Annotated in this window: 61 protein-coding genes and 1 pseudogene (1 of these 62 only partly in view); 10 read left to right on the top strand and 52 right to left on the bottom strand. The window is 46.4% G+C overall.

Translation table 11 applies throughout. From position 1 onward, the window contains the following. From FNY66_RS07090 to FNY66_RS07075, 4 genes are all read left to right on the top strand, one after another. A protein-coding gene (locus FNY66_RS07090; RefSeq protein ID WP_164488311.1) for a YlmH family RNA-binding protein crosses the window boundary here: on the top strand, nt 1-489 show its 3' portion. The gene continues 303 nt to the left of window position 1, outside the view; 489 of the gene's 792 nt are visible here — the last part of the coding sequence; the start codon falls outside the window, past its left edge; the stop codon is at nt 487-489. 52 nt (nt 490-541) lie between these two features. After that, nucleotides 542-1,054 (top strand): signal peptidase II, encoded by a 513-nt coding sequence (gene lspA, locus FNY66_RS07085; RefSeq protein ID WP_150310695.1) that lies wholly within the window; start codon nt 542-544, stop codon nt 1,052-1,054. A 10-nt stretch (nt 1,055-1,064) separates the two neighbouring features. Beyond that, nucleotides 1,065-1,979, top strand: a complete 915-nt coding sequence (locus FNY66_RS07080; protein ID WP_087150533.1) for an RluA family pseudouridine synthase — start codon at nt 1,065-1,067, stop codon at nt 1,977-1,979. A gap of 116 nt (nt 1,980-2,095) precedes the next feature. Next, entirely contained in the window at nt 2,096-2,743 is a 648-nt protein-coding gene (locus FNY66_RS07075) for a cytidylate kinase-like family protein (protein WP_087150465.1), read from the top strand. 133 nt (nt 2,744-2,876) lie between these two features. Here the strand turns inward: FNY66_RS07075 and FNY66_RS07070 are convergent, their stop codons facing one another. After that, nucleotides 2,877-3,629: a tRNA 2-thiocytidine biosynthesis TtcA family protein gene (locus FNY66_RS07070; RefSeq protein WP_150310694.1), complete on the bottom strand. Its 753-nt coding sequence runs from the start codon at nt 3,627-3,629 to the stop codon at nt 2,877-2,879. Nucleotides 3,630-3,745: 116 nt separating this feature from the next. Between FNY66_RS07070 and FNY66_RS07065 the strand changes: the two genes are divergently transcribed. Together FNY66_RS07065 and FNY66_RS15470 are read left to right on the top strand one after the other, a co-directional pair. Continuing rightward, nucleotides 3,746-4,000, top strand: coding sequence for a hypothetical protein (locus FNY66_RS07065; protein ID WP_150310693.1), 255 nt, complete (start codon nt 3,746-3,748; stop codon nt 3,998-4,000). Continuing rightward, nucleotides 3,994-4,170: a hypothetical protein gene (locus FNY66_RS15470; protein WP_190324804.1), complete on the top strand. Its 177-nt coding sequence runs from the start codon at nt 3,994-3,996 to the stop codon at nt 4,168-4,170. The genes FNY66_RS07065 and FNY66_RS15470 overlap by 7 nt, the downstream gene beginning before the upstream one ends. Before the next feature lie 18 nt (nt 4,171-4,188). Here FNY66_RS15470 and FNY66_RS07060 read toward each other — a convergent pair whose 3' ends face one another. Together FNY66_RS07060 and yneA are read right to left on the bottom strand one after the other, a co-directional pair. Beyond that, the gene (locus FNY66_RS07060) at nt 4,189-5,250 is read right to left on the bottom strand and encodes a tyrosine-type recombinase/integrase (RefSeq protein WP_150310692.1); all 1,062 of its coding nucleotides are present in this window, start codon (nt 5,248-5,250) and stop codon (nt 4,189-4,191) included. A 298-nt stretch (nt 5,251-5,548) separates the two neighbouring features. After that, the gene (gene yneA, locus FNY66_RS07055; RefSeq protein WP_150310691.1) at nt 5,549-5,890 is read right to left on the bottom strand and encodes a cell division suppressor protein YneA; all 342 of its coding nucleotides are present in this window, start codon (nt 5,888-5,890) and stop codon (nt 5,549-5,551) included. 246 nt (nt 5,891-6,136) lie between these two features. Between yneA and lexA the strand changes: the two genes are divergently transcribed. Beyond that, nucleotides 6,137-6,754, top strand: a complete 618-nt coding sequence (lexA, locus tag FNY66_RS07050) for a transcriptional repressor LexA (protein ID WP_087150460.1) — start codon at nt 6,137-6,139, stop codon at nt 6,752-6,754. A 54-nt stretch (nt 6,755-6,808) separates the two neighbouring features. On the opposite strand, the gene rsfS is transcribed toward lexA, so the two are convergent. The 29 genes and pseudogenes from rsfS to FNY66_RS06905 all read right to left on the bottom strand — a co-directional run bounded on the left by rsfS (nt 6,809) and on the right by FNY66_RS06905 (nt 33,103). Then, nucleotides 6,809-7,168 carry a ribosome silencing factor gene (gene rsfS / locus FNY66_RS07045; RefSeq protein WP_150310690.1) on the bottom strand — a complete coding sequence of 120 codons (360 nt, stop codon included), beginning with the start codon at nt 7,166-7,168 and terminating at the stop codon, nt 6,809-6,811. A 43-nt stretch (nt 7,169-7,211) separates the two neighbouring features. After that, nucleotides 7,212-7,778, bottom strand: a complete 567-nt coding sequence (gene yqeK / locus FNY66_RS07040) for a bis(5'-nucleosyl)-tetraphosphatase (symmetrical) YqeK (RefSeq protein ID WP_087150458.1) — start codon at nt 7,776-7,778, stop codon at nt 7,212-7,214. Between the two features lie 24 nt (nt 7,779-7,802). Beyond that, the gene (gene nadD, locus FNY66_RS07035) at nt 7,803-8,417 is read right to left on the bottom strand and encodes a nicotinate-nucleotide adenylyltransferase (protein ID WP_150310689.1); all 615 of its coding nucleotides are present in this window, start codon (nt 8,415-8,417) and stop codon (nt 7,803-7,805) included. 50 nt (nt 8,418-8,467) lie between these two features. After that, nucleotides 8,468-8,761 (bottom strand): ribosome assembly RNA-binding protein YhbY, encoded by a 294-nt coding sequence (gene yhbY, locus FNY66_RS07030; protein ID WP_087150456.1) that lies wholly within the window; start codon nt 8,759-8,761, stop codon nt 8,468-8,470. A gap of 40 nt (nt 8,762-8,801) precedes the next feature. Further along, on the bottom strand, nt 8,802-10,085 hold the full coding sequence (gene obgE, locus FNY66_RS07025) for a GTPase ObgE (RefSeq protein WP_087150455.1): 1,284 nt from the start codon (nt 10,083-10,085) through the stop codon (nt 8,802-8,804). 66 nt (nt 10,086-10,151) lie between these two features. After that, a complete protein-coding gene (gene rpmA / locus FNY66_RS07020) occupies nt 10,152-10,436 on the bottom strand; it encodes a 50S ribosomal protein L27 (RefSeq protein WP_087150454.1) in 285 nt (94 codons plus the stop codon). A gap of 5 nt (nt 10,437-10,441) precedes the next feature. Next, complete coding sequence (locus FNY66_RS07015; RefSeq protein WP_150310688.1) at nt 10,442-10,774, bottom strand: ribosomal-processing cysteine protease Prp; 333 nt, start codon at nt 10,772-10,774, stop codon at nt 10,442-10,444. 9 nt (nt 10,775-10,783) lie between these two features. Beyond that, nucleotides 10,784-11,092 carry a 50S ribosomal protein L21 gene (gene rplU, locus FNY66_RS07010; RefSeq protein WP_087150452.1) on the bottom strand — a complete coding sequence of 103 codons (309 nt, stop codon included), beginning with the start codon at nt 11,090-11,092 and terminating at the stop codon, nt 10,784-10,786. A gap of 115 nt (nt 11,093-11,207) precedes the next feature. Beyond that, nucleotides 11,208-11,627 (bottom strand): CBS domain-containing protein, encoded by a 420-nt coding sequence (locus FNY66_RS07005; protein ID WP_087150451.1) that lies wholly within the window; start codon nt 11,625-11,627, stop codon nt 11,208-11,210. 21 nt (nt 11,628-11,648) lie between these two features. Then, nucleotides 11,649-12,968, bottom strand: coding sequence for an aspartate kinase (locus tag FNY66_RS07000; protein ID WP_087150532.1), 1,320 nt, complete (start codon nt 12,966-12,968; stop codon nt 11,649-11,651). Nucleotides 12,969-13,154: 186 nt separating this feature from the next. Continuing rightward, nucleotides 13,155-14,351 carry a ribonuclease E/G gene (locus FNY66_RS06995; RefSeq protein ID WP_150310687.1) on the bottom strand — a complete coding sequence of 399 codons (1,197 nt, stop codon included), beginning with the start codon at nt 14,349-14,351 and terminating at the stop codon, nt 13,155-13,157. Then, complete coding sequence (locus FNY66_RS06990) at nt 14,348-15,142, bottom strand: TIGR03936 family radical SAM-associated protein (protein ID WP_150310686.1); 795 nt, start codon at nt 15,140-15,142, stop codon at nt 14,348-14,350. The genes FNY66_RS06995 and FNY66_RS06990 overlap by 4 nt, the downstream gene beginning before the upstream one ends. Beyond that, nucleotides 15,126-16,991 carry a TIGR03960 family B12-binding radical SAM protein gene (locus FNY66_RS06985; RefSeq protein WP_150310685.1) on the bottom strand — a complete coding sequence of 622 codons (1,866 nt, stop codon included), beginning with the start codon at nt 16,989-16,991 and terminating at the stop codon, nt 15,126-15,128. The genes FNY66_RS06990 and FNY66_RS06985 overlap by 17 nt, the downstream gene beginning before the upstream one ends. A gap of 119 nt (nt 16,992-17,110) precedes the next feature. Further along, complete coding sequence (locus FNY66_RS06980) at nt 17,111-18,793, bottom strand: glycoside hydrolase family 13 protein (RefSeq protein WP_150310747.1); 1,683 nt, start codon at nt 18,791-18,793, stop codon at nt 17,111-17,113. A gap of 103 nt (nt 18,794-18,896) precedes the next feature. Next, nucleotides 18,897-19,550, bottom strand: a pseudogene (locus FNY66_RS06975) (family 1 glycosylhydrolase); the annotation flags it as partial. A gap of 15 nt (nt 19,551-19,565) precedes the next feature. Further along, entirely contained in the window at nt 19,566-19,886 is a 321-nt protein-coding gene (locus FNY66_RS06970) for a hypothetical protein (protein WP_087150446.1), read from the bottom strand. A gap of 108 nt (nt 19,887-19,994) precedes the next feature. Next, complete coding sequence (gene hisIE, locus FNY66_RS06965; RefSeq protein ID WP_150310684.1) at nt 19,995-21,278, bottom strand: bifunctional phosphoribosyl-AMP cyclohydrolase/phosphoribosyl-ATP diphosphatase HisIE; 1,284 nt, start codon at nt 21,276-21,278, stop codon at nt 19,995-19,997. A 76-nt stretch (nt 21,279-21,354) separates the two neighbouring features. Next, complete coding sequence (gene hisB, locus FNY66_RS06960; RefSeq protein WP_087150444.1) at nt 21,355-21,945, bottom strand: imidazoleglycerol-phosphate dehydratase HisB; 591 nt, start codon at nt 21,943-21,945, stop codon at nt 21,355-21,357. 29 nt (nt 21,946-21,974) lie between these two features. After that, on the bottom strand, nt 21,975-23,285 hold the full coding sequence (hisD, locus tag FNY66_RS06955) for a histidinol dehydrogenase (protein WP_150310683.1): 1,311 nt from the start codon (nt 23,283-23,285) through the stop codon (nt 21,975-21,977). A gap of 17 nt (nt 23,286-23,302) precedes the next feature. After that, nucleotides 23,303-23,950 carry an ATP phosphoribosyltransferase gene (gene hisG, locus FNY66_RS06950; protein ID WP_150310682.1) on the bottom strand — a complete coding sequence of 216 codons (648 nt, stop codon included), beginning with the start codon at nt 23,948-23,950 and terminating at the stop codon, nt 23,303-23,305. A gap of 26 nt (nt 23,951-23,976) precedes the next feature. Next, on the bottom strand, nt 23,977-25,215 hold the full coding sequence (gene hisZ / locus FNY66_RS06945) for an ATP phosphoribosyltransferase regulatory subunit (protein ID WP_150310681.1): 1,239 nt from the start codon (nt 25,213-25,215) through the stop codon (nt 23,977-23,979). Nucleotides 25,216-25,309: 94 nt separating this feature from the next. After that, complete coding sequence (locus FNY66_RS06940; protein WP_150310680.1) at nt 25,310-25,846, bottom strand: Holliday junction resolvase RecU; 537 nt, start codon at nt 25,844-25,846, stop codon at nt 25,310-25,312. Then, on the bottom strand, nt 25,819-26,838 hold the full coding sequence (locus FNY66_RS06935) for an RluA family pseudouridine synthase (protein WP_150310679.1): 1,020 nt from the start codon (nt 26,836-26,838) through the stop codon (nt 25,819-25,821). Before FNY66_RS06935 ends, FNY66_RS06940 begins: the two co-directional genes overlap by 28 nt. Further along, nucleotides 26,835-27,596: an SDR family NAD(P)-dependent oxidoreductase gene (locus FNY66_RS06930; RefSeq protein WP_150310678.1), complete on the bottom strand. Its 762-nt coding sequence runs from the start codon at nt 27,594-27,596 to the stop codon at nt 26,835-26,837. The genes FNY66_RS06935 and FNY66_RS06930 overlap by 4 nt, the downstream gene beginning before the upstream one ends. A 9-nt stretch (nt 27,597-27,605) precedes the next feature. Then, on the bottom strand, nt 27,606-29,462 hold the full coding sequence (locus tag FNY66_RS06925) for a YgiQ family radical SAM protein (protein WP_229409468.1): 1,857 nt from the start codon (nt 29,460-29,462) through the stop codon (nt 27,606-27,608). A gap of 35 nt (nt 29,463-29,497) precedes the next feature. Next, nucleotides 29,498-30,178 carry an HAD family hydrolase gene (locus tag FNY66_RS06920; protein ID WP_150310676.1) on the bottom strand — a complete coding sequence of 227 codons (681 nt, stop codon included), beginning with the start codon at nt 30,176-30,178 and terminating at the stop codon, nt 29,498-29,500. Next, entirely contained in the window at nt 30,154-30,879 is a 726-nt protein-coding gene (locus FNY66_RS06915; protein ID WP_087150435.1) for a pseudouridine synthase, read from the bottom strand. The genes FNY66_RS06920 and FNY66_RS06915 overlap by 25 nt, the downstream gene beginning before the upstream one ends. Continuing rightward, the gene (locus tag FNY66_RS06910) at nt 30,876-32,327 is read right to left on the bottom strand and encodes an RsmF rRNA methyltransferase first C-terminal domain-containing protein (protein ID WP_150310675.1); all 1,452 of its coding nucleotides are present in this window, start codon (nt 32,325-32,327) and stop codon (nt 30,876-30,878) included. The genes FNY66_RS06915 and FNY66_RS06910 overlap by 4 nt, the downstream gene beginning before the upstream one ends. A gap of 29 nt (nt 32,328-32,356) precedes the next feature. Further along, nucleotides 32,357-33,103, bottom strand: a complete 747-nt coding sequence (locus tag FNY66_RS06905; protein WP_229409466.1) for a M23 family metallopeptidase — start codon at nt 33,101-33,103, stop codon at nt 32,357-32,359. 183 nt (nt 33,104-33,286) lie between these two features. On the opposite strand from FNY66_RS06905, the gene FNY66_RS06900 reads away from it, so the two are divergent. Further along, nucleotides 33,287-34,219, top strand: coding sequence for a transporter (locus tag FNY66_RS06900; RefSeq protein ID WP_150310673.1), 933 nt, complete (start codon nt 33,287-33,289; stop codon nt 34,217-34,219). Between the two features lie 47 nt (nt 34,220-34,266). Here FNY66_RS06900 and FNY66_RS06895 read toward each other — a convergent pair whose 3' ends face one another. The 9 genes from FNY66_RS06895 to FNY66_RS06855 all read right to left on the bottom strand — a co-directional run bounded on the left by FNY66_RS06895 (nt 34,267) and on the right by FNY66_RS06855 (nt 43,915). Continuing rightward, nucleotides 34,267-34,842, bottom strand: coding sequence for an ATPase (locus FNY66_RS06895; RefSeq protein ID WP_087150432.1), 576 nt, complete (start codon nt 34,840-34,842; stop codon nt 34,267-34,269). Beyond that, nucleotides 34,839-35,336, bottom strand: coding sequence for a pantetheine-phosphate adenylyltransferase (gene coaD / locus FNY66_RS06890; RefSeq protein ID WP_087150431.1), 498 nt, complete (start codon nt 35,334-35,336; stop codon nt 34,839-34,841). Before coaD ends, FNY66_RS06895 begins: the two co-directional genes overlap by 4 nt. Continuing rightward, a complete protein-coding gene (rsmD, locus tag FNY66_RS06885; protein WP_150310672.1) occupies nt 35,330-35,899 on the bottom strand; it encodes a 16S rRNA (guanine(966)-N(2))-methyltransferase RsmD in 570 nt (189 codons plus the stop codon). Before rsmD ends, coaD begins: the two co-directional genes overlap by 7 nt. Nucleotides 35,900-35,997: 98 nt before the next feature. Beyond that, the gene (locus FNY66_RS06880) at nt 35,998-36,204 is read right to left on the bottom strand and encodes an alpha/beta-type small acid-soluble spore protein (protein ID WP_087150429.1); all 207 of its coding nucleotides are present in this window, start codon (nt 36,202-36,204) and stop codon (nt 35,998-36,000) included. Between the two features lie 201 nt (nt 36,205-36,405). Next, nucleotides 36,406-38,631, bottom strand: coding sequence for an alpha-galactosidase (locus FNY66_RS06875; protein WP_150310671.1), 2,226 nt, complete (start codon nt 38,629-38,631; stop codon nt 36,406-36,408). A 139-nt stretch (nt 38,632-38,770) separates the two neighbouring features. Continuing rightward, nucleotides 38,771-39,646, bottom strand: coding sequence for an AraC family transcriptional regulator (locus FNY66_RS06870; RefSeq protein WP_150310670.1), 876 nt, complete (start codon nt 39,644-39,646; stop codon nt 38,771-38,773). A gap of 44 nt (nt 39,647-39,690) precedes the next feature. After that, the gene (gene recG / locus FNY66_RS06865; protein WP_150310669.1) at nt 39,691-41,751 is read right to left on the bottom strand and encodes an ATP-dependent DNA helicase RecG; all 2,061 of its coding nucleotides are present in this window, start codon (nt 41,749-41,751) and stop codon (nt 39,691-39,693) included. Between the two features lie 117 nt (nt 41,752-41,868). Then, nucleotides 41,869-43,542: a DAK2 domain-containing protein gene (locus FNY66_RS06860; RefSeq protein ID WP_150310668.1), complete on the bottom strand. Its 1,674-nt coding sequence runs from the start codon at nt 43,540-43,542 to the stop codon at nt 41,869-41,871. A gap of 13 nt (nt 43,543-43,555) precedes the next feature. After that, complete coding sequence (locus FNY66_RS06855) at nt 43,556-43,915, bottom strand: Asp23/Gls24 family envelope stress response protein (RefSeq protein ID WP_087150424.1); 360 nt, start codon at nt 43,913-43,915, stop codon at nt 43,556-43,558. Nucleotides 43,916-44,102: 187 nt separating this feature from the next. Between FNY66_RS06855 and rpmB the strand changes: the two genes are divergently transcribed. Further along, nucleotides 44,103-44,288 (top strand): 50S ribosomal protein L28, encoded by a 186-nt coding sequence (gene rpmB, locus FNY66_RS06850; protein WP_009320597.1) that lies wholly within the window; start codon nt 44,103-44,105, stop codon nt 44,286-44,288. Nucleotides 44,289-44,560: 272 nt separating this feature from the next. Here the strand turns inward: rpmB and FNY66_RS06845 are convergent, their stop codons facing one another. The 11 genes from FNY66_RS06845 to FNY66_RS06795 all read right to left on the bottom strand — a co-directional run bounded on the left by FNY66_RS06845 (nt 44,561) and on the right by FNY66_RS06795 (nt 54,924). Continuing rightward, complete coding sequence (locus FNY66_RS06845; RefSeq protein ID WP_087150423.1) at nt 44,561-44,962, bottom strand: GerW family sporulation protein; 402 nt, start codon at nt 44,960-44,962, stop codon at nt 44,561-44,563. Between the two features lie 58 nt (nt 44,963-45,020). Continuing rightward, nucleotides 45,021-46,022 carry a DUF2953 domain-containing protein gene (locus tag FNY66_RS06840; RefSeq protein WP_150310667.1) on the bottom strand — a complete coding sequence of 334 codons (1,002 nt, stop codon included), beginning with the start codon at nt 46,020-46,022 and terminating at the stop codon, nt 45,021-45,023. A 5-nt stretch (nt 46,023-46,027) separates the two neighbouring features. Continuing rightward, complete coding sequence (locus tag FNY66_RS06835; RefSeq protein ID WP_150310666.1) at nt 46,028-46,372, bottom strand: hypothetical protein; 345 nt, start codon at nt 46,370-46,372, stop codon at nt 46,028-46,030. Nucleotides 46,373-46,399: 27 nt separating this feature from the next. Further along, complete coding sequence (locus FNY66_RS06830) at nt 46,400-47,749, bottom strand: peptidoglycan D,D-transpeptidase FtsI family protein (protein ID WP_150310746.1); 1,350 nt, start codon at nt 47,747-47,749, stop codon at nt 46,400-46,402. 49 nt (nt 47,750-47,798) lie between these two features. Further along, entirely contained in the window at nt 47,799-49,265 is a 1,467-nt protein-coding gene (locus FNY66_RS06825; RefSeq protein WP_150310665.1) for an FtsW/RodA/SpoVE family cell cycle protein, read from the bottom strand. A 35-nt stretch (nt 49,266-49,300) separates the two neighbouring features. Further along, on the bottom strand, nt 49,301-51,724 hold the full coding sequence (locus FNY66_RS06820) for a U32 family peptidase (protein ID WP_150310664.1): 2,424 nt from the start codon (nt 51,722-51,724) through the stop codon (nt 49,301-49,303). An 81-nt stretch (nt 51,725-51,805) separates the two neighbouring features. Then, on the bottom strand, nt 51,806-52,216 hold the full coding sequence (zapA, locus tag FNY66_RS06815) for a cell division protein ZapA (protein WP_087150418.1): 411 nt from the start codon (nt 52,214-52,216) through the stop codon (nt 51,806-51,808). A 110-nt stretch (nt 52,217-52,326) separates the two neighbouring features. Next, on the bottom strand, nt 52,327-53,334 hold the full coding sequence (gene ruvB / locus FNY66_RS06810; protein ID WP_150310663.1) for a Holliday junction branch migration DNA helicase RuvB: 1,008 nt from the start codon (nt 53,332-53,334) through the stop codon (nt 52,327-52,329). An 88-nt stretch (nt 53,335-53,422) separates the two neighbouring features. Beyond that, the gene (ruvA, locus tag FNY66_RS06805) at nt 53,423-54,034 is read right to left on the bottom strand and encodes a Holliday junction branch migration protein RuvA (RefSeq protein WP_150310662.1); all 612 of its coding nucleotides are present in this window, start codon (nt 54,032-54,034) and stop codon (nt 53,423-53,425) included. Further along, nucleotides 54,031-54,558, bottom strand: a complete 528-nt coding sequence (locus FNY66_RS06800; RefSeq protein ID WP_330581293.1) for a Gx transporter family protein — start codon at nt 54,556-54,558, stop codon at nt 54,031-54,033. Before FNY66_RS06800 ends, ruvA begins: the two co-directional genes overlap by 4 nt. 9 nt (nt 54,559-54,567) lie before the next feature. Next, nucleotides 54,568-54,924, bottom strand: a complete 357-nt coding sequence (locus tag FNY66_RS06795; protein ID WP_087150415.1) for a NusG domain II-containing protein — start codon at nt 54,922-54,924, stop codon at nt 54,568-54,570. A gap of 260 nt (nt 54,925-55,184) precedes the next feature. Between FNY66_RS06795 and FNY66_RS06790 the strand changes: the two genes are divergently transcribed. Then, nucleotides 55,185-56,165 (top strand): FAD:protein FMN transferase, encoded by a 981-nt coding sequence (locus tag FNY66_RS06790; RefSeq protein WP_087150414.1) that lies wholly within the window; start codon nt 55,185-55,187, stop codon nt 56,163-56,165. The last annotated feature ends 163 nt before the right edge of the window (nt 56,166-56,328 follow it).

Genomic DNA, 56,328 nt, shown 5'->3' with positions numbered 1-56,328 from the left:
TTCAGGTTTGCCGAGGATCTCACCCATAGAGACTATCTCGGAGCGGTATTAAATCTCGGCATAGAACGCTCCAGGACAGGCGATATTATACCTGGTGAAAAGGGTGCGCTTTTATTTGTACATAATGATATTGCTGATTTTGTAAGCAAAGAGCTTACGAGAGTCAGACGCACGTCTGTCTCGGCTGCGCCACTATCTTTGAAAGAAGTGGAGTATACACCTAAATTTGAGGAAGTCCGGGGCACTGTAGCTTCGGTGCGTCTGGACAGCCTTCTCTCACTCGCTTTTTCGCAATCACGGAGCAGACTTTCCGGGCTGATTGAAGGCGCAAAGGTATATGTCAATGGACGGCTTATCACAAGCAATGGATACCAGCCGGAAGAAGGCGATATCATTTCCGTGCGTGGAATGGGAAAGTTCCGATATGAATATGCAGGAGGCAGGACACGCAAAAACAGACTCAGTGTTGTCATCAGCAGATATGTTTAGTCACCTCAGCCGGAGCAGGACAGACGATAATAGTAAGGATGGAATCAGGAAAATGGATCGACAGAATATTAAAAGTTATATCATCGCCCTTTTCGGGTTTGCCGCAGCGCTTATAGCAGATCAGCTGACGAAGTATCTGGCTGTTTTGAATCTGCAAAATAAGTCTGCAAAAGTGATCATTGATGGCGTATTTGAACTGCGCTATCTTGAGAACCGTGGTGCAGCATTTGGTATGATGCAGAATATGCAGTATTTCTTTGTGGCCGGAGCTGTTGTAGTCTGTGCTGTTGTTGTAGTCCTGTATATACGGATGCCTCATACAGCCAGGTATATGCCTCTTCGTGTGTGTGCAGTGCTATTGTGTGCAGGGGCGGCAGGAAATATGATCGACCGCATCAGGCTGAACTATGTGATCGACTTCTTTTACTTCAGGCTGATCGATTTTCCGATCTTTAATGTCGCGGACTGCTATGTGGTGATATCCTGTGTACTCTTTGCTCTGCTTATCCTGTTCTACTACAGAGAAGACGATGACTTTAAGTTTCTTGACAGGAAGAAAGGATGATCTTTACAGGATGGACAAAATAAATCTTACGTCCCAAAGTTCAGGGGAAAGGATCGACAGATTTTTGTGCAGAGATCTTGAGAGCCTTTCCCGTTCTTATATACAGAAACTTTTGAAAGACGGAAATATTATCGTAAACGGAAAATCGGTCAAAGCCAACTATAAGGTGGCGGAAGGGGATGAAATCAGCGTATATGTCCCGGATCCTGAGACTCTTGACATTGTGCCGGAGGATATCCCGCTGGACATTCTCTATGAAGATGACGATATCCTTGTTGTGAATAAACCGAAAGGAATGGTCGTACATCCGTCCCCCGGACATTACAGCCATACACTGGTGAATGCGATCCTCTATCACTGCGGAGACCGTCTGTCGGGAATAAATGGCGTTCTCCGTCCGGGAATCGTGCACAGGATCGATATGGATACGACCGGATCCCTGCTTGTGTGCAAGAATGACCGGGCTCATCAGATACTTGCTGAGGAATTAAAGGAGCATTCAATCACACGCCGTTATCATGCGATCGTACATGGCAATCTGAAAGCGGATACAGGTACGGTAAACGCACCGATCGGCAGACATCCGGTTGACCGCAAAAAGATGAGCACAAAGGCGCCAAACGGACGAAATGCCATAACACATTATAAGGTGCTGGAACGTTTTGGAAATTATACTTATATAGAGTGTGAGCTTGAGACAGGGCGGACACATCAGATCCGTGTACACATGTCCAGTATAGGTCATCCGATTTTGGGAGATACAGTGTACGGACCGGCAAAATGTCAGTTCAGGCTGCAGGGACAGAGTCTTCATGCTAAAATACTGGGCATTACGCATCCGACCACAGGAGAATATATGGAATTTGACGCTCCACTTCCCGAATATTTTTCTGATCTGCTGATGAGACTCAGGAGAAAATTATAATTTTTCCATTGTAATACGTTCAATGTATGGTTATAATAGTCATATAAGAGGTGATTTGACACTTGTTTTTTATGCAAAATCACAATTATATATGGCGTAAAGGAGTGTGACTTACAATGAAAACAAATACGATCATTACAATAGGACGTGAATTCGGAAGTGCAGGAAGAGAAATCGGTTATAAAGTGGCTGAAGCGTTCGGCATCAAACTGTATGACAAAGAGATGCTTGCCCGTGCAGCAAAAGAGAGTGGTATCTGTGAGGAAATATTTGAGACACATGATGAAAAACCGACAAACAGTTTCCTGTATTCTCTCGTGATGGATACATATTCGATGGGATATTCGGGAAATACGTATACCGATATGCCGATTAATCACAAAGTATTCCTGGCTCAATTTGATGCAATCAAAAAAATTGCAGACGAAGGTCCATGCATTCTGGTAGGACGCTGTGCAGATTATGCGCTGGAATCTTACAAAAACGTAGTCAGTGTATTTATACACGCAGATATGAATGCGCGCATCAGAAGAATTGCCAGAATATATGATCTGACAGATGCAAAGGCAAAGGATCTGATTATCAAGACAGACAAGAAACGTTCAAGCTATTATAACTACTATACAAATAAGAAATGGTCAGATGCGGAGAGCTATGAACTCTGTCTTACCAGTTCAGAGCTCGGAATCGAAGGAACTGCAAAGGCAATTATAGATTATGTCAGACTAAAAGAAAGTATTGGAAATGATGAGAGGCATATATAAAGCCTGTCGGGTATAGTAGTATCGACAAGTAAACTGGCAGAATGTCACAGAGATAAAGTTCTCCCGGCAGATAAAGGATGTATCTGCCGGGAGATATTTCATCCGGTTTTTCAATTGGTCCGCAGGGGCTGCCTTAATCGATGTCACTTTTTTCCCGTACGCGAATTGTCCGCTCCGGCCAGCCGGAAAGATTTCCTGAAAGAATTGCATGGAACATCCGTTCTCTCGCACCTGGATGCTCTGTGTTGAGCTGACGGAGCAGATCCTTTGCATATTGACGCTTTGTATAACCGTCTACAGGACACTTGCTTTTTACTACCGGCAGGTTGTACTTGTTTTTAAAGCCGATCACATCCATTTCATCAACATACATGAGAGGACGGATGACTGTGAGATCCATTCTGTCCAGATATGTTCTCGGAGAAAAAGAATGAAATCGTCCCTCGAAGATCAGGGAGAGTAGCATTGTTTCGATGATATCATCTTTGTGGTGAGCATATGCCACCTTATTGCATCCCATTTCCTTGATCGCCTCATTGAGTGCCCCCTTTCTCATTTTTGCACAGAGAGAACATGGATTACTCTCTTTTCGTACATTGAAGAGGATATTATAGATATCTGATTTGACGATTTTGTATGGCACTTCCATCTCACTGCAGAGCTGCTGAATCGGAGATAGATCAAAATCATCAAATCCAAGATCTACTGTGATGGCGCTGAGTTCGAATTTATTCGGATAAAAGCGCCGGAGACCGTGGAGAGCATAAAGGAGTGTCAGGCTGTCCTTTCCGCCGGATATTCCTACAGCAATATGATCGCCTTCCTGTATCATATTGTATTCGTCCACGGCTTTTCTTGTATAACTTAGTAAGCGCTGTAACTGCATATCTTTCTGATCCTTTCTCTTTTGATACATTTTTATATTATACTGATCCTTTCTCTTTTGATACATTTTTATATTATACTGATCAGAAGATATAATTACAAGAGGAGATACCTTGAATGAATATGAAGCAAGTCAGATTACCACAATTTCATGACCGGGCTGAGAGCGTGTGGGCACAGTTCCTGCAGGCACTCCCTGTTATAGTCTTTTTCCTGATCATGTTCTATTCGGTTATCTTCTTTTTCGGGATGGAGTATACAACGATTGCTTCTCTGGTTACGGTAATATTTCAGGGAAACTATAAAAAGAGAAAGGTTCCAACAGTGCCTCTGATCAGTCTGCTGCTCCAGCAGTTACTTCTTATGTGCTGAATCAGATCCAGGAGATGCTCCATCTCAAAAAGGAGAAAAAACTGAAAAATATCGAAGGAATGAAGTATCAGCGCTATATAGAAGGAGAGCCGGAACTTTCATCACTCATGACTCAGTATGCGCGCAATCTGTCCCGGCTCTATGTACTTGTCTTAAGAAGAGTGAGATAACAGAATTAATGGGAAATATCACACTTCGCGCAGCTTGACAGCACCAGCGGCTTTTCTGCGGCGGTTTTCATCGATAGCAGCGTAATGTTTCTTGGTCGTATTGACGTCTTTGTGGCCGAGAACATCGGCTACAAGATAGATATCGCCGGTTTCCTTATAAAGAGCCGTGCCGTAGGTGCTGCGGAGTTTGTGCGGAGTGATTTTCTTGTTCGGAGTCACCTCGCGGGCATATTTTTTGACCATGTTTTCTACGGCCTGTACACCCATACGTTTTCTCTGAGTGGAGAGAAAGAGCGCATTTTCATGACCTGGGAGCGGGAGAGTGGCTTTTCGTGTAGTATACATATATGTCTTAAGTGCATTTTCCACTTCATCCCCGAAATATACGACCATTTCATTTCCGCCCTTGCGTGTGACTTTAATCCCGTTATTTTTAAAATCGACATCCTGCAGATCCAGCCCGACACATTCAGATACACGGATTCCCGTACCCAGAAGAAGTGTCAGGATTGCCAGATCCCGGTTTTTTGTCTTTTCATAATATACTTTGCGCTGTCCGGTAAGATTATCGCCGCCATGTTCGACATAGTCAAGCAGCTTAGCCACCTCATCCGTTTCAAGGCGTATAATTGCTTTTTCATGTAATTTCGGCATATCTACGAGCAATGTCGGATTCTTTGATATCGCCTGTCTCTTATAAAAATAACTGTAAAAACTTCTAAGTGCCGACATCTTGCGCGCAAGGCCTTTCTCGGTATTTGTAATCTGTTTTTTTTCGTCGTTTTCATAGACTTTGAGATATTCCTGATATTCCTCAATATCTATAGGCTCCAGACGCTCCAGATCATGCAGCGTAAACTGATCGATCGTATAATTCTTGTATACAGGATTGTTTTCCATTAAAAAATGAAAGAAAACGCGTATATCATATGCATAAGAAATACGTGTCCTTGCAGATGTGGTCGGTTCGACTGCCCGGAAATAATCCTTTGCAAATGCCGGCAGAGTCTCAAGGATAGACCTGAGCCTCAATGTATTATCAATATATTTCTGTTCATGATAAGTTTTTGATGTTTCCATAGTTATATGTGCCCCTTATTGATCCAAAAACAATGTATTTACAATATTTATTATAGTTGAAAGGTATTAAATTGTCTATATCTTTTGGAAAAATCAGTATTTGTCGTATAGATTGAAATGCCATGATAAAAGACCGAAACAGACTCTTCTTTCGAATTAGGGTATTTCAAAAGCAGTCTTCCTTCTGTTCGGTCTTTTTAAGTGGGTGTATATATTATATCAATACATAGGGATGTATATTGATACCAAAATAAAAATGTATGTAACTTTAAAAATCTATCACATATATTATACCGGATTACTCCAGGTAAGCTGTATCATTGTATGCAATGATCAGATTCTGTCCAGCCTGAATATCATCAGAATGCAGGTTATTCATATCCTTGAGGACCTGTACGTATTCTGCAACAGAACTGTATTCATCAGTCATTGTATCTTCAGCAATATTCCAAAGTGTGTCGCCCGGATGGATCTCAATACTTTTATAATACTTGTATACAATATCGTCTGTGCCTGATTTTTCATGTGCAGATACAAAAAATGCACCGAATGAAACACATATAATCAATATTAAAATAACTCCGGCAAATAATCTCTTAAAACTTTTTTTCCCTGGACGTACTGAACTTCTCTTTCTCATCGTTAAATCCCCTTTTTAAACAGCATTTGAAATGCAATAATCACTTTACTCCATACAAAACAAATTGTATACAAGTATACTTACAATCGAACATCTATTTGCGCGAACAACTGTTCTGTAATTAGTATTATAATATGCGAACATCTGTTTGTCAACAAGAAAATCGAACATATTTTCGCAACAAATGTTTGCTTTTTCAGGTTTGCTGTGGTAGTATATTAAGTAGTAAAATTATCGGAGGGAATTATGTCAAAGGGAAAGATAAGTAAAAAACAACAGGAAATTTTAGAATATATCAAGATGCAGATTCTGCAGAGAGGATTCCCGCCGGCAGTACGTGAGATATGCGAGGCAGTTAACCTGAAGTCCACATCTTCTGTTCACTCGCATCTGGAGACGCTCGAGAAGAACGGATATATAAGAAGAGATCCTACGAAACCCAGAGCAATTGAAATACTGGATGACAATTTTAATCTTACGAGACGAGAGATGGTGAACGTACCGATCGTCGGTCAGGTTGCTGCAGGACAGCCGATCCTGGCTCAGGAGAATATCGAGGACTACTTCCCTATCCCGATCGAACATATGCCGAATAAACAGACTTTCATGCTGAAAGTAAAGGGAGAAAGCATGATCAACGCAGGTATATTGGACGGTGACATGGTTCTTGTGGAGGAAGACCAGACTGCTTCTAACGGAGATATGGTGGTGGCACTTGTAGACGACAGTGCTACTGTGAAGACTTTTTATAAGGAAGAAGGAGTTTACCGCCTTCAGCCTGAAAATGATTTTATGGACCCGATCATTGTGAAAGAGGTCTCTATTTTGGGAAAAGTGATCGGTGTGATCAGATTATTCAAGTAATGAAAAAAGCATGTGCTTCAATAAAGTGAAGTGCATGCTTTTTTAACATATCTGCTAATCTTCTTTCAGTTCTTCGAGTGTGATATTGCGTCCGTCTTTCCAGATCCTTTCCAGATCATAAAACAGGCGGTTTTCCTTGTCAAATACGTGGACAATGATATCGCCGAAATCAAGCAGTATCCAGCTTGAATTTGCGCGGCCCTCGCGCTGTTTCAGCGGATAACCTGCTTTGTGGAGCTCTTCTTCCACGTTGTCGACAAGAGCATTTACCTGACTGTCGCTGTTTCCGGTTGCGATGATGAAGTAATCAGCGAGTACGGATACGCCGGTGATATCGATGATTTTGATATCTTCGCCTTTTTTGTCACTGAGTGCATCATATGCGATGCGCGCCATCTCTTTTGACTGGTTCATTTCATACCTCCCTTTGCTTTATAGAAAATGATATATTGGTCATTTATTTTTTATAATATTCACAGGTGCTTATAGTCATGGGATCTACTGCTCTCCCACCGTCTTTTAAATAGCGGACTGTCCTCTGGGCAGACAGATATACCGCACGGTCGATATCCTGAAATACAATGCTGCGTATTTCAGCAAGTCCGGGGATGAGCTTGCGGTTCGGCTCGATATAATCGGCGATATAGATGATCTTCTCAAGCAGTGTCATTCCCGGTCTTCCGGTTGTATGATAAGTGATCGCGTCAATGATATCCTGATCTTCTATTTTATATTCATGTCTTGCCAGATATGCACCCAGTTTCGCATGGATGAGCGCCGGCATCTCCAGTTCTGAGTCAGTGAGACTGATCTTATATTTCCTGCACAGTTTGATCTGATCCTTTGAAGAACAGTATTTTCCGCAGTCGTGCAGCAATCCGGCCGTGAGTGCCTTCTGGATATCTTCGTCATAACACATCGCCAGAGATGATGCTGTATACATCACTCCGATCGTGTGCTCGAACCGTTCTTTTTTCAGTTTCTTGGAAAGATCCTTGCGGATATCCTTCAATTCTTCTGTCATTACCGTACGTCTCCTTTTACGCTTTTACTCTGATCGATGTTTGTAGAGAGATCTGGCGTGGATATATTCTGATACGACCTCAGGTACCATATAACGAATGCTCAGGTCCTGTGCTGCGCGCTCTCTTATAGTTGTCGATGAGATTTCTACCAGAGGAGCCTGCAGGAGTCTGATATCCGCCCCGTATTTCTCATGCAGATACTGTATCTGTACTTTCATGCTTTCTGCGTCCTTGTCATCCCGCATAGCTGCAAGGATCGTACAGGACGGGAAAATCTCCTGGAAATTCTTCCACTGTTCGATGGAGAACAGTGAATCAGCTCCGAGTATGAAGAAAAAGCTGTGCTCTGGATATGCCGCGCGAAGTGCTCTCATCGTACTGTAAGTATATGAGTGTTTTCCGGATGTCGCCTCATAGAGGTTCAGGCGGAAATAAGGGATATCATCCGTGGCAAGCCTCACCATCTCAATTCGGTCATCCAGAGAGACCCCGCTCTCATCGGTTGTCTTGTGGGGCGGATTTCCGTTTGGGAGAAACCATATCTCATCGAGCTGGAAATTCTCATAGGCAAATTCTCCGAGCAGGAGATGCCCGATGTGGATCGGATCAAAAGTACCGCCCATGATTCCTATTTTCATTGTATTCACCTGTATCTTTTAGTGTCTGATGTGTTTCGTCCGAAAGCATATTACTGTGGAAGCAAGATTTTCTTCTTGTCATCTTTTCCTTCGCGATAGAGCACAATCTTCTTACCGATGACCTGTACTATCTGTGAGCGGGTGCGCTCTGCGATTATTTCGGCAAGTTCACGGGGATCGTCAGCACAGTTTTTAAGGACGCTGATCTTGATCAGTTCCCGGGCTGCAAGAGCCTCTGAGATTGCTTCTGTGAGCCCCGGCGTCATGCTGGATTTACCTACCTGGAAGATAGGTTCCATTGTCATGGCCAGGCTTTTTAAATAAGCTCTTTGTTTTGTTGTCATTACCTTCTCCTTCTATATCTGTAAAGCGATGTTTACTGTATCATTTATAGTAGTCAAACTGAAGTCCGTACATCCTGACTGTGTCACCTTCCTGAATGCCTTTCGCCTCCAGTTCATCGAGGATGCCGGTTTCCTTTAAAAATTTCTGGAAAAATGCAAATCCCTTCTCTGAGTCAAGATTTGTATAGCCGAGCATCTTCTCGATCTTAGGCCCTTCTACGACGTACATATCATCCTGCACTTCTACAGTATACGGAAGTGATTCGTAGATTAATTCGTCCTCCGGGAAATACTCCTGCTCGAATACAACAGGTGTTCTGTCCATAGTATCGAGCTGTGAGCTCACATAATAGAGAAGCTCGGACACTCCTTTTCCGGTAGCACCGGAGATCGGAAATACACGTATTCCTTTCGGTTCAAATTCCTGTTTCAGGCGTTCGACGGGATCAGTGTCCGGATCATAGATAAGATCTGTCTTGTTGGCAGCAATAACCTGAGGACGTTTTGCTATTTCGGGATTATATGCCTCCAGTTCTGTATTAATTTTATAAATATCATCGATAGGATCTCTTCCTTCGGTCCCGGCAGCATCGACTACATGTATCATAAGTTTCGTGCGTTCGATATGCCGGAGAAATTCGTGTCCGAGTCCGACGCCTTCGGATGCCCCTTCAATAAGTCCCGGGATATCAGCCATTACAAAGCCTTTTGCTCCTTCAAGGTCCACAACTCCAAGGTTAGGCGTAAGTGTGGTAAAGTGATAATTGGCGATCTTCGGCTCTGCGTTTGTCACTCTGGACAGAAGTGTTGATTTGCCGACATTCGGAAAACCGATCAGGCCGACGTCGGCGATCACTTTGAGCTCCAGATTGACTTCGAGCTCGCGTGCCGGCTGACCGGGCTGTGCATATTTCGGTACCTGCATAGTTGCTGTTGCGAAGTGCTGATTGCCGAGGCCGCCTTTGCCGCCTTTTAAAACAACCTGACGGCGGTTCTCGCCTGACATATCAGCGATCACTTTGCCGGATGAGGCTTCCTTAATGACAGTACCTTCCGGTACATACAGCACAAGATCCTTGCCGTCCTTTCCGTGACAGCGGCGTTTTCCGCCCGGTTCTCCGTCTCCGGCTGCATATTTGCGTCTGTGCCGGTAATCAGACAGTGTGTTGAGACCTTCGTCTACCTCGAAGATCAGGTCGCCGCCGCGGCCGCCGTCACCGCCGTCCGGTCCGCCGTTGGGCACGTACAATTCTCTTCGGAAACTGCAGTGTCCGTCACCGCCTTTTCCGGATCTGATATATATTTTAGCTCTGTCAGCGAACATAACGTCTCCTTTTCTCTGATAATGTGATAAAAGCCCCAGACTGTATATGTCTGGGGCCTGACTGTTTTACTCAGCTACCGGATAGATAGAAACCTGTTTCTTATCTCTTCCTTTTCTCTCGTATCTTACGACACCGTCTACCAGTGCAAACAGAGTGTCATCTCCACCGCGTCCTACGTTCACACCCGGGTGAATCTTTGTGCCGCGCTGTCTGTAGAGGATGTTTCCGGCTTTTACAAACTGTCCGTCAGCTCTCTTCGCACCCAGTCTCTTGGCCTCGGAATCACGTCCGTTCTTTGTAGAACCAACTCCCTTTTTATGAGCAAAAAACTGAAGATTCATTTTCATCATGGTTCTTACACCTCCTTGAAAATAATGTCAATGTATGGTTCGTATTCATTGCTGTCCTCTATCTGTTCCAGACCGAGAACCATGGAATCCAGCAAAAGTGAGGCATCATGCGAGGGTATCTGCCTGAATCGAAATTCAATTGTACCCGACTCCTCATCAGATACACTGCTCGTCCTGTCATCTGTAAAACGGTCAATCGAGTTGATCGTATTGATGACGATCGCAGAAACTGCCGCGCATACGACATCATTTCCGGAATCGGAATATCCAGCGTGTCCTGATATGTCAAAGCCTGCATATTCATGCCTGTCGGTCTTATAAATGGTTACCCTGATCATATGGAATGATTACGCATTGATCTTGTCGATCTTAACAGCCGTGTACTGCTGTCTGTGACCGTTTTTCTTATGGTAGCCTGTTTTTCTCTTGTACTTGTAAACGACAACTTTTTTCGCTTTTCCGTCACCGATTACAGAAGCTGTAACTGTTGCACCTTCAACAGTCGGATTACCAACGACCAGCTTGTCATTATTTACAGCGAGAACCTGGTCAAATGTGTAAGTCTCTCCGGCATTCACACCAAGTTTCTCTACTTTAATGATATCGCCTTCAGCTACTTTGTACTGTTTACCACCTGTTGCTATAATCGCGTACATATGGCACCTCCTATAAACATTACTCGCCAGCTTCGGTGTCTGCCGGGATGGCAGATCTTGTATAACCTCGCTGTGCGGCATACTAGTGTAGTATAGCATATGGATTTTTATCCAGTCAATACTTTTCAGGTAAATTTTTCAGTTTTTCGTAACAGTATTCAATGATACTCCTGCGCGTTACAATTCCGATGAACTTTTTCTGATCGTCAACTACCGGCACAAAGTTCTGATCCATGGATTTGCGTATTAGGTCTTCCATGTCAGAGTCTATGGAAACCGGAGCATAATCCGCTTTACGCGGAAAGTCCTGGATAAATATGTTCTCTGCTTCTTTCAGGTTCAGATTTGTATATCTTTTGATCCCCCAGAGAAGATCGCCTTCCGTGATCGTTCCTACATACTCTCCTGCCTTGTTTAACATGGGAATGGAAGCGTATTTATGATATTCCATTGTCTCAAGGACCTGGCGCAGAGTGCCGTAGTCATATACATATGCAACTTCGCTTTTCGGTTTTAAAAAGAACAGGATATTCATCTTAAATGTGTCTCGCCTTTCCTAAATCTGAGTAAGAACAAAAATCTCGTATAATGCTCGTATGGCAGCCTTGAAGTCTTCATGGCGTACACCGATAATGATGTTCAGCTCACTGGAGCCCTGGTCGATCATTTTGACATTGATATGAGCGTGCGCCAGTGCAGAGAAGATCCTTCCGGCAGTTCCTCTTGTAGATTTCATGCCGCGTCCTACGACTGCGATCAGCGCAAGATCAGACTCAAGTTCAATATGATCCGGATTTACTGTCTTATTAATGTCAGAGAGGATTTTCTGCTCTTTGTCTTCAAAAGAATCCTTATTGACAAAAATCGACATTGTATCAATGCCGGACGGCATATGTTCGATAGATACGCCGTTGTCCTCAAAGATCTGAAGTACTTTCCGGCAGAATCCGACTTCTGAATTCATCATTGCCTTCTCTACTGTGATCGCGGCAAATCCGTCCGTTCCCGCGATACCTGTAATCGTGTACTTCGGCTGGCGGCAGGTGCTTTCCACGATGAGAGTTCCTTTGTCCTGCGGTCTGTTTGTGTTCCGGATATTGATCGGAATACCTGCTTTTCTTACAGGGAAGATCGCGTCCTCGTGCAGTACGCTCGCGCCCATGTAAGAAAGCTCACGCAGCTCTTTATAAGTGATCGTCTCGATAGATTTCGGGCTTTTGACGATTCGCGGATCTGCAATCAGGAATCCGGATACATCAGTCCAGTTTTCATAAAGATCTGCCCCGACTGCAAGTGCCACAAGAGAACCGGTGATATCAGAACCGCCTCGGGAGAATGTTACGACTTCCCCGTCTGCCTTCGCTCCGTAGAATCCCGGGATTACTGCTGCCGGCATGTGCTCCAGCCTTCTTGAGAGCAGCTCATTTGTCGTGTCTGCATCAAATTCACCTTTGTCGTCAAAACGAACGACTTCTGCGGCATCGACAAAGTCAAAGCCAAGATAGGACGCCATAATCTTTCCATTTAAAAATTCACCTCTTGAGGCTGCATAGTCCTGACCTGCATGATTGCTGAAATCCTCACTGATCTTTTCAAAATCGTTCTCCAGTGAAAAGGAGAGGTTCAGCCCGTCTATGATTTCCTGATAGCGCTCTTTGATCTGTGACAGCTGCTCTGAAAAATCATTGCCGTTTACTGCGGACTCATAGCAGGAATAAAGCATATCCGTCACTTTAATGTCGCTGGAAAAGCGCTTGCCGGGTGCTGACGGAACTACGTACCTCCTGGATTCGTCCTCTGTGATGATCGCGCCGACCTTTTTGAACTGCTCGGCATTTGCCAGAGAACTGCCTCCGAACTTAACCACTTTCTTCATTTCTTCATTTCCTCCAAATGTGTCTCTTCATTAAATAATAGATATCTGTCATTCTCGTAACAGTACGCCCGCGCTCATCCTTAAGCGGGCACTCTCGACTCAATATTATAACGCCGGTTCTTCCGCTTGTAAACGAAAATTTGAGAAATTTCTCATTACGGAATACCGCGTTATATGTGCCGCAGACTATTTCAGGCGCTCCTCTTCATACAGGGGACGTCTGACCTTTTTCCTTGTGACTTCTACGAGACCGAGAGTCGTCATATCTACAAGCGTTGTCTGGATCGGATCTTTTGACAGATAATATCTGAATTCATGCAGGAGTCTCTGTGTGTTCTCATCTCTTTTGAGATTAATGAAGTCTACAATGATAATCCCTGACAGGTTCCGCAGCCTGATCTGCCGGGCAGCCTCTCTTGCCGCTTCGAGATTGACCTTCATGGCTCCGTCCTCGCTGTCCGACTTCGAAGTATTCTTGCCGGAGTTGACATCTATCACTGTCAGGGCTTCGGTAGGCTGTATAATGAGATATCCTCCCGTTTTCAGCCATGCTCTCTCCATAAGCGCTTTGTCGAGAGCGGTCTGTGTGCTGTAGAGTTTATCCAGAGGAAATGACGGGTTATCATAGAGTTCAAGCAAGTCAAGTTTTTCCGGAAGTTCTGCCTGGAAAAACATATGTATACGTGTATACAAATCATGATCGCCGATAATAATCGCTTCCATGCCATCCATATATACATTTTTCAGATCAGCGATATAAGACGGCGGAGCGGATTTAAGGCATGAAAAACAGACTCTTGTCTCCGCAGTCCTGACGAGGCTGTAATATTCGTCTTTCAGTGCATTGATTTCCTCCAGTACATCCTCAAACGGCGCATCCTTCGCGTTTGTGCGGACAATGAGACCGAAATCATCGTTCTGTAGACCGGCAAGTTCCCTTTTATATTCTTCCCTTAGAGATTTCGGTATCTTGGAAGAAACCCCGATCCGGGTATTTCCGTGCGTAAGTACGGCGTATCTTCCGGTAAAGCTCAAATTCCCTGTCACGGTTGGGGCTTTTGTCTTAATTGCCTCACGGCTGATCTGTACGACGAGTTCATCACCGATACAGAGCTGTTTGTTTCCGGATTTGTGCGTGAATATCGCGCTTTTTACATCCTTCATATCGTAGTAGCAGTTCACGCCTTTCTCGATCTCGATAAAGGCTGCGCCGATATTAGGAACGATGTTGCTCACCTTTCCGATATAAATATCACCGAGACGGTGCCTGTCCGCCTCCGATGGCGAAGCGGAAGCACTGTGTATCTCTACGATATCGCCGTCTTCTATGAAATATGTCCTTATCCTGTTGTCCCTTTTTTCAATCAGGAGTTTCCGTTTCAATTTATCTCTCCCCTTATTTCTCTTCCGAGTGACTCAAGTGTGACAAGTTCACGATTCCCGTCTTTTCCTGCATCGGCATACATTTCAAGTCTTCTGTAGACAAAGGATCCTGCATTGAGTGAATCTGTATCTGCAGAAGGATATTCGGCATATTTCAGAAATGAATCCATGATCAGCTCAGGTTTCAGGTTCTGTGCACTTCCTGCGGCTGTCCGGACATAGACTGAATCTCCGCGGAATTCCCATTCATAGATCAAAGGACGTATGTCGACTTCTTTCTCACTCCGTTTTGTCTGTTTGATAACGCGGATCTCGTCCTGATTCATAAAGGAGGTGAACCGTTCCTGCCAGTGATCGGGAAGTGTGCCGGCTGTGCGTGTGTTGTCAGAAACCATGCCGGATGTCTGGCTGTCGCTCCCAGTGATTCCGGGTTTGGGGGAGATCAGATAATCCGCCGCCGCAAGTATAGTCATGCCGGTCATTTTCTTTTCTTCTGCAATCTGCCGGAAACTTAATACTTCAATTCCCTCGACCGTAACTTCATTCATCCTGCGCACCGCTATGTCGCTGTCGATAGGTTCTCTGAGTTCGATATCCAGATATTCTCCGTCACTTTCCAGACCGATCCCGAGCGGACTGGCAAAAGACATGATCATATGAGGGCTGAATCCGCCGGTGAAGGCGATCGGGATGTCCGCCCGACGCATTACTTTCTGGAAGAAGCGCATCACGTCCAGGTGTCCGATAAATCTCAGGACACCATATTTTCTGAATTTAATTCTTACCTTCATAGCAGACACCTCCTCCAAATCCTGCAGCTCCGCAGCCGGAACATTTCTCCCGGCAGTTGGGAGTCACTGTCTCATTTAGAGCGCGCTCCCATTCCCGGTACAGGAAGGAACGGCTCACGCCGATATCGATGAAATCCCACGGGAATATCTCATCTTTTTCACGCACCCTCTGGTTATAGAATGAGATATCCACACCTGTGTTTTCAAATGCTTCCATCCACAGATCATTGCGGAATGTCTCCGTCCACGAGTCAAACAGACATCCGAGACGATATGCTTCCTCAATAACGGGAGCAATCCTGCGGTCGCCTCTTGCCATCACGCCCTCGAGTACAGTGACCTGTGCGTCATGCCAGTTGTATTTCAGGCTCTTGCGGTTCAGCTGTTCGCGGAATTCGTCATTTACGATATGCGCCCTTCTATCATACTCTTCTGCTGTATACATGGATGCCCACTGGAACGGTGTAAAGGGCTTTGGCACGAAGAAAGATGAACTGGCTGTGATCTGACATTTCCCGTGCCGCTGCTCTTTTGGTATCTCGTAATATCTGCGTGCCACCCGGTCTGAAAGCCGGGCAATCTCCTTCATATCTTCCTCTGTCTCCGTGGGCAGTCCGAGCATGAAATAGAGCTTGACTTTCGTCCATCCGCCCTCGAATGCCTGTCCCGCTCCGGTCAGGATGTCCTCTTCTGTCAGCCCTTTGTTGATCACGTTGCGCATGCGCTGAGAGCCGGCTTCCGGAGCAAAAGTCAGACTGCTCTTTCGGACATCCTGCACCTTGCTCATGACATCAAGAGAAAAGGCATCGATACGCAGGGATGGCAGGGAGATATTGATCCCCTTGTCTTTAAATTCATCGATCAAAAAGGTCACCAGCTCATTGAGTTCCGAGTAGTCGCTGGAGCTTAATGAGCTTAGGGAGATCTCCTCGTGTCCGGTATTTTTCAACATTGTGCGGGCATATTCTTTTAACCTTTCTACATTCCGTTCACGGGTGGGCCTGTAGAGCATTCCTGCCTGGCAGAAGCGGCATCCGCGGATGCATCCCCGCTGTATTTCGAGGACAACACGATCTTGTGTTACTTTGATAAATGGGACCACCGGATTCATCGGATACGGCGCATCGCTTACTTCCATAACGACCTGTTTCCTGACTTTTTCAGGCGCTGCAGGCTCATTGGGAGTAAAGGACTTGATCGTACCGTCCGTATGATAAGATGCATCATAAAACTGAGGTACATACAGTCCCTCGATCCGGGCAGCCTGCCGCAGGAAATCCCTTCTTGAGCCACCGGATGTCTTCCACTCTTTATATGTGTCGAGGAGTTCATCATAGACGGTCTCCCCTTCCCCGATATAGAAAATGTCGAAGAATTCGGCCAGCGGCTCAGGATTGTACGTGCACGGTCCGCCGCCGATCACAATGGGATCCTCTTCCGTCCGGTCCGCCGCATGAAGCGGGATCTGGCTGAGGTCGAGGATCTGCAGGATATTTGTGTAGCACATCTCGAACTGGATCGTAATGCCGAGAAAGTCAAAATCCCGTACCGGATCCTGGGATTCCAACGCAAAGAGAGGGATATTTCTATCCCTCAGCACCTTGTCCAGATCGAGCCATGGCGAGTAGACCCGTTCACACCATGTGTCTTCCCTGCGGTTGAACATGTCGTAGAGGATCTGGATACCCAGATGTGACATACCGATCTCGTATACGTCCGGGAAGCACATCGCAAAACGGATATCCACCTTTTCCTTATCTTTCATTACTGAATTGATCTCTCCGCCGATGTAACGCGCAGGCTTCTCGATATTTAGTAATATTTCATCACTTAATGCAAGTTTTCGCATAATAACTCCTGATATATGTTTTTATAGATAATAATAAACCATGCTAAGTATACACTAATCATCCTGCCATGGCAAATAGGAATATTATATGTTATAAGAATTCTTCCATTTTCAGCATTTTACAGAGATTTGAGCACTAATGCCTCATATGGTCTTATGAACACAGTATTTCTATTGTCTCTCGCATACAAAAGATCCCCATAATTTCCGATCAGAAGTTTTGAGGTCTTTTTTGTCCACCCCCCAGGCAGTGCAAATATCCGTGTATTTCCGTAGAAATTGCATATAATAAGCAGTTTTTCATTTTTGAGTGTCCGGGTATATACATATAGCTCTCTGTCTTCGGGGAGAACAAGGTCATAACTTCCGTACACGATGATCTCATGCTCTTTTCTGAGGCGGATCAGCTTCTGGTAATAACGGAAGACAGAATCTTCTCTTTCTAACTGATCTTTGGCATTGATTTCCTTGTAGTTCGGATTAACCATGATCCACGGCGAGCCTGTCGTAAAACCTGCATTTTCTGTATCGTCCCACTGAAACGGCGTGCGGGCATTATCGCGGCTTTTGTACCGCAGGTATTTCATCATTTCATCCTCAGTGAATACACCCTGTCCAACCAGTTCGTGCCATGCGTTGATACTGTCAAGATCACGGAAGTCTGAGATGTCTTTAAATGGCACATTAGTCATGCCCAGTTCCTCTCCCTGATAGATATAGGGCGTGCCCTGCATCATGTGAAGGCAGGTGGCAAGCATTTTGGCGGACATTTCACGGTATTCTCCGTCATTCCCGAATCGGGATACTGAGCGGGGCTGATCATGATTTTCCCAGAACAGGCTGTTCCATGCAATGGTATCAAGACCTTTCTGCCATTTTGTCAGAATCTTTTTCAGATCCCGCAGATCCATTTTTTTATCCGCCCACTTGTTTGTGCCATCCGCGTCTACATCCATGTGTTCAAACTGGAATACCATATTTAATTCTTTCCCATCGCTCCGTGCGTATTTTTTAGCTTCATCAAGTGTAACGCCGGAACACTCACCTACGGTAAGAGTTTCTCTTCCGTCCAGAACTTCTCTTCTCATTTCCTGAAGATATTCATGGACATGAGGACCGTTGGCAGGCTCATTGAAGCTTGCATAGCCGTTGATGCCAGGTTCGCCGTCCGGGAATGTCTGATCTTTGGAAATAAGGCTGATCACATCCATGCGGAAACCGTCCACTCCTTTGTCCAGCCACCAGTTCATCATGTCGTATACTTCTCTTCTCACCTTTGGGTTATCCCAGTTCAGATCCGGCTGCTTTCTGGAGAACAGATGGAGAAAATACATATCAGTTGTACTGTCGTATTCCCACGCGGAACCGGAGAAGCAGGATCCCCAGTTGTTCGGCTCCTTTCCGTCTTTGGCTGGACGCCAGATATAGTAATCCCTGTACGGATTATCTTTTGATTTGCGGCTCTCTATAAACCATTTATGCTCGTCAGAAGTATGATTTACCACAAGGTCCATAACGATGCGGATGCCTCTCTTATGCGCCTCGTCGAGCATTCTGTCATAATCTTCCATCGTTCCGAACTCTTTCATGATCGCACGGTAGTCACTGATATCATAACCATTGTCGTCATTGGGCGACTGGTAGACCGGCGAGAGCCAGATTACATCAACGCCCAGTTCTTTCAGATAATCCAGCTTTTCCGTGATACCGTTCAGATCGCCGATTCCGTCCCCGTTGCTGTCGTAAAAACTCCTCGGATAAATCTGATATACAACACTTTCCTTCCACCATTTCCTGTCCATTGATTCTTCCATTCCTTTCTTAGTCTTAAAGAAATATTAAGTGATATAGAACAAACCGCCGAGCTTGACATTAAGTCCGGCGGTTTGCTGCCCTATTTCTATTTTACAGGATTTCTCCGTTGCTTTCTATTACTTTCTTATACCAGTAGAAAGAATCTTTCCGCTTACGGGACATATCCCCTGTGCCATTGTCGTATTTGTCAACGAAGATGAGACCATAGCGTTTTTTCACTTCCCCGGTCGAAGCACTGACAACATCCGTGCATCCCCAACAGGTATATCCGATCAGATCGACTCCGTCGCACAGTGCTTCCTTCATTTCTACAATATGCTGACGCATATAGTCGATACGGTAATCGTCATGAATCCGGTCGTCTTCAGTGATTTCATCAACTGCGCCCAGACCATTCTCAACGATCATGATAGGGATCTGTCCATACTGCTGCGCAAAGAATACATCTTTCGGATGGCAGGTGTAGGGATAGCCGTTATGATATGCGAGCATGCAGCCGAGTTTATTTTCGGGATCTATCTCATGAGCCATTCTAACTGCAAGGGCACTTGCCACAAGCTGATGATGCATTGCCTGATAGCGTGTCTCCTCGTTGTTGTCTGCTTCATCGAGCATTCCGGCGCAGAATACAGCGCCGAACGGCTCGGTGAGCATATTGATCTCGTTGAAGGTCAGCCAGTATTTCACTCTGCCTTTGTAACGTTCAAAGAGAACCTTTGCAAAGCGCAGATAGAAGTCAATCAGTATCACGGCGGAAAATTACAGTGCCTTCCATGCTTCTATAATCGCATTGGTATCCATCTCTTTCTCAATCTGATTTACGATTGATGTGCTGTTTACCTGCGCAATCTCCGCCTTACTCTGATCCATATAGACAAAGCAGACAAAGCACAGGATGCCGATCACAAGCCGTATGTAAAATGTACCTCCGGGTGTTTCCTGCTCTTCATCCCCGTTTTTGTAGAGATCATGATAGATCCTCCCGTATCTCGGATGGACAGCAGGGATGTCTCTTCTATCGTCATAAAGCTTCCGCGTCTGTCTCAGCAGTTCTCTCCGGCGCATTTCTGAATCATTCATAATAAACCTCAGGGACATAGATCATTTATCATAATCTATGTCCCTGAATACTTTCTTAGAACAGTTCTTCTGTTCTGATATATGGAACTGCTGTGTGATCAGACAGCTTTATCGGTCAGCCAGTTCGTTTGTGATATCCTCCCAGGTGACGCCCCGCTCTACCATGAGTACCATGGCATGATACAGGAAGTCGGAGATTTCATATTTAATCTCCTCCGGATTCGGATTCTTGGCTGCGATAACAATCTCGGTCGCTTCCTCTCCTACTTTCTTTAAGATCTTGTCGATGCCCTTCTCAAAGAGATAGTTTGTATAAGATCCTTCTTTCGGGTGCTCTCTGCGATCCACGATCGTATTATAGACAGACTCGAATACCTGGAGCGGATTCTTGGCGTCGTAGTCAGCCCCGACGATCGTAGTATAGAAGCAGGAACGGTTGCCCGTATGACACGCAGCACCGATCTGCTCTACTTTTGCCAGGAGCGTATCTTTATCACAGTCGATAGAAAGTGATTTCACATACTGGAAATGACCGGAGGTCTCTCCCTTTACCCACTGGCACTGTCTGCTTCTGCTGTAGTATGTCATGCGTCCGGTTTTTACCGTGTGGTCAAATGCTTCCTCATTCATGTAAGCCATCATGAGGACTTCATTTGTCTTGTAGTCCTGTACGATGACAGGAATGAGTCCGTCGGAATTCAGCTTAAATTCCGAGAAGTCCAGAATGCTCTCGAAAGATGTCATCTTGATACCGGCATCTGCACAGATTTCCTTGAATTCCTTGAAATCCATGTCCAGCCTGCTGATAAAGAGGCCGGATACGCCTTTGATACCGTCGCATTTTAAAATCCGCAGGATCTCGCTCTGCTCCATTGTGTCTGTAAGTACGACGCAGGGAAGCTTCGTGATATTCATAACAGAGTTCAGATCGAGACGGTGCATGAACACAATCTCTGTGCTGTACTCTTCGATCAGATGCTGCATTTTGAACAGTGCGTCAAAGTCATTCAGGGAAACAGCGATCCTCTCTTTTCCGAAACGTTTGGATACCTCTTCGATGAGGTCTATGGAAAGAGATTTTGAAAAGTTCAGGACAGCGCGTTTTGCCCCTGCATAGAGGATCTTCTTGACATCCTCGGCGCGTCGTATATTTCCTCCGGCGATCATTGGAATACTGATCACCCGGTTTATTTTCTTGATCAGGTCTATCGCTTCGTCATGCTCTTCGTCCGATGTGGACAGGTCAAATACGATCAGCTCATCAGCTCCCCTGTCACAGTACTGTTTTGCAAGGGCGACGACATCGTCAGACAGCAGTGTCCTGTCATCAAACCACTGCACTGCCTTGCCTCCATCGATGAAAATGCATGGAGTCAGTCTTTTATAGCTCATGTATATCAGTTCTCCTTTTATCAGTTCTTGTCAGTTTATATAAATTATGCCCGGCCCGGAATATCATGATATCAGATCAAAGGGTGCCTTTAGTCGACCAGACTTCCTGTACTCTCGGTTCTTCTGAAACAGCCATGTCAAGCGCTTTTCCGAATGCTTTGAACAGAGCTTCCGCCATATGGTGGTTGTTGCCCGGTTCCATGATCTTCAGATGCAGATTCATAGCTGCGCTGTATGAGACAGCATAGAAAAATTCCCGGACCATCTCAGTATCCATTGTGCCGAGCCGGGGTACGGTAAACTCTGCGTCATATTTTAAGTACGGGCGGCCCGACAGATCGACTGCCGAGAGTGCAAGGACCTCATCCATGGGGAGGATGAAGTAACCGTACCTTTTGATCCCTGCCTTGTCTCCGAGCGCTTCAGCGATGGCCTGTCCGAGCACAATACCTGTATCCTCGATCGTGTGATGACTGTCGACATCGAGATCTCCGTTCACCTTTACATCGAGATCAAAGAGGCCGTGGCGGGCAAATCCGTCCAGCATATGGTCAAAGAACGGGATTCCGGTATCGATCCGGTTCTTTCCCCGGCCGTCCAGATTGATGGACAGGGAGATATCAGTTTCTTTTGTTTTCCTGGTACAGCTTCCGATTCTCTGTTCCATGATCGTCCTCCTTTATTAATCTCCGTCTGTTATTTTTCATCAAAATCTTTTCCGTCGAAACGTACTCTGATCGAATTGGCGTGTGCTGTCAGATGCTCCGCCTCGGCAAATTTTTCGATATCTGTGTGTATCTTCTCCAGTGCATCCCTGGAATATGAGATAATGCTGGATTTTTTGATGAAATCGTCCACGGAGAGCGGCGAGAAGAACTTGGCTGTTCCATTTGTAGGAAGCACATGGTTCGGGCCGGCAAAATAATCGCCCAGCGGTTCGCTTGAATACTCTCCGATGAAGATAGCGCCTGCGTTGCGGATCTTAGTCATTACTTCGAAGGGATTGGCAGTCACGATTTCCATATGCTCTGAAGCAATCTCATTTGCAGCATCGATGGCGTCGTCCAGCGTGTCGGCAATGAGGATATGTCCATAATTGTCCAGCGACTTCTGAATGATCTCTCCCCGTGAAAGCTCACGGATAAACCGATCTGTCCAGTCCGATACTTCATGGGCGAGTTTTTCGCTTGTCGTCACAAGGATCGCGCTTGCAAGTTCATCATGTTCTGCCTGAGAGAGAAGGTCTGCTGCTACGTATCTCGGATTTGCCGTCTCATCCGCAAGTACGAGGATCTCGCTGGGCCCTGCGATGGAGTCGATACTCACATGTCCGTACACGGCCTTTTTTGCGAGCGCTACATAGATGTTTCCCGGTCCTACGATCTTATCCACCTTCGGGATGCTCTCTGTCCCGTAGGCAAGCGCTGCGATCGCCTGAGCTCCGCCTACCTTGTAAATGCGGTCCGCACCGGCTTCATTTGCCGCAACAAGAGTCGTAGGAGTTACTTTTCCGTCCTTTCCGGGCGGAGTGACCATGATGATCTGCTCCACGCCTGCAACTTTGGCCGGCATGATATTCATGAGCACGGATGACGGATAGGCAGCTTTACCTCCCGGCACATAGACGCCGACACGCTCCAGAGCCGTCACCTTCTGACCGAGGATCGTTCCGTCCGGTTTACTGTCAAACCAGCTGTACTGCATCTGCTTTGCGTGATAGGACTCAATATTTTTGAGCGCTTTTCTTATAATATCGATCAGTTCAGGATCTACATTCTCATAGGCCTCTCTGATCTCTTCTTCCGTGACAAGGATATTGTCGGCATTGATATGGGCGCCGTCAAACTTTTCTGTATATTCAAAGAGAGCCTGATCTCTCTTATCTTTTACGGTATCCAGGATTTCGCGGACACTTTCCTCGTATTTTCCATAGCTGTTGGGACTGCGCTTCAGAAGTGTTTCCAGCAGGCTCTTTTTTGTATTCTGGTCCAGTTTTTCGATTCGCATAATATTCCTCCCGTACTTTAAACATCTTCTCTGAGCAGTGCTCTTAAGTCTGTGATAAGCTTCTTTATCCTGTCGTTTTCCATACGCATGCTGACCGGATTGACGATCATACGGGCTGAGAGCGGGCAGACTTCCTCGAGTACGACAAGCCCGTTTTCTTTCAGAGTTGAACCGGTTTCTACTATATCCACGATCACTTCGGATAAGCCTACGATCGGGGCAAGCTCGATGGAACCGTTCATTTTGATGATTTCCACAGTCTGATGCTTTTTATTGTAAAAATAGTCTTTTGCGATCTTCGGGTACTTAGTGGCGACACGGATCAGTTCGTGGTGCCCGAGAAGCTCTGCCGCACTCTCATAGCCGCAGACGCACATCCGGCATTTCCCGAATCCGAGATCAAGCACCTCATGTACTTTTCTCCCCTCTTCTACGATCGTATCCTTGCCGACCACGCCGATATCAGCTGCACCGTACTCAACATAAGTCGGGACATCCGGTCCTTTTGCCAGGAAGAATTTCAGTTTCAGTTCTTCATTTGTAAAGATCAGTTTCCTGGAATCTTTGTCTTTCATCTCGTCACAGGTTATGCCAAGTTTCTCCAGCATCTCCAGTGTTTTGTTTGCCAGGCGCCCTTTTGTCAGGGCGAATGTCAGATATCTCATAAGTCATGCTCCTTTAAATCCTGCTATTACAGATCTGCGATCTTTTCTTCGCCTGTCATAAGATTGACCATCTCGATCTTCTCATCATCTCTGAGATAGAGCAGAACGGAAGTACCCATACGGCGGGCATACGCCTCGTAGACTTCTCTCTCCTCCTCCGGTTCCCGTTTGATCAGCTCAATGTTCCGGCCCTTTTCACGGAAACTGCAGGCGAGCGGGATGGCACGTTTCTCTGTCTGTTCGGTATATACGATCAGGTTCTGATGGACTGTATCCACAGTAATCTTCTGGCGGTTCAGAGCGTTCATCAGTTCATCGAGAATAACGGCGAAACCGATGGAAGGTGTGCTCTTGCCGAATTTTTCGAGCAGATGGTCGTATCGTCCGCCGCGAACGACCGCATCGCCCGTACCGTATGTATAGGCACGGAATATAATGCCGGTATAGTATCCGTAGCTTCCGCTCATGCTCAAATCGAATGTCACATGGTCTTCCGCACCGTAAAGTTTGAGCAGGCGATAGATCTGCTGTAGTCTGGATACTCCCAGACGGGCGTTCAGATCCGGTGCTACTTTGAGCGCTGCTTCGAGTACTTCAGGTCCGCCGACAAGTTCCGGAAGGATACGGAAAGCATCTTTTACACTTTCTTTTACATTTTTACTGTCAAGGAGCTCTTCAACGCCGAAGAAATTCCGGTTTGTGATGAGCGTGCGTACTTCACGGCTCTCTTCCTCCTGCAGGTCAGCCGCGTTCATAAGCCCGCTTATAAAATCAACATGTCCGATACTGACCTGAAATTCTTTTAATCCTGTCTTCTTCAGTCCGTCTACCACCATGGCGATCATTTCAGCGTCCGCCTCGACGGCATCCAGTCCGATAAGCTCTGCTCCGAGCTGTGTATTCTCTTTTAAACGGCCCTGATAGCTGGAATGATTGATAAATGTATTTCCCGAATAGCAGAGTCGGATGGGGAAGTCTTCATTCTCAAACAGTGTGGCCGCTGCGCGCGCGACAGACGGAGTGATATCCGGTCTGAGAGCAAGGATATTCCCCTCTCTGTCGAAGAATTTGTAAAGCTCCTGAGTTGATGTGGAACCGATCTCCTCACGGAACACATCATAGTATTCAAATGTGGGCGTCTGTATATCCTTGTAACCGTACAGATGGAGTACGGTATTCAACTTTTTCTGAAGTGCAAGTTTGGTTTCGCATTCTTTGTTGTAAATATCCCGGACGCCTTCCGGGGTGTGAAGTTTCTGTTCCATATGCTCTCCTCTTTCACTTTAATGTGCTAATACGTTAAATTCCTATGTAATTATACGGATTTTGCGGAGTTCTGTCAATCCCTGAAAGCATATTCTACTCATCACGGCAGTCCAGATCTTTCTGGATCATATCAAGATACGGCACGAAATAACCCTGTTTAAGTTCCATAAACCATCCCGGCTCCAGTTCTTCGTACCGGAAACTTTTACGCCCGCCCGCTTTTCCACGGTCCCAGAACTTTCTTATCTGTTCATAGCGCATATAATAGAGTTCATCCCTTGTACTGAAGTAGATGAGAAGGAATGCGACGCCGCTCTGTTTTTCAAATTTCTCCATAAAATCCATCTGATGTTCATGGACGTTCTGGAGAGGAAATGTATCAGCTTTACATTCCTTGGCGTCAAAACAGACCGGAATCCCCTGGACTGCTCCGATGTAATCGACAGTACTGATTTTGTCAAAGTAAGCCAATGTGATATGCCTGCTCTCCTGATCGATCTTTACCGGTGTGATCGGTGTGGGAATTTTCTGGATCAGTGCAAGCCCCATTTCCGTATAACGTTCATTTGTATGGTTGATGAATTCCTCTAGTGTAGATCCTCTTAGTCCTCTTGAACCCCATGTGGCCATTTCAAAAAGCTCCTCTGTATTTTCTTGTCCTCACATATCCTCTGGAACAGCTCTGGCAGAGGTGCGGTTAAGACTTTCCCCGACAGGCCGGAAAGAGTACCGGTACATTCAGGTATACAGAGCCTGACAGAATGCAGCAGCTGTGAGGTCAGCCCGTATTCGCTGCGGTATCTGTCATTGATCTTTCTGTCTCCGTATTTGTAGTCCCCGATGATGGGATGTCCCTGCGAAGCCAGGTGTGCCCGGATCTGATGTGTTTTTCCCGTGATGAGATGAACTTCGAGCAGAGTGACATTGTCTCCTGTACTGAGAGGACGGTATTCTGTCTCGATCCGCGCGGCGCCCTTTGTCATGGATGTGCTGTATATGACAGTGTTTGTACGCGGATCTTTTGTCAGGAATCCGCTGATGTGCGCCCCCTGGGTGACAGTTCCTGCCGCCAGACAGAGATAATATTTTTTTACACTGCGCTCACGGAACATTTCACTTAATTCCTGCAGTGCCGCCAGTGTCTTGCCGGCGGCTACGATACCGCTTGTATTGCGGTCCAGCCGGTTGCACACAGACGGATGGAAAGTGCAGAGCTCTTCTTCCGTGATCTGACGGCTCTTAAGAAGGTATCCTATCATATATTCTACGAGAGAAATGTCATTTTTTGCCGCTTTCTGTGAGAGCATTCCCACAGGCTTGTTTATAAAGATTGTATGCCTGTCTTCATATAATATGTCAAGGTCTGCCGGCGGTATGTCCGCCGGTTGATGCAGCGTCTTCTTTTCTGTAAATTTATCGATCGTCTCATCGGAAAGGAACAGCTTAACAGTATCATTTACGGAGAGCTTTTCCTGTCCTGTGGCTTTCCTGCCGTTGAGCGTGATGTTTTTCTTGCGCAGCATCTTATAGAAAAAGCTTTTCGGCGCCAGTGCCATATATTTTGTAAGAAATTTATCCAGTCTCTGGCCGGCTTCGTTTGGCCTTATGATGATCTCTCTCATAACATCTCCTCTGCCCGCAGTATCAGCCGGTGCGGCAGCAGTTTCGCACCGATGTGCGCGGCTTTCATGGGAACACCGTACACTGAGATTTCCCGCCTCTTCCGGCTGTCTTTCAGTGCTTTGCGGACAACTGCGGGCGCTTTGACCATTGTAAGTTTTTTGAGCGGTGCAGTCAGCTCTCCGCTCACGCGGAAAAATTCGGTGTCCACCGGTCCCGGGCACACAGCTGTCACAATGATGCCGCGGGTGCGAAGCTCTGAGGAAAGCGCTCTTGAGAGACTCAGGACATACGCTTTTGTGGCGGCATATACTGCAAAACCGTTCTGCGGGCAAAACGCCGCGGCTGACGCCAGATTGATGATCCGTCCGCCTTTTCCCATATACGGCAGTGTGATCTGGATCATGCGGGTCAGCGCCCTGCAGTTAAGATCCACCATGTCTGTCTGGAGCTTCTTGCTTTCTGAAGCAAGATCGGCAAATTTTCCCGATCTTCCGAAACCCGCCGCGTTGACAAGCATGCGCACCTCAGGCTGCCATTCCTTAAGTTCGCTGTGATACTGTTTATATACTTGTTTTTTCAGTAAATCTCCGTCAAAGATACGAAGAGGCACACGGCTCTCTTTTCGGAGACGTTCCAGGCGCTCTTTCCTTCTGGCGATCACCCAGATTTCATCCAGATTCCGGTAAAAATGTCCGGTCTGACGGACAAATTCTCTTCCCATCCCCGAGGATGCGCCTGTTATAACTGCTATTTTCATAAGATCGCCTCACTTTTTTTTGTGAATATTGCGTATCGTTTTCTTTTTCTTCCGGGGACGGGGAGCTTTATCTGTCCGTGTCCCGGAAAACTGTTTTTCATTGCTCCGTCTGGGGCGGATCAGGCACTTCGGACCAAAGCCTACAAGATCCATGCGCCCTGCGCGTTTTAAGGCTTCCAGGACAAGGTCGTAGAGCTCGGGATTCCTGTATTGGATGAGCGCTCTCTGCATCGCCTTCTCGTGAGGATTCTTCGGTACATATACCTTTTGGCCTGTCCGGGGATCCAGCCCGGTATAGTACATACAGGTGGACAAGGTGGAAGGCGTAGGATAGAAATCCTGTACCTGTTCCGGCATGTACCCCAGATCCCTGCAGTACTCGGCAAGCTCTACGGCTTCTTTTAACGTGGAACCGGGATGTGAAGACATAAGATAGGGAACAAGATACTGCTTTTTCCCGATCTTCGCATTCATTTTATAAAACTCTTCCGTAAATTTCTCATATACGCTGTGTTCCGGTTTTCCCATCAGGGAGAGGACAGGACGAGCCACATGTTCCGGCGCCACTTTGAGCTGGCCGCTCACATGATACTGACAGAGCTCCTTTAAGAAATCCCGTTTCCTGTCTGCGAGAAGATAGTCGAACCGGATACCTGAACGGATGAATACTTTTTTTATGCCTGGCAGTTCTCTCAGCTTCTTTAAAAGGGACACATAATCGCTGTGATCGGCATCTAGATTGCCGCAGGGCTTCGGGAACAGGCACTGCCGATTCCTGCAGACGCCGTGTTCAGTCTGTTTTTTGCACGAAGGATGGCGGAAATTTGCCGTCGGTCCTCCCACATCGTGGATATAACCTTTGAAGTCTTTCTCCTTTGTGATGATCTCTGCCTCTTTCAGGAGTGATTCATGGCTCCTCACCTGTACGATCCTACCCTGATGGAATGTGAGGGCGCAGAAACTGCAGCCGCCGAAGCATCCTCTGTTGCTGATAAGGCTGAACCGGATCTCTGAGATGGCCGGGATGCCGCCTTTTGCCTCATAGGACGGATGGTATGTCCGCGTGTAGGGAAGTGAATAGACGTCATCCATCTCGGATACGCTCAAAGGTTTTGACGGCGGATTTTGTACGACGAAGAGATGATCCGAGTATGGTTCCGCCAGACGCTTTCCATTGAAAGCGTCAGTATTGAGATACTGAGTATAAAAACTGTCGGCATAAGTCTTTTTGTCTGCTTTCAGATCTTCGTAGGACGGAAGAAATTCTGCGTCATAGATCCGGTCCCTGTCTTTTATTTTCACGACCGTACCGTCGATATAAGTCAGCTCGTTTACAGGGATTCCTGCATCCAGTGCATCAGCGATCTCGACGATAGAGCGTTCCCCCATCCCGTATGAGATGATATCAGCTCCCGAGTCCAGAAGAACAGACCGCTTCAGACGGTCTGACCAGTAATCATAGTGCGCAAGTCTTCGCAGACTGGCCTCGATCCCGCCAAGGATGATGGGAGTCTTCTTGTATGTCTGACGGATCAGATTGCCGTACACTACACATGCATAGTCCGGACGTTTTCCCATCTCACCGCCGGGGGTGTAGGCATCAGTCTTCCTGCGTTTTTTCGATACACTGTAATGGTTGACCATAGAGTCCATATTGCCGGCGGAAACAAGGAAACCTAAGCGCGGTTCCCCGAAAACTTGTATGCTCTTTTTATCTTTCCAGTCAGGCTGGGAAATGATCCCCACACGGTATCCGTGGGATTCCAGCACCCGGCTTATGATGGCATGTCCGAAAGAGGGATGATCTACATAGGCGTCTCCGATCACATAGACAAAGTCTACGCTGTCCCATCCTCTCTCGATCATATCATTTCTGTCTACAGGTAAAAATTTACTGCGTGTCACGTCTGTTCATCGCACCTTTCATAGGTATGTCTCAAAATATCATTAAAATCACGGATAAAATAATCGGCGAGGCGTTTCTTTTCCGCTTCCAGACCTCTGGAAAATTCATCATCCACAGCGCACACTTCCATTCCGGCGTTCTTGCCCGCGAGAATGCCATTGGGCACGTCTTCGAAGACAAGGCACGAGGACGGTTCAATGCGGAGATCTTCTGCTACTTTCAGATAAACATCCGGAGCCGGTTTCCCCGCGGATACCTCGCAGGAAGTGCGTATAGAATCAAAGTACGGCGCAAGATGCCGCGCCTGCAGGGCGGCGTCGGCGATAGTTCGGTCATTACTGGTCGCAATGCCCAGTAAGACGCCCTGCTTTTTCATAGCTTTTAAAAATTCAACGGCGCCCGGTTTTGGAAATACCTCTGTGGCGTAGAGACGGATCGTCATGTCACGCCACTCCTGCATAACCTGTTCTACTGTCCTGTCCAGTGTCTGGAATGTGTCGACAAAGTACCGGGCGGTCTCTGTGTAACTCTTGCCCTCGATATCTCTGTGAAAAGTGGCAGGCTCCGTGAGATGGTATTTCTCCATATAGATCCGGTCGACCTCGGGCCAGATCCACATGGAGTCTACCAAAGAGCCGTCCATGTCAAATATTACAGCTTTCTTTCCTGTGAGCATAATCGTTTTACCTCTTCTTCTGTCAGTCTGCGATATTCTCCCGGTTTCAGTGCTTCATCCAGAGTGATGCAGCCCATTCGGAGACGCTTCAGATAAATGACTTCTTTCCCGACTGCCTGGAACATCCGTTTGACCTGATGGAATCTCCCTTCGCGGATCGTCAGACAGATCTCGGAGATCCCGCCCGGAGAACAGATGACAAGCTCTGCAGGGAGAGTCGGCTTCTCGTCTCCGATATCCAGCCCCTGTGTAAAGCTTTGTATATCCTCTTCTGTTACAAGTCCTTTTACCCTCGCAAAATAGACCTTATCCACATGCTTCTTTGGCGAGAGCAGCCGGTGTGCGAGATCACCGTCATTGGTGATGATAAGAAGCCCTTCAGTATCTTTGTCAAGTCTTCCCACAGGAAAGAGATCATCTCTCTTTCTGTCTTTGATCAGATCGATCACGGTTGTCTCATTCCGGTCTTCAGTGGCAGACACAACACCAGCCGGTTTGTTCAGCATATAGTATTCGTATTTTTCATAGATGACTGGTTCACCCTGAAATGTGATCTTGTCCTGATCTGTATCGATCTTTATCTCCGGCCGGTATACTGCGGTACCGTTGAGAGAAACTCTTCCGTTCCGGATTTCTTTTTTGACCTCGCTTCTCGTGCCGAGTCCCATATCCGCAAGGTATTTGTCGAGTCTGATCTTCATACTGACTGCCACCGCCATCCGGGGAGATATTTATTCTTCAGAACCTGACCTGCAAGTTTTCCGAAGCCGAGGGGATATCCGTCCACACAGACGAGATACCAGCCCTTCTCCTTTGCAGATACAAGGTCCTCAACATCCAGTGTCTCCCCTTTCAGATATTTAATGACCCGCTCGTCAGACACGGGCAGATCAATGATACGTGCATACTCTTCTTTCTTCAGATTCATCGCAAATGCCTGACTCGGTTCAAATCTCTTCTTCTTGAGTTCACCGAGGAAGAGACCTGTGCGGAGAAACCGTATGCCGTTTAAAGCCGGCATTCCCTCTGGCATATAATAAACTTTGTCACCGCGGATATCCATCCGGTCCGGATCAAATTGGCGATTTATGTCTGCGAGGAAAGAGGTAAGTTCTTCCGGAAGTTTTTTGCGCCCTGCGCCGGTTCTTGCGCCAGTCTGAGCCCCGGATTTCCTGCATGATCCTGCACCTGGATATGTGGACGGGGCAGCCACCATCTCTTCCTCCAGACTGCCGGTTTCCTTTTTCCTGAGCAAAGCCAGAAAATGCCCTTCACCTTTCATCCGGTGAGGGAAAATACGTACTGTATGTCTGAGACGCTCATCCCCGGAATCCGTCATCTCAGGCAGTCCCTGTGAGAAACCTTCATACCCTTCCATCTCGCATATATCAAAATCAGGGCGCTGCTTCAGAAGGTATTCGATCGTCTGTTCATTTTCTTCAGGGGAGAACGTACAGGTCGAGTACAGGATCATGCCGCCCGGACGCAGCATCTGTGCAGCCTGCGTGATGATACTCCTCTGGATCTTAGAAAAATAATCCGGACCGTGCTCTTCCCATGCACGGATCATTTTTCGGTCTTTGCGGAACATTCCCTCGCCGGAGCAGGGGGCGTCGATCAGGATCTTGTCAAAATATTCTGTAAAATAAGGAATCAGTTTTCCCGGCTCCTCGCTCAGGACGAGGACATTACCGATTCCCATAAGTTCAATATTTTTCAGGAGACCTTTTGCGCGGGAAGTGCTCAAGTCATTAGCTGCCAGGACGCCGGTACCGTTTAATCTGGCCCCCAGCTCCGTCGCCTTTCCGCCAGGGGCAGCGCATACGTCCAGTACGCGGTCGCCCGGTTCTATGGGAAGGCGGTCGGCAGGCGTCATGGCACTCGGCTCCTGCAGGTAATAAAGACCGGCATAGTAATAGGGATGTTTCGCCGGCTGACAGTTCTCGCCGTCATAATAAAATCCGTTATGTATCCACGGTACTTTTTCCAAAGGCCATGGAGAGATTTTAAGAAAATCCTCCACCGAAATTTTGGCCGTATTGATACGGAGCCCATAATGGCGCGGTTCGTCAAAACAATTAAGATAATCGTCGTATTCCGTGCCGAGCAGGTATTTCATTTTCTCTTCAAACGCTGATGGCAGATTCATTTTTTTCCTCCATAGTCGATAGTATATCATTATCTTTCATGATAGTCGATATTTTTCTCTTCAACGTATTTGAGGGCCGGATAGGGATTCACGCTGATCTCCTGACCCTTATCATATACATAGATTCCCAGATGCAGATGTACTGGGAATTTTCCTTTCGTTCCCTCTTCAGTTCCGTATCCGGTGTCGCCCATATAGCCGAGCAGGTCTCCGGCTTTTATCTTATCCCCCTCTTCAATATCTGCGTAGGAGTCCAGATGGGCATAATAGAAGTACGCACCGCCGGGAGTACGGATACCGATGCGGTATCCACCCAGTTCAAGCCAGCCCTTGTTCTGCACTACACCATCTGTCATGCTTACGACAGGCAGGACGCCGCGCTCGTTTTTGTCCGGCATGATATCTGTGCCTTCATGTACTCTCTCTCCTTTGTATGACCGGTCGAACATCCAGGAATCTTCAAATGTCACATTAATATCGGCAGTCTTTGACGATGCGACAGGGAAATAAACGAGATCGTCCCAGATGGCCTGACACGTACTTAAATAATCACTCCATCCATCCGCTTTTTCCCAGCGTTTTCTCAAAGAGAGGGCGTCATCCGGAGAAAGATTGATGCTGCGTTCACCGAACCTGCTCTCAAGCCAGTATACAGCCAGGTATTCACCCGGAGAATCCATGTCACGGATCAAGCCTGCCGTTCCTTGGTCGACTGTCTGCTGCCGGAATTCTGCGCTTTCCACTATATCTGAAGACAGCCGGCTTCTCTCACTCATATAACGAAGTCTCGGTATCCACAGTGAACAGAAGAAAGTGATAAGAAATAAAAGAAGGCAGTATCTTAAAATGTGTTTCAAGAGTGACTCCTTTTTTCTTTTACTATATGAGCTGTTCATAAAGAACATACTATTGTCATATATCTAAATTGACTATTAGATAAACAGGAGCGGGACGTTTTTATGAAACAGATCATATCGGCTCTTCCAATAGTTTTCCTTTTCCTTGCGATGCTCTTCTCGCCCAAAGCAGTTTTTGAAGGGGCTGAAAGCGGACTGCTTCTATGGTTCCAGATCGTATTTCCGACCCTGTTTCCATTTATGCTCATCTCCGGGCTGATGCATGCGGGAGGCGGCATCAATATTATAGCGCGGCTGTTCGGCAGAATGTTCTCAGTTTTGTTCGCAACATCAAAAAACGGTGCATTTGCAGTGATAACCGGATTCCTGTGCGGTTACCCGATGGGAGCAAAAGTGTCGGCAGATTTGGTGCGTGCGGGCAGGATAACTCAGAACGAGGGGGCGTATCTTCTATCTTTCTGTAATAATACAAGCCCGGTCTTTATTATGAATTTTATCGTGTGGAAGACACTTGGCAGAGAGGATCTTATGATTCCCACCCTGCTGATCCTGGTCGGTGTCCCGGTCTTTCTCAGTCTACTTTTCCGCAGATTCTATTTAAAGGGAGAGAAACATTTCCCGGATGTGGACCAAAAAGATACAAACATTAGAAAAACAGTGGATTTTACGATGCTGGATGCCTGCCTGACAGACAGCTTTGAATCCATTGTAAATGTAGGGTTATATATCATATTCTTTTCGATATTGATATCCCTGCCTGGAAATATTACAGCAGACAATAAAATACTTGCCGTGATTCTGCCGACGCTGGAAATGACCAATGGCATACTTATGGTCAACAGACTGCTGGCAGATCTGTCGGTTAGTTATCCTCTCATACTGGGTCTTACTTCATTCGGTGGCTTCTGTGCGGCAGCACAGACACAATGTATGATTAAAGATACAGGTCTGCCGTTTCTGCCTTACATCATACAAAAACTGACTGCCGCAGCGGCAGCCAGTCTGGCAGGTGCTTTATATATGCGTATGTTCTGAATAATAGCCGCCGGCCGTCTTCTTTGTCAGCCGAAGTTAAGGTCCGCTTAATTCTGGGAATCATAACTGCCGGTATCTTCATCCGGAATCTCAAGTTCCGCACGGTTGGAACGGACAGTGTCATAGCATTCCTGAAGGGAATTGATCAGACCGTCATATTTTGTCGTGTAACTGTCAAGTGTATGACCTATGATGCTCTCCGCATTGGCAAGAAGGTCGTCTGTGTACTGGATCGCGCCGATACGGATAGCATTGGCGTCAGATGTGGCGTTGTCGATAATTTCCTGAGCTTGTGCTGTCGCCTGAGTTACAATCTCGTTCGCCTGCGCATATGCCTGCTGCATGATCTCATGTTCACTGACGAGCTCTGTCGTCTGTACCTGTGCATCCTCGATCATGGCCTCGGCTTTTGCCTTTGCGTCAGCAAGTATGGCGTCACGATTTGCGATAATCTTCTGATAACGCTTGATCTCATCTGGTGTCTTCATGCGGAGTTCTCTCAAAAGCTCGTCAAGATGCTCCTTATTGACAATGATCTTAGTCGTAGACAGCGGCTGGAATTTACAATCTCTGTCGATGTACTCCTCGATCTCTTCGATAATCTGCTCAATACGGCTGCTCATTTGTTACACTCTCCTTTTGTACTCATCTTTTTCCTAAGTTCCACAGCCACTGCTTCCGGCACAAACTGTGTAAGATCTCCCCCAAAAGCAGCGATTTCTTTTACTGTGGTGGAACTCAAATATGAATATTCAATACTGGTAGTCAAAAACATTGTCTCAACATTTGGTTCCAGTTTATGATTTGTCTGTGACATTTGCAATTCATATTCAAAATCCGTGATCGCACGCAGTCCTCTTATGATCAGATCTGCTTCCATCTTCGCAGCAAACTCAACGAGAAGCCCGTCGAAAGGAACGATCCGGATATTTTTGAGATCTTTTGTCACTTCATTTAACATTTTAACACGTTCTTCCACAGAAAACAACGGCATTTTCGCTTTATTACACAATACTCCGACAATCAGTTCATCTACGATTTTAGAGGATCTTTCGATGATGTCTCTATGCCCGTATGTGACCGGATCAAAACTGCCGGGATAAATTGCTCTTAACATATTTCTTCAACCCCCGCTCTCCCAATAAACACATGTTTATTCGTTTTGTAGATTTTCTCGCGTATGACAGAGAATCCCAGTTCTTCTGCATAAGAAAAATCCGTCTCCTTCGATGCTTCGACAATAATCGTGGTATCATCATATACAAGATCCGACCCGGACAGGTATTCAAGTACTTTTCTTTCCAGTTCACGGTTGTATGGCGGATCCATGAAAATAATGTCAAATATCTTTTCACCTTCAAGCCGGTACAGTGCGTTCATTACATCCGTCGTCATAGTGACAGCTTTTGGCTCAAGACGTGTAAACCGCAAGTTGTCTTTGATACACCGCATCGCTTTGGGATCGTTCTCGACAAATACAGCTTCTTTAGCGCCCCGGCTCAAAGCCTCGATACCGATTCCGCCGCTTCCGCTGAAAAGATCGAGAAAAATGCTGTCATACACTGTCGGACCGATGATGTTGAACAGTGTTTCCTTGATACGGTCAGTTGTCGGCCTGGTATCCAGACCATCCGGTGTCTTAAGTTTTAAACTTCTCGCGCTGCCGGCAATCACTCTCATAAAATGCCACCCCGTTTCCTGATATGGTGCATTTTAGCAGAAAAAAGCGTCCAGGTCAATCCCAGACGCTTTTCTCCTGTTTGAGGAAAATGCAGATGTTATTTGCCTGCCATCTGTTTTTCCTGCTGCTCGATCATTTTCTTGACCATATATCCGCCTACTGATCCGTTCTGCTTGGAAGTAAGGTCGCCGTTGTAACCGTCAGATAACGGTACCCCCAGCTCGTTGGCCACTTCGTACTTGAATTTGTCCAGAGCGCCTTTAGCTTCAGGCACTGCTGCTCTGTTAGATGAACGACTTGCCATGATCAATTTCCTCCTTTTGCATTTTCGTAACTTGACTTGGAAGTTACTCTCGTTTGTTTTGTAACATTTCAGACCGGCTGCATCTGTATGTAATCTGCCGCTTGTTTGCAGCCGGTTATCATACATCTGCTGTTCGGTGATTCGTGTTACATCAGTAGTATGTGGAGAATTCGATCTTTTAAACTGGAAATATTTCCTCTTTTATTTTTCTAAAGCTTCAATTATATACAGCTTTGAGTCAAAATCACAGCTCATCTTCTCTCCCGGCGCACTCTCTCCTGCAGATGCATCCGTGGTAATCAGGCCGCAGTTCATCAGCTCATCACCGTAGTGTGTATCTGTTCCGTTAATAAGGTATTTTGTGTCTGCATCCAAACCTTTTAAGTACATTCTCTCGAATGGCTGGTTTGCACCGTTTAGGATCTTGTACCTTCCGACGATAGCTTTCGTTCTATCTGTATTTACAACCATCCAGCCTGCCACATTGCTCTTAAACGGACTTTGCAGACGGTAGAAAGTTCCGTACTGGATAAGGCTGCGATTTTTTTTCATAAAGCAAATCTGCTTTTTTACCTCTTCTAATTCTTTGTCCGTCAGCTTGTTTAGATCGAGTTCGTAGCCAAAGGTCCCGAAATACGCAACATTTGCCCGTGTATAAAGCGGGGTAAAACGATTAAGCTGATGATTTGGAGTGATAGATACATGGCTTCCCATACAGCTTACCGGATAGCAATAGGATGTACCATACTGTATCTTCAGCCGTTCGACAGCATCTGTATCGTCGCTGGTCCACCCCTGAGGCGCATAATAAAGAAGGCCCGGGTCAAAGCGTCCTCCGCCGCTGGCGCAGGATTCGAAGAGAACCTGCGGGAAACTGCTTGTGAGTCTTTCATACAGATTGTAGACGCCAAGGATGTACCGGTGATACACTTCTCCCTGGCGGTCCGGCGAAAATGCCGCACTGTAACATTCCGTGATGCTCCGGTTCATGTCCCATTTGATGTAAGAGATTTTAGCCTCGGAGAGAAGCTTTGCCATCATCTCGTATATTCTGTCCACTACTTCCTCTCTTGAAAAATCCAGCACATACTGAAATCGTCCATGGGAAGTATTGCGCCCGGGAGTCTCAATGATCCAGTCAGGATGCTCGCGGTACAAGTTTGAATCTTTATTTATCATCTCAGGCTCGAACCAGAGCCCGAACATCATGCCCATCTCTTCGATCTTTTCGGAGAGCCCGGTGATCCCTGCTGGAAGTTTCTTTTCGTTTGCAAACCAGTCCCCCAGCCCGGCATGCTCATGGTTTCTCTGTCCGAACCAGCCGTCGTCGAGCACGAAGAGCTCTACGCCGCATTCTTTTGCCTTGCGCGCGATTGTCAGCAGTTTCTCCTCATCGAAATCAAAATAGGTAGCTTCCCAGTTATTGATGAGAATCGGACGCTCCCTGTCTCTCCAGTAACCTCTTGCAAGGCGCTTCTGATACAGGCGGTGGAACGTCTGGCTCAGACTGTTCATACCTTTGTCCGTGTATACTATGACAGCCTCTGGCGTCTGGAAGGTCTCCCCGGATGATAACTTCCAGTCGAAACCTGCCGGATGGATGCCCATTGTAAATCTTGTTGTATTATAAGAATCTACTTCCGCCTGCGCGAGAAAATTGCCGCTGTAGATCAAACTGAAACCGATAGCCTCACCTTGAAATTCATCTGCAGTCGGGCGTTTGAGGATCACAAAAGGATTGTGGTTGTGGGAGGAATGGCCTCGCATGCTTCCTACAGACTGGATACCGGCCTCCAGATGTCTTGTCTTCGGATAACGTTCTCTCGCCCATGCTCCGGAGAACTGTATCCATTCGTAATCACTGTCCGGAAGATCCATGCAGATGCTCATGGCAGTGGTCAGATGGACGTCGTCGGTGCTCTCATTGATAAATCGTGCACTCCGTGCAAGAATACCTCCTTTTTCAAAGATAGTATAGAGAAGTTCGAGACGTATCTGCGTAAGCGGATCTTTCAGGATAACTACGAGAGTCATCGCTTCTCTTTTATCTTCTGTATAGGTAGCAGGAAGCCCTTCCAGCTCCGGTTTTCCGCTCTCAATCCGGTAATCCTCAAAAAGGAATTCACAGATACGGCTCCCGTTCTTCTGAAGTATTTCTACTGCGGGAGAACGGAAATCAGTAGACCCAAACACGCCGTATTCCTGACGGATATGTTCCATGGAAAAAACTTTGTCAGCTTCGGAGATGCATGCAGTCATCGGTCGGGATCTCATTTCCAGAAGATAAGAATAATCCTCACGCTCATGGATCCTTGCTCCGAAATAAAGCTGTCCCATCTGTCTGTTCGGCAGGACTGTCATAATATAACTGATTTCATTGTTGTAAAGGTGGAATGTGTCTTTTTTGCTGTTTACGGAAATGTTCATGTGTGATTTCTCCTGTTCCTCTCTGTTTTCTTTACTGAATCTTATTATAGGAATCTTTTTGGAAAGGAACAGGTGGAAATGTAAGGAAAAACAGTCATTATGTACACTGCAATACACTGGCAGTGGATAGATGCATATATCAGAGTGTATCCAGCCGGTGCTGTCTTCTGCGCAGACTGTCACGGGTTTCTTCCCAGTCTGACTTCCGATATAAAGAAGGTGTCTTTCCTGTTTTTTTCTTGAACAGTTTGGAGAATACAAGGGGATCACTATAACCGCAGGATTGAGCTACTCCTTCTATGGACAGGTCGGTGACCGTCAGGAGTTCTTCTGCTCGTGTGATCCGGTAATTGACGAGATATTCCTGGGGAGACTGATTCAGATTTTTGGTAAACAGTGTATGGAGATATCCGCGGCTGATGCCCACATAGTCAGAAATATCAGATACACGGATTCCATAATGGTAATTGTTCTGGATATATTCAAGCGCTTCGCGTACATAAATGTTCTCTGTCTCTTCGCGGGAGATTTTCTCGCCATCTATACTTCCGGAGAGTACGGCGAAGAAAGAATAGAGAAAACTCTCCCTGTAAAAGTCGTTTTCAACCGTATATGTGTTCTTCTTCAGAATATTAATCAGCATATTCTTGAGCTTTCCTGTCTCGCCGCATCGAAACGTCCCGCTTCCGTTTCCCAGACCGATATCTCTTAAGTACTCCCCGGCACGGCTTCCGCCAAATCCCACCCACAGATAAGTCCACGGATCGTTCTTGTCCGCCTGATAAAACGTCTGTACTTCGGGTTCGATCAGAAAGCCCTGACCTGCCGCGAGCTCGTATGTGGCATCTCCGGTCTGGAAACGTCCATGTCCGTCGAGAATAAGATGAATCAGATAGTTTGGACGGACTGCAGGACCGAAACTGTGAAGAGACTCGCATTTAGCATAGCCGCAGTAACACAGATAAAATTCTGAGAACTTTCTGTTTTTAAGTTGAAGGACATATGAATTTTCCATGAGTATTGCTTTCCTCCTGAAAGAGAAATTTTCTATGTGAATGTTTATAATGTTGTCTCAAGCATGATTTCACTGATTTTTCGGTCGATATAGTGCTTCAGCCCGCTGTTTTCCTTAGCGGACAATTCAGGATCCGCTGAGAGGAGTTCCCCTGCGTCATTACTTGCGCTCTGGAGCAGCTTCGCATCCTGGAAAACATCTGCGATTTTAAAGTCCAGGATGCCGCTCTGGCGGATACCGAACAAATCCCCCGGCCCCCGCAGCCTGAGGTCTTCACCGGCAATAAAGAAGCCGTCGTTGGAATGATTCAGTATATCGAGCCGCTCTTTTGTCTCGTCGGATTTGGACGCAGACATAAAGATGCAGTAGGATTGATACCTGCCTCTGCCGACACGTCCTCTAAGCTGATGAAGCTGCGCAAGGCCAAATCTCTCTGCATTCTCAATCATTATGACGGTGGCATTGGGTACGTCGATTCCTACTTCGATTACCGTGGTAGATACGAGGATCTGGATCTCATTTCGTCCGAAAGCTTCCATGATCTCGTCTTTCTCCTGCTGCTTCATTTTTCCGTGGAGATGGCCGACGCGAATGTTTTCGCCCATTTCTTCGGAAAACATGCGGGAATAATCCTGAACATTTTCAGCCTCAAGACTCTCGCTCTCTTCCACCATGGGACAGATGACATAACACTGCCTGCCGCTTAATACCTGTTTCTTCATGAAACGATAGGCTGTTTCTCTGTAGCTGGTATCTACTACGCAGTTTTTTATGGGAAGACGGTTTTTCGGCAGCTCATCTATTACAGAGATATCAAGATCCCCGTACAGTATGATCGCAAGTGTTCTGGGAATAGGCGTGGCACTCATAACAAGAATGTGAGGCATATACCCTTTGCCGGCAAGGGATTCCCTCTGTTTTACACCAAAGCGGTGCTGTTCATCAGTGACTACGAGTGCAAGATCATGATAGACTACCTTATTCTGGATCAGTGCATGGGTACCTATGATGATCGCAGCCTCTCCGGAGCGTATCCTATCATACGCCTCGCGCTTCTGTTTTGCAGTCATCGATCCGGTGAGCAGTTCTGCCCTCAGAGACAGCCGGTAGCGTTCCAGCATCTCGGAGATATTCTCGTAATGCTGCTTCGCAAGTACTTCGGTAGGGGCCATTAAAGCCCCCTGATATCCGTTGAGCCCGGCGAGGAGCAGGCCGAGGAATGCAACAATCGTCTTTCCCGATCCCACATCCCCCTGTACAAGGCGTGACATGACATGATTACTCTGCATATCTCTCTTAATCTCTCCCCATACTTTCATCTGGGCATCGGTCAGGTCGTACGGCAGTGTTTCCAGAAACTGATCGATTTCCGGACGATCCTCCAGTTTAAAATGATTTTCAGCACGGTTTTCACTCGATTTCATACGCCGCAGGGAGAGGATGAATACCAGAAACTCCTCATAAACGAATCGTTCTCTGGCACGGATAAATGCATCTTTATCCTCTGGAAAATGCATTCGTCTGACCGCCTCACTGTAAGGGAGAAACCCATATTTCTCTGCGAGACCGGCGGGAAGGATGTCTAAGGAGTCATCCACTGCTTCAAGTGACTGACGGACTGCTTTTATCACTGTATTATTTGTCAGACCGGCTGTCAGCGGATAGACCGGCTGCATGGAATAACGCTTCTCATCATACTTCGATGCCGGATAGAATATTTCCGGGTGCTCCATTACAAGCCGGTCTCTTTTCCGTACCACCCGCCCGCGCAGTATGAGCGTTCCGCCTTTCCCAAGTGTGGTCCTGAGAAAAGGCATACGGAACCAGAGCACTTTGATCGTACCGGTCAGATCCTTTAGATTCAGTGTGGTAATCTGCATTGAACGGTTTACTGATACGGCGATGCGTCCGAATACACTGCCGGCGATCGTATTGATCTTCCCTTCTTCTACTTCGCTGATGGGAACCGGATCCTCATATATTTCAAATCCACGAGGATAATACCTGATCAGATCCTCGACCCGGTAGATCCCCATCCGATGAAACAGATTTTCTGTCTTTTCACCGATACCCTTTAGAGTTCCTATACTTGATCTGCTTTTCATACAATTGCTCCGTTATCTGTTCTGAAATAATAAGGAATTACTCCGTCCATTCGCTAAACAGGGCGTTCTTCCCGTCGGAAGAACGCCCCGGTCGATTGCGATTATATCAACATTAATTTACTCTACAGAAAGCACATAATAATAGATTGGCTGACCGCCCATATGGACATCTATATCGATATCCGGATAAATATCTTCTAATGCCTGTGTGAATTTCTCTGCATCTTCCGCCTGGATGTCTTGTCCGTAATAAAGGCTGATCAATTCCGAATCTTCATCCACAAGCTGGGCAAGCATGTCTTTTGTCGTATCTTCTACAGACTGACCGACCGAAAGGATTCCCTGATCGCCGATACCCATGATATCTCCTTCATGGATCACCTTGTCATCGATTTTTGTATCGCGTACAGCGTAAGTTACCTGTCCTGTTTTTACATTTTTGACAGCATCCTGCATGGCCTCGAGGTTTGTATCTACATCAGCCTCGGGCATGTAACTGATCACTGCAGTAATTCCCTGTGGAACAGTCTTTGTCGGAATTACGATGATATCCTTGTCCTTTGTCAAAGTCTGTGCCTGATTTGCCGCAAGGATGATATTTTTGTTATTCGGCAGTATGAAGATGTGATCTGCGTTGACCTCATCGATTGCAGTGAGCATATCATCCGTGCTTGGATTCATAGTCTGACCGCCCTCAATGATATAGTCTACACCGAGTTCCCGAAAGATTTCGTTCATCCCGTCGCCGATGGAAACTGCGATGAACCCTACCGGTTTTCTTGGTTCCTTTTTCTTTTTGAGTTCGGCAGCTTCAGCCTGCTGCACAGCTACTTTCTCGGCATCACGGATCAGTTTTTCCTGATGCTCCTCGCGCATGTTGTCGATCTTCATGCGTGAGAGTTGTCCGTACGTCAGAGCTTTCTGGATCGCAAGTCCCGGATCGTTTGTATGAACATGAATCTTTACAATGTCATCGTCTGCCACGCAGACAATGGAATCACCGATAGATTCAAGATAGGCTTTGAATTCTGTCTCATCCTTAGCGGTGAACGGTTTTTCCGTCATTATAATAAATTCAGTGCAATAGCCGAATTTAATATCTGCTTCAGCCTGCTGATCCGGTTTCACCATCTTTGTGCCTGGCACTGTTTCGATTGACGTATAGTCGATTTCTTTACCCAGAAATGCATCATATGCGCCGCGGATCACTTCAAGAAGACCCTGTCCGCCTGAATCTACAACGCCTGCTTCTTTAAGTACGGGCAAAAGCTCCGGAGTCTCTTCCAGTACCTGCTCTGCATGACTGATCACCTCAGGAAGAAATACTTCCAGATCATCTGTCGTTTCGGCAAGTTCTGCGGCTTTCTGGGAGATGCCTTTCGCAACAGTGAGGATCGTACCTTCTTTAGGTTTCATGACAGCCTTATAAGCCGTCGCAGTTGCGCGGTCGCATGCTTTGGCAAGAATGATCGTATCGATTTCTTTATACTCCCTGATTTCCTTTGTAAATCCACGGAGAAGCTGCGAAAGGATAACCCCCGAATTTCCTCTGGCGCCTCTCAATGAACCTGATGATATTGCTTTTGCCATAGAGACCATATCCGGGTCTTCAAGTGCCTGTACCTCTTTAGCCGCAGACATGATCGTGAGCGTCATATTTGTACCGGTATCCCCGTCAGGCACAGGGAACACGTTCAGTTCATTGATGAATTCCTTCTTAGCTTCCAGATTCGCTGCTCCTGCAAGGAACATCTTCCGGAGCATCTCCGTATTTATCGTTTTAACAGCCACGACAATATCCTCCTTAATCTATCACTCTCACACCTTCTACGAAGATGTTGATCTTTTCTACCGTCATACCGGTGAATTCTTCAACCTTATATTTTACATTGCTCATAAGATTGTCAGAAACAGAAAGGATATTCACGCCATACGAAACAATGACATGAAAATTCAGGGTGAGGGCGTTGTCATCTGAGATTTCAACCTGAATCCCGTGCGTCAGGCTGTCCTTTTTTAAAAGGCGGACAAGACCGTCTTTCATATTTACCGCTGCCATACCGACGATTCCGAAACATTCAACCGCTACGGAACCTGCGTACTTGGCGATCACTTCAGGGTTGACCGTGATGATTCCCAGATCAGTGCTCATACTTCCTTTCATCAATGTATACCTCCAGTTTTCTAATGGATTTTTGCCATAAATAACATGATTATTATACTATCACTTCATTAAATTTACAATATACATTCGATTTTTTTAAAAAATACTTGCAATGCCAAATCGTTTCTGCTAGAATATCATTGTTATGAGTCTAAATGACCAGTTCAGATTGTTAGGAGGTGCAGTCATGGCTAAATGTGCTATTTGTGAAAAGGGTGCTCATTTTGGTAACAATGTAAGCCACTCTCATAGAAAAACACCAAAAATGTGGAAATCAAATGTAAAATCTGTCAGAGTTAAGACAGAAGGCGGATCTAAAAAAATGTATGTTTGTACATCCTGTCTGAAGTCCGGACGCGTTGAGCGTGCTTAATCAGACATCGATCCTTTTGAATGACACGGAATAACCCCGGAACTGTAAAGAAGCAGATCCGGGGTTTTTTTAGCAGCAAAACAGGCGGTAACCAAGTACGAGAAAAAGAATCGTCAATATAACGCCCCAAACGAGATTCGGAAGCAGCATCATGATAAACATCCCTATTGCTGTCCAGAATAAAGCAAAACCACATACTTTTTTCATGTCGTCACTTCCGAATAAATCTCTTTACTTATCTTATGACGTGAGCTGCAAAAATATTCGATATATTATTTGTTTTCATCGTCTGAATCGAGGATGTCCATTACATCTTTTTCCGTCATCCGGTCTTCCTTGCCGGCTGTAAAACGATCGATCACATCAGGAACCATATCAAGGATTTTTGTAATAGTATCCTGATTTTTAATATTTACAAGCCTTGTTTTTCCGTCCTGGATCACGATCACGGCACTGGGGGTCATCCGGCCTCCGATGCCTCCCATACCCTTCTCCTTTTTGTCTCCGGAAAAAGCGCCTGCGCCGATACCGAAAGAAACATCTACCAGAGGAAGGATGATCGTCCCGCCTATGTGGATCGCATCGCCTACAACAGTCTTTGACGATACTACACCGTCCATTCCTCTGAACAGAGATTCCAGTGTTGATTTGAAATTATTCTTTTCTTCAGCCATTTTTTTATCCTCCTCGCATGACCTTTTATAAATCTGTCTAAAGAATCAGTTATATATTCTATAATTTAAATCTGCGTATATGGCGGTATGTGGTTCTGACGTTTTTATCCCAGAGCATATTCCAGGCAAAAATCAGAGCATACAGCATACGAATCTTTCCTTTTACAAATATACTGCCTTTCAATACTTTGTGTTCGAAATCAGGCCTGATCTGTGCATACTCTCCGATCAGCGGATAGATCATACTGATGCCGGCAAGTGTGTAGCCGGTGTATGCCGGATCGGTAAAACCGAATTCCAGATCCACAGAAGCTTCTGACGGCCGGAGAAAGTGGAACAGACGGCGTATTTCCCTCACCAGACGTGAAAATGCACTTTTGTGTACTTCATTTTGAAGAAAGGCCGAGAGTCGTTCTTTCTTCTTTACCAACGATTTTATCTTATCACAGATTTTTCGGAAAGTATATTTTATCTTTTCCGGAATTTTCTTTAATCTTTCATAAAACGCAGTTATTTTTTCTTTGAGCGTCTTTCGGTCGGAAAACCTGCGCTTTTTGCTCCCCTTCCGCTGATTCTGTCCGGATTTCGGTTTTTCCTTATGGGAGGGGGGTTCGTCAGTTAGATTAATTTCTTTATCAGTCTTTATTTTCCGGATTTCTCTGCCTGTGCTGGAGGGGGCTTCCGGGCGGACGGCGGCAGCAGGCTGTTCTTGCGTCGGCTGTCCGGAATGTTCTGAATGTTCCGGACGCTCTGACTTTTCCCGTCGTTCCGGGGGGCTCTCTGCCCGAACATCCTCTTCGCTTCCGAATTTCTTCCACGCTGCCCGGATGTGCCATGTAAATGTTCCGTCTTCGTAAGATACATGGCCCGATATAAGATGCATCAGCCAGTGGAAACGGATACTCCCCCTGATACTTTCCGGGCTGTTGTCCGCAGAGAACTCTGCTCTGTAGACAAAAGGAGCCAGGAGGAAGACAGCTGTCAGCAGCAGGAGCAGAGCCAGTATTCCAAGGATCAGAAATCCGATTAATTTTAGAATAAACAAAATAATATGTAACATGTGAACTACTGCCCTGCCTTTACATATTGTTCCTGACGCTCCAGAATATATTTTCTGAGGTCGGTCATTCCTGTTACAGTATATACTTCTTCCGTAATATCCCTGACCATTGCCAGAGCTTCATCATATCCGTCGGCGATTCCGACAACAAAGAGATCCGCATGGGCGAATACATGCTGTCTGAGGAGAATGCCGGAGAAAAATTCAAGCTGGTTCTGACTGCCCTGAGACAGTGCCACCACATAGACCTGCGGCTGAACTCTGTTTGCTCTCAGCTTTCTGATTATTCTTGCCTTTTTCTTCTGCCAGCATTCACTGACATACAGATCACAGTAAAATTCCATCTGCATAAGTCTTCTTCTTCCACGATATGGTAATTAATTATAATAAGAGTCGAGGATCGTACCGGCGATAGAGACTGCTCTTCCGCCGACGCTTCCATCGGATCCTTCTGTGATCACGGTGATGACCAGTTCCGGATTATCTACATTTGTAAAGCCTGTAAACCAGGAATGTGTCATGTCACTGCTTTCAGAACTGTACTCAGCTGTACCGGTCTTGCCGGCTACTGTGTACGAACGTCCCGCAAGTACGGATCCTGTTCCTTCGTTCACGACAGCGGCCATATATTCTTTGAGCTGAGAAGCCTCAGCAGAAGTCATGAGCCGCGCATAGCTCTTGGGAACATTCCTTCGAACTTCAGTGCCGGTATAATTTGTGACCGAATCTACAAGATAAGGCTCCATCAGTGTGCCTCCGTTGGCGATCGCCTGTGTGATCAGCGCCATCTGATAAGGGCTGACTGTTGTCCTGCCCTGCCCCATTGCAGTCATCATGATTTCAGATGTGGGCGACTCTTCGTCCAGCACAAAAGAACCTTTTGTATAATCGAGTACGCTCGGCAGCTGGGAATTAAACAGGAGATCCTTCGCAGTATCTCTGTAGCCTTCAATATCAAGCTGAAGTCCGAGATTGGCAAAGGAAGAATTACAAGAGTTCGCAAAAGAGCTCCTCAGATCCTCATGCCCGTGTACATTGCCGCCCGCACACGGGATCGTCGTATTATCTACAGTGATCGATCCGGCACAGTCATATGAATAATCGCTATAATTACTGTACTGTCTTATGTAAGCCAGTGTCGTGACGATCTTAAATACAGAGCCGGGGGCATAGGAACCGCTGGTGGCACGGTTGAGCAGCGGACTGTTCGTCTCATCAGTATTGAGTGTTTCCCAGTTTGACGCAATCTGATTTGGGTCGAAATCAGGCTTTGATACCATGGCAAGGATTTTGCCTGTATCAGCTTCCATGACAATAACAGCCCCTTTAAAATTTCCAAGTGCATCGCTTGCCGCCTGCTGAAGATCAGCATCCAGGGTAGTCACAACAGTATCGCCCTGATTTTTTGTGCCGTCAAATTCATTTTGAATCTTTTCGACAAAGAACGCATTTGATGTGAGCAGTTCAAAGTTTTCGACAGACTCAAGACCGGTCCTGCCTAGCTGCGGATCATTGTATCCGATAACATGTGCAAAGAGCGATCCGTACGGGTAATATCTTGTTTCGGTTCCGTCGTCGGCTACTTGCGTCTCTGCAAGGATATTGCCGTTCCGGTCCGTGATGCTGCCCCGAACAACGTTTTTTGCAAATGATTCCTGCCGTTGATTATAAGGGCTGTTGACGAAAGTATTCGCCCTCGCTACAGTAAAATAAACAAGATATCCCATGAGCGCTATGAACAGGATCACAAAGAAATAAGTGATCCATGCAAATTCTCTATTTCGAGTGTGTTCTTTGCTTTTTACGTGTCCGCTGTTTGGGGACTTCCTCGAATTTCGGCCCGCTCTTCGGTGTTTTTCTGGTCTTTCGAGGCGCTGTTCTTCCCAAGCCATCTGCTGCCTTCCTTTCTTTTTTTAGTTTTTCTTCTTCATCTTCGCGAAGAATATACAGTCCCTGGATGATGCCGAACATGATCATGGTGCTCAGCATTGAACTGCCTCCGTAGCTTACAAACGGCAGTGTCATGCCGGTCGAAGGGATGAATTTGGTCACTCCGCCGATCTGGAGAAATACCTGAAAGATGTAACAAGTACCGAGACCGAGAGCAACATATTTGTAAAAAGTATTGTGAATCTCCATTGCTATATTAAGAAACATGACATAACAGCTTACACATATCAAGATAATACAGAGTGAAAAGATCACACCCATTTCCTCAGTGATCGCTGAAAATATAAAATCTGTCTCTGCAACAGGGATCGTATCCGGCTGCCCCTGGAAAAGACCTGTCCCGAACCAGCTCCCTGTGCCAATTGCAAACAGAGACTGAGCTACCTGATAACCGCTGCCACTGTATGTTCCGATCGGATCCTGCCAAGCCTCTACCCTGACCTTGATATGGCTGAACAGATGATATCCTGCAACAGCGGCAAGCACTCCGGCTCCAAGCCCGGCAACTGCGTAAAGTGGCTGTCTTGTTGCTACGTAAAGCATGACCAGATATACCACGAAAAAGATCAGTGCGGCTCCGAGATCAGTAGAGAGCACAAGAATCAGTACGTGAGCGGCGGCAACAGCAGTTGTTACTACAATATTCTTAAATTCTTTCGATTTGTTCAGGCTTGCCGCTACATAAAATACAAACAGAATCTTGACAAATTCAGAGGGCTGTATATTAAGTCCTGCGATCTCGAATCCTAGATTGGCCCCGCCTGATTTGGGGGCAAACAGTGCTACGGCAAGCAGCGCTGCGCCGCCGACAGCGGCATAAATATATGTCCAGCTGTCAAGAAATGTGAGCTTCCGGATCAGGACGGGGACGATCAGCCCAAATGTGATTCCAAGTACTACGAAAATAAGCTGGCGGATTGCCGTACCATACGGAGAGCCGTTGTCTGCTGAAAGTCGGGTGATCATGACCATCCCGACGGTAATAAGCATGCACATATTGTTAATGACAAGCCGCGACACATTGGGATAGATCAGATTGTACAAAAGTATAATGGCGAGTGATACGACTGCGAGAGCCATATACAAAAACAGGATCCGCATGTCTTCCGTCGCCAGATACATTGTACCGAATGCTGCAATCTGCAACAGGAAAAGAAGTACATCCTGACGGATCAGTACTCTTTTCTCTTCATCCTCGTAATTCCGTGTAAAGATGGAAAAACAGGAAAATGTATATGCTGCCATAAGGACAATGATAATGTATTTTGACAGTTGAATTATAATGTTTACCATATTATCACCAAATTATTAATATCTTCTGCGTTTCCTCAGAGAATGCCTCTCCTGAAATGCCCTTCAGTATACCTGCTCTGCAGATATTCCTCTTCCGGCTGATCCGCTTTTGCCGTGCTGCAGAAGGCGGATTCCATCATCTTCAGGACTTCCGCGGTCTCTCCGGCAGCCTCTGTAGTGAAACGGATTCTCAGATAGCGCGGATTCATAAGTCTGATTTCAGGGGCCTCCCCTGCGAGACAGAGCGGACGGTCATTGTGGATCACGTTATAGCAGGAATCGCAGTATGCCTTTACTGGATAGATGCTGCCACAGCGGTCTGTAATTCCGGAAAGCCCGTAATCTCTCCGACATCTGCCGGATGTCTTGAAAAGGCACTGTGCGGAGACCATTACGGGAGCACGTCCGTATATTTCCAGCTCGCAGTCGCTTAGGCCGAGACAGGCAAGTTCTTCACTGTTTAATTCCAGAGGAGCCGTGAATTCCGAGACTCCGAGTTTGTTCCAGAATCTTTTTGCGTATCTGTTAAACACATATAGATTATGGTCCAGAATTATCTTTTTGTCAAATCCACGCTTTTTGAGAAACTGGAATTCTTCCAAATTCCTGATCAGAACGCCGTCTGCATGGATGCTTTCAGACCCGTTCAGAATGTGTTCCATATTTGCGTATTCACTGCTGCGAAAAATGTGCGGCAATGCGGAGATGATCTCAACCTTTTTCTCTTTGATCCTGTGAAACAGATCAGAGATCTCCGCACCATTTTCCCTGCCAGCTGCAGCAAGTATATCGGTTCCGGCATAAAGCCGGACCGGAGGTATTTCAGTCCGCGCGATCCAGTCGGCCACCGCTTTGAGCTGTACGGGAGTTTCGGCATATACAGAAAGACGAACTGCCACGGATTCTGAACCGACGGAGTTATTGTGTACTGTATTCTCTTTTGGTTTCTGAGGCTCTGTCCCTGGAGTCCGTTCATAGCGGGAAAGAATCTTTTCTTTCAGCATGTCCATTGCACTGCGCCGTAATAGATTGAGCTGCTGAACCGGAAGAAAGATATTCTCATCCATTTCGATATCAAGATGATCAAAATAAAATTCGGAATTCCCGGTTTTCTTTATCTGCGCACAGATGCGCGCACTGTCCATCGGACGATTCTGCGCTGCCTGCACAGGCTCATGGGAAATAGTCCGGCAGGATATTCCTCCGGAAGTTACCTGCAGAACGGCGGGACTTCCAATCCTGAGCGTCAGCTCTCCAGTCATTGACCTTTGCAGTTTCTTCCCGATAATATGATCGTCTATAAACTTCAGAAGCGATTCATTCCGGATACGGTTCAATATCATGCCTTTTTGCAGCCGGATATGCTTGCGGACAAGGAATGTGATCGTCCCGCCCTTTTTTACTGCACTTCCGAGAGTATAATTATCCTTGCCGCCGGTGATCTCTATGACATCTCCGGTATTCAGGTCTGTAAGGACTGCAGCATGTACTTCTCTGCCCTTTTGATACTGCACTTTAAGAGCCGGAACTCCTGCGTGGTTCGGCCGTTCGAGAGACATCATCTCCCGCCCGTTACGTGTCTTGTAATAGCCGGAGGATGATCCGCCACGGTTGTAGAGATCCATGAGCATCTGCCGGTCTTCAGGGAGGACATGGAATCCTTTACGCCCGTATTTCAAATACATATCTGTGTACTTGCGGTACAGTGATGTGACACCGGCCACATATTCCGGCTTTTTCATTCGTCCCTCAATCTTGAATGAGTCGATCCCGGCTTCGATCAGATCGGGAATGATCTCGAGGGTGCAGATATCTTTCGGACTTAAAAAATATTTTTTATCTCCATTGAAAGTATAGGGCAGCCTGCACGGCTGGGCGCACTGGCCTCTGTTGCCGCTCCGGCCCCCGATCATGCTGCTTAGGAGGCACTGCCCTGAATAACAATAACAGAGAGCACCGTGCACGAAGCACTCGATCTCCAGGTCTGTCTGTGCACGGATTTCACGGATCTCTTTCAGAGACAGTTCTCTTGCCGGAACAACACGCGTTATTCCCTGCGCTTCAGCAAATTCTGAGCCGCAGGATCCGGTGATTGTCATTTGTGTGCTGGCATGTATATCAAGTCCGGGAAAATATGTATTTATATATTCTAAAACTCCCGTGTCCTGTACAATAACCGCATCAAGGCCGTTCTCATAAAAAGGCGCAAGATAACCGTATAAATCGTCGATTTCACTCTCTTTAAGCAGTGTATTCACAGTAAGATAGATTTTCCGGCCGTAAAAATGAGCCTCGCGGATCGCCTGTATCAGTTCTTCTTCCGTAAAGTTATCCGCATAGGCTCTTGCACCGAATTTGGCCCCTCCGACATAGACCGCGTCGGCACCGGCCTTCAGAGCTGCCTCAAAAGCGGGATAGGAACCGGCCGGTGAAAGTATTTCGATCTTTCTTTCCGTCATATTTCAAATAAAATCCTTTGCTTTCTATAAAAAATACTCTTATTTAATGAAACAGGCTGTCGATTAGGACAGCCTTATTAGTTACCTTCTACGGTTCTTCATCTCAGTTTCAAGTTTGACGATCTGCATCTGCAGATCATTGTTTTCATCTTTGATCTTTGCCAGTTCTTTCTCGGCATTTTCCAACTTGATCTGTGCAGAGATCAGCTCGTGTTTCAGATCGTACATCTCTTTATCTTTCAGTTCGATATCGTTCTCAAGGGAGTCCCCCTGTTTTTTTGCCTTAAAATAATCATCTGCAATGTTCAGGGCGAGAAGTACATTTCTGGTGTCAGCGCTCTGTTTCCTGTATCCCTCACTATTCGCACACTCTGTTATCTTGTGATTCAGATAGGAAGATACTTTCTGCAGATATTCTTCGCCTTCAAATCCACTGAGAGTATATACCTTTCCCCCGATCAATACTTCTGTAAAATGTTTTGCTGAACTCATAACATCCTCCTCGCGTTTCATACAGTTTATTATAAACTATTTACCAGTAAAAACCAACTGTTTTTTCGAGAAATAAGGGACTGTTAGAACTGTTACGACGCAGCTGCGGTTCAGTCTCCCTCAAAAGTCATCGGAATTCCGAGATGCCGGTAAGCAAGTTCTGTCACCACTCTTCCACGCGGAGTGCGCTGTATAAAGCCGTTTTTCAGCAGGTATGGCTCGTATACGTCCTCCAGGGTGCCTGCATCCTCGGAAATCGCCGCAGCCAGTGTATCTAGACCTACCGGTCCTCCCTGAAATTTTTCAATCATAGTCAGCAGGATACTCCGGTCGATATGATCCAGCCCATATTTGTCAACATCAAGGAGATCCAATGCATAATCAGCTACTTTTTTAGTAATCCTGCCGTCGTATTTTACCTGGGCAAAATCCCGAACGCGTTTTAGAAGACGGTTTGCAAGCCTCGGAGTTCCTCTGGAACGCCTTGCAAGTTCCAGAGCTCCGTCCTCCTCAATCTCCACATCAAGTACGGATGCAGAACGGAGAATGATCGTTTTGAGTTCTTCATCCGTATAGAATTCGAGACGGTTTACAACACCGAATCTGTCTCTTAAAGGCGCTGTCAGCATCCCGGCACGGGTGGTAGCGCCTACAAGTGTAAATTGGGGAAGATTAAGGCGGATTGATCTTGCTCCCGCACCTTTCCCGATCATAATGTCGATAGCGTAGTCTTCCATAGCCGGGTATAAAACTTCTTCTACCTGACGGTTCAGACGGTGGATCTCATCTACAAAAAGTACGTCATGTTCCTGCAGACTGTTCAGAATGGCTGCCATCTCCCCCGGTTTCTCAATGGCAGGACCTGACGTAACTTTCATATGAACGCCCATCTCATTGGCGATGATGCCGGCAAGTGTCGTCTTTCCAAGCCCGGGTGGTCCGTAGAAAAGAACATGGTCAAGCGCTTCTCCACGTGCTTTTGCGGCTTCAATGTATACTGATAAAGTCTGTTTGGCTTTTTCCTGTCCGATATAATCTGTCAGACGCTGGGGACGCAGCTCTCCTTCAAGCCGGATATCTTCTTCAAGATTTTCTGTTGTAATGATTCGTTTTCCCATGATAATCTATATAATCCTCTTCTCTAACGCTGATGATCTGTCTGTATATGCCGGGATATACTGCCATAGTATATCATTTTGAAAACAGCTAGAAAAGATATTTCAGGGCTTCTTTCAGTATATCTTCGACTGTCTGACAGTCCGGCGAAGTCTTCTTGACTGCACGGAGACTTTCTGCGTTTCCATATCCCAGAGCTGTAAGCGCCTGTACAGCTTCCGCCTGCATGCTGCTCTCTGCGGCTCCGGATGTAACCTGGACTGTATCGTTTCCATGTGCCGCATGATCCAGCACGGTTTCGATATCTACTTTATCACGGAGCTCAAGTATCAGCTTTTCAGCCGTTTTCTTGCCGATGCCGGGAGCCGCGGATATGGCCTTGGCATCCCCTGACATGATGGCAAACCGAAGATCGTCGGGTGTCATGCACGACAATATATTCAGACCACCTTTCGGTCCGATTCCGCTCACTCCGATGACAAGTTTGAAAATCTCCAGATCATCTTTCGTAAGAAAACCGAACAGCTGCATAGCATCTTCTTTAACGTTTAGATATGTGTAGAGCTTTACTTCACTTCCCGGCGATGGCAGCATGGATAATGCCTGCTGAGGCATAAATACTCCATATCCTACTCCTCCTACGTCTACGACTGCCTTGTCCGGCTCAACTGACGCAAGCTCTCCTCTGACATATGAAATCATCTATTTTCTTCCTTTACTGTAGTTTTAAATTCCAGGCTGCGGATTCTTTTCAGTACCTCTCCGGCCACTATACCAATTACAGCCCCGGTCAATAGTCCTGAAATAAGAAGTACGGGCAGATAGTATCCGACCTGATAAGTCTCAACGATGACCATTGCTACGATAAGCTGACCGACATTATGGCTCACCCCGCCGGCCATGCTTACGCCGGCGACACTGAATCTGCCCGTTCTTACCAGAAACGCCATGACCGCCAGACTTAAAATGCCGCCTGCAAGACTATATATGATACTGAATAAATTTCCGAAAATAAATCCTGCAAGCACGATCCTGACGACAGACAACAGGAGTGCCTCCTTCCAGTCTGTCTTATATAGAACGATCACGATGACCAGGTTCGCAAGCCCCAGTTTGATTCCCGGAGCACCGAACTGGATCGGGATCAGTGTTTCTACATAGCTGAAAATTAATGCAAGGGCTGTCAGTACACCGAAATATGCCGCTCTGCTCCTCAATTTAAACATCAGTCCTCTCTATTGTGCGATCCCGTCGAGTTCATTTGCCTCGGAACTTTCTACCGATACAACGACCTTATTGGGAAGACAGATGATACTCTCCCCGTCTCTTTCGACTGCCCTGTGATTTACACAGACCTGATCCGGGCAGTCTGCCCATTCCATGCGTGCCTCGCCGCCCTCTATTATCAGACGGTTGGTATCGTTGATCTCGACGGTCTGATCTTCGGAGAGATCATAGGTGCCGAAGCTTTCTCCGTCCACTGTCACTTCTACTCTGTGTTCCCCGTCACTCTGACTGAAAAACTGAAATGCCAGGATAGCTGCTGCTATAAGTATAATGGCTGCTGCAAGTATCAGATCATTTTTCTTCATAAAACAGTACCTCTGGTTAACTATAGTTAACTCTTCACCTAAGATATCATAGCACACCGACTTTTATTATGCAATCACATGTTCGATTGTTGTGCTACGGACGAAAATCCGATATAATAGCGGATAGGCCGAAATCCGGCAAAAGAATACGTACAATATGTAAAAGAAAAATATACGGGAAGACTGCAGAAAGGAAGACACAAGTGGAACTGAAAATAACTTTAATGCACGGAATACCATTTCGCAGGAAGACGGCATGTATGGCGGCAGTATGTATATTATTTACTGCCGCGCTTACCGGCTGTTCAACGCCGCCGAAAAGCGAATCTCTTACAATGAACGGAATGTATTTTGATACAGTTGTCCAGATTGAAGCCTGGGGAGCAAGTCAGGAGATTATGGATCACTGCAGGCAGATGTGTGAAGAATACGAACAGATACTCAGCGCTACGATAGATACAAGTGAGATCTCAGAGATTAACCATGCAAAGGGACAACCAGTAACCGTCTCTGACGAAACAGCCGAGCTGATCGTAAAGGGAATCGAGTACGGTGATCTCTCCGGCGGACTCTTTGATATAACGATCGAGCCGGCATCGAGCTTATGGAACTTCACTGACAATCCGGAAGGTGAACTTCCTGATGAGGATGCACTGGCGGAGGCTGTCAGCCATATCGATTACCGCTGTATACAGGTAGAAGGGAACACTGTGACACTTACTGATCCCGAGGCACAGATCGATCTCGGAGGTATTGCAAAGGGATATATTGCAGACCGCCTGAAAGAATATCTTGAAAGCCAGGGAATCGAACATGCACTGATCGATCTGGGAGGAAATATGCTGACTCTTGGCGGAAGGTATGACGGAAGTGATTTCAGGATCGGACTGCAGGAGCCGTTTGCCGATACAGGAACTGTCATTGCAGCGGTGACTGTAAATGACCAGTCTGTCGTGACATCCGGGGATTATGAGAGATATTTCGAAAAAGACGGTGTGATATACCATCATATCCTTGATCCTGATACCGGTTATCCGATACAGAACGATCTGGATCAGGTGACGATCATCTCCGATGAATCCGTGGACGGAGATGCACTGAGCACTACTTGTTTCGCCCTTGGATTAGAAGACGGACTGGAACTGATCCAAAGCCTGGATGGTATAGAAGCCGTGTTTGTGACAAAAGACGGGGAAATTCATACAAGCAGTGATGAAATTGAACTGGAGCTGATGGAATAAATTTCGGATTTATCGTACAGGCTCATAATTGAAAAACAGCACAAAGCAGATTAATACAGCACAGACAATTCACGTATCCACGGACGGAGGAAGATTGATTCCGGCTCCGGTTACAGAATATAACAGGAACTAGCAAAGCAGGACGAGTGCTAAATACAAATCA

Origin of the sequence: Mediterraneibacter catenae, assembly GCF_008691045.1 — a bacterium.
In the GTDB taxonomy this organism is placed as follows: Bacteria; Bacillota; Clostridia; order Lachnospirales; family Lachnospiraceae; genus Mediterraneibacter; species Mediterraneibacter ornithocaccae.
This window is presented reverse-complemented; position numbering and strand designations above follow the sequence as displayed.

What these genes read in the sequence shown, in the direction of transcription:
- lspA (WP_150310695.1), top strand. Translation starts at nt 542, where the DNA reads ATGGATCGACAGAATATTAAAAGTTATATCATCGCCCTTTTCGGGTTT.
- FNY66_RS07080 (WP_087150533.1), top strand. Translation starts at nt 1,065, where the DNA reads ATGGACAAAATAAATCTTACGTCCCAAAGTTCAGGGGAAAGGATCGAC.
- FNY66_RS07075 (WP_087150465.1), top strand. Translation starts at nt 2,096, where the DNA reads ATGAAAACAAATACGATCATTACAATAGGACGTGAATTCGGAAGTGCA.
- FNY66_RS07070 (WP_150310694.1), bottom strand. Translation starts at nt 3,629, where the DNA reads ATGCAGTTACAGCGCTTACTAAGTTATACAAGAAAAGCCGTGGACGAA.
- FNY66_RS07065 (WP_150310693.1), top strand. Translation starts at nt 3,746, where the DNA reads ATGAATATGAAGCAAGTCAGATTACCACAATTTCATGACCGGGCTGAG.
- FNY66_RS07060 (WP_150310692.1), bottom strand. Translation starts at nt 5,250, where the DNA reads ATGGAAACATCAAAAACTTATCATGAACAGAAATATATTGATAATACA.
- yneA (WP_150310691.1), bottom strand. Translation starts at nt 5,890, where the DNA reads ATGAGAAAGAGAAGTTCAGTACGTCCAGGGAAAAAAAGTTTTAAGAGA.
- lexA (WP_087150460.1), top strand. Translation starts at nt 6,137, where the DNA reads ATGTCAAAGGGAAAGATAAGTAAAAAACAACAGGAAATTTTAGAATAT.
- rsfS (WP_150310690.1), bottom strand. Translation starts at nt 7,168, where the DNA reads ATGAACCAGTCAAAAGAGATGGCGCGCATCGCATATGATGCACTCAGT.
- yqeK (WP_087150458.1), bottom strand. Translation starts at nt 7,778, where the DNA reads ATGACAGAAGAATTGAAGGATATCCGCAAGGATCTTTCCAAGAAACTG.
- nadD (WP_150310689.1), bottom strand. Translation starts at nt 8,417, where the DNA reads ATGAAAATAGGAATCATGGGCGGTACTTTTGATCCGATCCACATCGGG.
- yhbY (WP_087150456.1), bottom strand. Translation starts at nt 8,761, where the DNA reads ATGACAACAAAACAAAGAGCTTATTTAAAAAGCCTGGCCATGACAATG.
- obgE (WP_087150455.1), bottom strand. Translation starts at nt 10,085, where the DNA reads ATGTTCGCTGACAGAGCTAAAATATATATCAGATCCGGAAAAGGCGGT.
- rpmA (WP_087150454.1), bottom strand. Translation starts at nt 10,436, where the DNA reads ATGATGAAAATGAATCTTCAGTTTTTTGCTCATAAAAAGGGAGTTGGT.
- FNY66_RS07015 (WP_150310688.1), bottom strand. Translation starts at nt 10,774, where the DNA reads ATGATCAGGGTAACCATTTATAAGACCGACAGGCATGAATATGCAGGC.
- rplU (WP_087150452.1), bottom strand. Translation starts at nt 11,092, where the DNA reads ATGTACGCGATTATAGCAACAGGTGGTAAACAGTACAAAGTAGCTGAA.
- FNY66_RS07005 (WP_087150451.1), bottom strand. Translation starts at nt 11,627, where the DNA reads ATGAATATCCTGTTCTTTTTAAAACCGAAAAGCGAAGTTGCATATGTA.
- FNY66_RS07000 (WP_087150532.1), bottom strand. Translation starts at nt 12,968, where the DNA reads ATGAAGAAAGTGGTTAAGTTCGGAGGCAGTTCTCTGGCAAATGCCGAG.
- FNY66_RS06990 (WP_150310686.1), bottom strand. Translation starts at nt 15,142, where the DNA reads ATGAAGGTAAGAATTAAATTCAGAAAATATGGTGTCCTGAGATTTATC.
- FNY66_RS06985 (WP_150310685.1), bottom strand. Translation starts at nt 16,991, where the DNA reads ATGCGAAAACTTGCATTAAGTGATGAAATATTACTAAATATCGAGAAG.
- FNY66_RS06980 (WP_150310747.1), bottom strand. Translation starts at nt 18,793, where the DNA reads ATGGACAGGAAATGGTGGAAGGAAAGTGTTGTATATCAGATTTATCCG.
- FNY66_RS06970 (WP_087150446.1), bottom strand. Translation starts at nt 19,886, where the DNA reads ATGAATGATTCAGAAATGCGCCGGAGAGAACTGCTGAGACAGACGCGG.
- hisIE (WP_150310684.1), bottom strand. Translation starts at nt 21,278, where the DNA reads ATGAGCTATAAAAGACTGACTCCATGCATTTTCATCGATGGAGGCAAG.
- hisB (WP_087150444.1), bottom strand. Translation starts at nt 21,945, where the DNA reads ATGGAACAGAGAATCGGAAGCTGTACCAGGAAAACAAAAGAAACTGAT.
- hisD (WP_150310683.1), bottom strand. Translation starts at nt 23,285, where the DNA reads ATGCGAATCGAAAAACTGGACCAGAATACAAAAAAGAGCCTGCTGGAA.
- hisG (WP_150310682.1), bottom strand. Translation starts at nt 23,950, where the DNA reads ATGAGATATCTGACATTCGCCCTGACAAAAGGGCGCCTGGCAAACAAA.
- hisZ (WP_150310681.1), bottom strand. Translation starts at nt 25,215, where the DNA reads ATGGAACAGAAACTTCACACCCCGGAAGGCGTCCGGGATATTTACAAC.
- FNY66_RS06940 (WP_150310680.1), bottom strand. Translation starts at nt 25,846, where the DNA reads ATGGCCACATGGGGTTCAAGAGGACTAAGAGGATCTACACTAGAGGAA.
- FNY66_RS06935 (WP_150310679.1), bottom strand. Translation starts at nt 26,838, where the DNA reads ATGAGAGAGATCATCATAAGGCCAAACGAAGCCGGCCAGAGACTGGAT.
- FNY66_RS06930 (WP_150310678.1), bottom strand. Translation starts at nt 27,596, where the DNA reads ATGAAAATAGCAGTTATAACAGGCGCATCCTCGGGGATGGGAAGAGAA.
- FNY66_RS06925 (WP_229409468.1), bottom strand. Translation starts at nt 29,462, where the DNA reads ATGATCGAGAGAGGATGGGACAGCGTAGACTTTGTCTATGTGATCGGA.
- FNY66_RS06920 (WP_150310676.1), bottom strand. Translation starts at nt 30,178, where the DNA reads ATGCTCACAGGAAAGAAAGCTGTAATATTTGACATGGACGGCTCTTTG.
- FNY66_RS06915 (WP_087150435.1), bottom strand. Translation starts at nt 30,879, where the DNA reads ATGAAGATCAGACTCGACAAATACCTTGCGGATATGGGACTCGGCACG.
- FNY66_RS06910 (WP_150310675.1), bottom strand. Translation starts at nt 32,327, where the DNA reads ATGAATCTGCCATCAGCGTTTGAAGAGAAAATGAAATACCTGCTCGGC.
- FNY66_RS06905 (WP_229409466.1), bottom strand. Translation starts at nt 33,103, where the DNA reads ATGAGTGAGAGAAGCCGGCTGTCTTCAGATATAGTGGAAAGCGCAGAA.
- FNY66_RS06900 (WP_150310673.1), top strand. Translation starts at nt 33,287, where the DNA reads ATGAAACAGATCATATCGGCTCTTCCAATAGTTTTCCTTTTCCTTGCG.
- FNY66_RS06895 (WP_087150432.1), bottom strand. Translation starts at nt 34,842, where the DNA reads ATGAGCAGCCGTATTGAGCAGATTATCGAAGAGATCGAGGAGTACATC.
- coaD (WP_087150431.1), bottom strand. Translation starts at nt 35,336, where the DNA reads ATGTTAAGAGCAATTTATCCCGGCAGTTTTGATCCGGTCACATACGGG.
- rsmD (WP_150310672.1), bottom strand. Translation starts at nt 35,899, where the DNA reads ATGAGAGTGATTGCCGGCAGCGCGAGAAGTTTAAAACTTAAGACACCG.
- FNY66_RS06880 (WP_087150429.1), bottom strand. Translation starts at nt 36,204, where the DNA reads ATGGCAAGTCGTTCATCTAACAGAGCAGCAGTGCCTGAAGCTAAAGGC.
- FNY66_RS06875 (WP_150310671.1), bottom strand. Translation starts at nt 38,631, where the DNA reads ATGAACATTTCCGTAAACAGCAAAAAAGACACATTCCACCTTTACAAC.
- FNY66_RS06870 (WP_150310670.1), bottom strand. Translation starts at nt 39,646, where the DNA reads ATGGAAAATTCATATGTCCTTCAACTTAAAAACAGAAAGTTCTCAGAA.
- recG (WP_150310669.1), bottom strand. Translation starts at nt 41,751, where the DNA reads ATGAAAAGCAGATCAAGTATAGGAACTCTAAAGGGTATCGGTGAAAAG.
- FNY66_RS06855 (WP_087150424.1), bottom strand. Translation starts at nt 43,915, where the DNA reads ATGAAAGGAAGTATGAGCACTGATCTGGGAATCATCACGGTCAACCCT.
- rpmB (WP_009320597.1), top strand. Translation starts at nt 44,103, where the DNA reads ATGGCTAAATGTGCTATTTGTGAAAAGGGTGCTCATTTTGGTAACAAT.
- FNY66_RS06845 (WP_087150423.1), bottom strand. Translation starts at nt 44,962, where the DNA reads ATGGCTGAAGAAAAGAATAATTTCAAATCAACACTGGAATCTCTGTTC.
- FNY66_RS06840 (WP_150310667.1), bottom strand. Translation starts at nt 46,022, where the DNA reads ATGTTACATATTATTTTGTTTATTCTAAAATTAATCGGATTTCTGATC.
- FNY66_RS06835 (WP_150310666.1), bottom strand. Translation starts at nt 46,372, where the DNA reads ATGCAGATGGAATTTTACTGTGATCTGTATGTCAGTGAATGCTGGCAG.
- FNY66_RS06830 (WP_150310746.1), bottom strand. Translation starts at nt 47,749, where the DNA reads ATGGGATATCTTGTTTATTTTACTGTAGCGAGGGCGAATACTTTCGTC.
- FNY66_RS06825 (WP_150310665.1), bottom strand. Translation starts at nt 49,265, where the DNA reads ATGGTAAACATTATAATTCAACTGTCAAAATACATTATCATTGTCCTT.
- FNY66_RS06820 (WP_150310664.1), bottom strand. Translation starts at nt 51,724, where the DNA reads ATGACGGAAAGAAAGATCGAAATACTTTCACCGGCCGGTTCCTATCCC.
- zapA (WP_087150418.1), bottom strand. Translation starts at nt 52,216, where the DNA reads ATGAGTTCAGCAAAACATTTTACAGAAGTATTGATCGGGGGAAAGGTA.
- ruvB (WP_150310663.1), bottom strand. Translation starts at nt 53,334, where the DNA reads ATGGGAAAACGAATCATTACAACAGAAAATCTTGAAGAAGATATCCGG.
- ruvA (WP_150310662.1), bottom strand. Translation starts at nt 54,034, where the DNA reads ATGATTTCATATGTCAGAGGAGAGCTTGCGTCAGTTGAGCCGGACAAG.
- FNY66_RS06800 (WP_330581293.1), bottom strand. Translation starts at nt 54,558, where the DNA reads ATGTTTAAATTGAGGAGCAGAGCGGCATATTTCGGTGTACTGACAGCC.
- FNY66_RS06795 (WP_087150415.1), bottom strand. Translation starts at nt 54,924, where the DNA reads ATGAAGAAAAATGATCTGATACTTGCAGCAGCCATTATACTTATAGCA.
- FNY66_RS06790 (WP_087150414.1), top strand. Translation starts at nt 55,185, where the DNA reads ATGGCGGCAGTATGTATATTATTTACTGCCGCGCTTACCGGCTGTTCA.